We start from the raw sequence: 57,269 nt of genomic DNA on the forward strand, positions 1-57,269 counted from the left end.
TTGTGCGGTAAATACCGGATGGCCATGGTAGGGCGTTTGTTTGCCGTCGTTAGGAATGACGGCGGGAGCCAAGCGTCGGCGAACCAATTCGCTGGCGTGCCGGCTGATCCGTACCAAACCCTTGTGATGCAGATAGCGCCAATCTGGCTGGTTAAGGCGAAAGCGGCTGCGAAACTCCGACGCCGCCAATCGCGCGAATAGGCGGTCATAATGCTGCATGACGGGCGGAAAGATTAAGGATGCAACACTTGGGCAAACAGTGCTTGCATGGCTAGCCAAGACTGTTTGTCGGCTTCGGCGTTGTAGGCCAGCGGAAGTCCATTGCGTTTCGCCATCCGGTCGGCGTCCGGATTGGTGAAGCCATGTAAAGCGCCCGGATAGTTGATAAACTGGTAATCAGCGCCGGCCGCAGTCATTTCCTGTTTGAACGCCAAGATGCTATCGGCTGTTACGAAGCTGTCGTCCGCGCCGTTTAACACCAGTATTTTGGCCTTGATTTGCCCGGGCCGGGCGGGCGTTTGGGTGGTTAAATTGCCGTGGAAGCTCACTACGGCGGCTAAGTCCAAGCCTAGTCTAGCCATATTCAACACTGTTGCGCCGCCGAAACAATAACCAATTGCGGCTATTTTACCGGGGTTTACCTGGGGCCTGTGGCTGAGCAGTTGTTTTGCCGCTTCAAAACGTTGTCGAATCGCGCTCGGCGAAGCGGCGAGGCTGTTCATAAATGCAGCGGCATCCTTGGCGTGCTCGGTATGACGCCCGTCTCCGTACAAGTCTAAAGCCATAGCCGTATATCCGAGCCCGGCAAGCATCTCTGCGCGTTTACGGGCATAGTCGTTTAAGCCCCACCATTCGTGCACGACCAGCACGCCAGGCTGTTGTGCTCCTTTAGTGTCGTCCCAGGCTAAATAGCCTTTTAAACGGGTGTTGCCTGCCCGGTACTCAATCGTTTCAGTACGTAAGGCGGCAAAGGTAGCGTAGCTAAAGAGCAGCGTCATGATTAAAAGCGTGTATCGCATGCCGAGTTTCCTCCTTGGGTGGTTTTGATCCAGCGAATGACTGCTGAAAGCCGTTAAAAAAAGCGTGTTGCCGGTTAATTTGGCTAGCCAAGATATAGCAGCGTCCTCGGGCCGATTGTCGGGTCTTGCCGCGACATGGTTGCTCCATCGGTTAATCCGACGTTAATGTTCGGCTAAGCAAGCGGATTTGTGTAGAATCCAAGTATTTATCAACTATTAGTCTGTAGTGCACAGGTAAGTATATGAGCAAATCCATCGTTCTGACCGGGATTACCACAACAGGTACACCGCATTTAGGCAATTATGCCGGTGCTATTCGTCCTGCTATTAATGCTAGCAAGGATGAGCAGGTCAGACCTTTTTATTTTTTGGCGGACTACCATGCGTTGATCAAATGCCATGAGCCGGCTCGCGTCAAACAGTCCAGTTTGGAAATTGCGGCGACTTGGCTGGCTTTGGGGCTGGATACCGAAAACGCGGTGTTTTACCGGCAATCGGATGTGCCCGAGATTTTAGAGTTAACCTGGATTTTAACCTGCGTGACGGCGAAGGGGCTGATGAATCGAGCGCATGCCTACAAGGCTGCGGTCGCCGAGAACGAAGAAGGGCAAGGGAACGATCCGGATAAGGGCATTACTATGGGGCTGTTCAGCTATCCGGTCTTGATGGCCGCGGATATTTTGATGTTTAAAGCGCAGCAGGTGCCTGTCGGCAAAGACCAAATTCAACATATTGAGATGGCGCGCGATATTGCTAGTCGTTTTAATCATTTGTACGGTGAACATTTCGTATTGCCTGAGGCCGTGTTGGACGATAACGCGGCGACCTTATTGGGTTTGGACGGGCGCAAGATGAGTAAAAGCTATAACAACACGATTCCGTTGTTCGAGCCGGAAAAAAAATTGCGCAAACTCATCAACAAGATTAAAACCAATTCCTTGGAGCCGGGGCAGCCCAAAGAAACGGAAGGCTGCACGCTGTTTGGAATTTATCAAGCGTTTGCCAACCGGCATGAAATCGACGCGATTCGCCAGCGTTATGCGGAGGGCATAGGGTGGGGGGAGATGAAGCAAATTTTATTCGAAAAAATAAACGATGAGATTGCGCCAGCCCGTGAGAGATACGAAGCTTTGCTGCAAGCCCCCGAACATATCGAGCAGCAGCTATGCCTGGGTGCGGAGAAAGCGCGAGCGATCAGTCAGCCGTTTATGAGGGAGCTGCGCGAAGCGGTGGGAATAGCGCCGATTATGCAGTGTTAGCGATAGGGCTTTTGTGAGGGGGTGATATTGTGAAGCGTCTCATTAAGTTTGTACCGATTGTTTGGTGCTTAGGGACGGTGCGTGCAGACGATATGACGCTGGACATCACCTCAGGCCTGCTAGGGCAGCAATCGACTCAGCAGTCGGGGGTGGACGCGTTCACCAAGCCGCCCACTAAAGCCGGTGAGGAAAAAAAACCGCAAGAATCGCTTAAGCCGTCCAAGCCTAACGTTGTTGAGGCGGTGGATGAGGATGTCGATGAGCAGGGCGAGTTTTCTTCGCATAGGGCTGCAATGCCGGCTATACCTAAACCTAAACCTATTTCCAAGTCTCATGAAGCGGCCGCCAGTGCGAACCACGAGGCCGATGACATGAATCGCCGTTTCCCCATTGCGGCGATGCTGACTCGAAAGCCTTTGCAAGTTTCGGATTTGGATTTCATCGGCGTTCAAGCGGTGAGCGGATACGAGGTTATCGGAGAGTTGCAAAGCGAATTCCGTAACGTGTTGGGTGAAGAGAATTTCGCGTCTCTGGGAGATACCTATTTAGAGGTGAAACAAATCGACATCTGGCTGGAAGCGACTTTAGAAAGTTACGATTTACCGGGCCAATTGCAGGGTGTCGGCGCTATTCTAGGATTGAACAGCGAATTTGCGGCCAGTTTATTGTTCGGGCCGGAAGGTGGCGATTCCGGCGGCGTATATCAGCCGTTGACCTCCCAGACTGTCAATCCTTTGAATGATTTTGAAACGCTGGGGCTTAAGCGTGGTGATTCTACAATTGACGATGAGTTGGTGCGCGACAGTATTTTTCGCTGGATATTTGAATTGTTTAAGCTTAGCAATATCCTCGTCGTCGGCGTTGCGGTATTTGTATGCTACTGCATCGTCAAAGTGATACGGATTGTGTTCAAGCAGCGCAAACTTGACGACTCGTCAACGATGTAATCGGCTTTGTCGGTTCGATGACAAGTTTGCCGGTGTTGCGATGCTATGGAACAAACAATCTCGCCCGAGACAGCGCTATCTACTTATCATAAGCAAAATTTTGAGACAGGTTTTGTCCGTATTTCCTAGGCTGATTAGCCGCAAGTTTATTGTAGAGGTTGTAAAGTATGGGTATTAGATTAGTTTGCGGTTTAATTTGTGTGTTGCTAGGAACAGGCGCTTGGGCTGAAGCGGGAAGCGAATTGTTACCGGGAACCATCCTTAAGGTGAAGCCGAGTGTTGTTGCGGTAGGCACCTATATGCCGGCGCGGAATCCGAACGCGGTTTTTTTAGGAACGGGCTTTGCGGTTGGCGATGGGCGTAAAGTGGTAACTAATGCTCATGTTGTAGGCAAACAATTAGACGTAGGGCATTTGGAGCGTTTTGCTATATTTTATCGGCAAGACGGAAACGAACTGATGCAAGAAGTGAGTTTGGGGCAAACCGATAGTCAGCACGATTTGGCCGTTTTGACCTTGACTCAAGGCCGACTGCCTGCGCTGGAACTCGCAGATTCGACTACAGTTAGGGAAGGCGAGTTGTATGCATTCACCGGCTATCCCATTGGGATGGTTTTAGGCCTATATCCGGTTACGCACCGCGGTATCGTTTCGGCCATATCGCCCAACGCAATCCCTGTCATATCGAGTAAGCAATTGAATTTTAAAATGGTAAAAAGTTTGACGACGCCTTTTGACGTATTCCAACTTGACGCGACCGCGTATCCCGGCAATAGCGGTAGCCCACTTTATGATATCAGCGATGCTAAAGTCGTTGGCATCATTAATAAAGTGTTCGTGCAAGGCAGTAAAGAAAATGCCATTAGCAATCCCAGCGGTATTTCTTATGCGATTCCCGCAGAGCACATTCGAAAACTACTCATGTAAGTCGCTTTCCCGCGAGTAAATTAACTACCAGACCCTTCGGAACAACAAGAATGATCAGAATTTTTAGGCACTACATCTCGACTGCTTACTTATGGTTGATGTTGGCGGAATGGGTGGTGTTTTATTGCTCCATGCATATCGGAGCGGCCGTCAGATTTTTATACACCGAGTCTTGGTATTCGCAGTGGGAGATGGCACAAGCCTCGTTAATGTTTTCCGCCGTGTTTTCGTTAAGTTGCTCCGCATTGGGCTTGTATCGGAAATCCCTGGACCGGGAAGAATACAAATTACTCGAGCGGATTAACTATAGTTTTACCGTGGCAATATTCGTTTTAGTGTTCGTTTATTACGTGATACCGGAACTGATGTTGGCTCGTAGTGTGTTAATTTCTGCAATCGTCGTATCGTTTTTCGGCATGCTGAGCACCCGGTATTTGTTCTACCGGTTTATAAGTCTGGACAACTTGAAGCGCAGAGTATTGGTAATAGGAAGCGGTCGGCGAGCGGCGGAATTGGATGTGGTCAATTCCACATTTGTATTTCGAGGATTCGAAATAGTCGGTTATTTAGCCATGGAAGACGAAGAGCAAGCAGTTGGGGAAGTGTTTGCATTAAACGATACTTTGTCGTTGGCTCAACTGGTTGCCCAGCAAAAAGTGGATGAAATTGTTATAGCAATAGACGATAGACGCAAGAAACTACCGGTAGACGATTTATTGGACATCAAAATGTCCGGTGTCGTCGTGATGGACTTGCAGACCTTTTACGAGCGGGAGCAACGCTTGGTGTTTCTGGAAGCATTAACCCCGAGTTGGCTGGTATTTTCCGATGGGTTCGTCAACGACGGCATGCGGCCGATTATTAAACGCGGGTTCGACGTGATTGCCAGTGTGCTGCTGTTATTGGTTAGTTGGTGGGTCATGTTACTCACCGCGATTGCCATCTATATCGAAAGCGGCTTTGGAGCTCCGGTGCTTTATAGGCAGACTAGAGTCGGTTATCGAGACCGTCCGTTTCAAGTAATCAAATTTCGTAGCATGCGGGTGGACGCAGAAAAGCACGGCGCCCAATGGGCAAGTCAGACAGATAACAGGGTGACCCGCGTGGGTAAAGTCATTCGAACGTTTAGAATTGACGAATTGCCGCAGTTATTTAATGTGTTGAAAGGCGAAATGAGCTTTGTTGGCCCTAGGCCAGAGCGTCCCGAATTTGTCGAAGGATTTGAAGCCCGAATTCCCTACTACAAAGAGCGGCATCGCGTAAAACCTGGGATTACCGGTTGGGCGCAATTATGCTACCCCTATGGCGCTAGCGAACAAGATACGTGGCAAAAATTACAATACGACCTATATTACGTTAAAAACTACAGCTTGTTTTTAGACTTGGCGATTATGATGAGTACCGTTGAAGTTGTGCTGTGGGGAAAGGGGGCTAGGTAGTCGCACGCATCCCTAATGCGAATTAAAACAGTAGGTGACGAGCTACTTTATTAGTCAGATGCATTTAATTCGGAGGCTCGTGTTTTTTTTGTGGTTGGCGAATTATGATGTAAGCTAGTTTTGGTTAATTTAACAGTTTTAGAAGGTGTCTATGTTTGTAAAGTTTGTTGTATTACTGGTTTTAATGTTTTTCGGTTCGCATGCACAAGCGAACGGTAAAATAAGTTTATTTGTATTTGGTGATAGTTTATCGGATGTTGGTAATGACTATATCGTAACAAATACAGAGGGGGTGGCGGTACCCATACCACCTGCGGGCAGATATTATAACGGCCGATTTTCGAATGGGCCAAATGCTGTCGATTATTTGTGGGAAATCATTGGGGATGGGTCTTCGGTTAAACCGGTAGAAAGAATTGCTGATGTCGAAATTAACAAACAGACACAAGCCCTAAGCTTTGCATATGGTGGCTCTGAAACTGGTTTGAAAAATAGCGTTTTAGGGCAATTTGAAGTAATAGGGTTGTTGGGCCAGATAGATATGTTTAGGGCATTGAAAGGTAATCACAAGCATCTTAAGCATGGTATCGCTCTAGTCTGGAGCGGGGCTAATGATTACATCAACCAATATGCGAATGGAGAAATGGTTTCCGAAGCGGATGTTATTTCGAGGCTGAAAATTGCAATACTTGGCTTGTATTGTCAGGGGGTACGTAATTTTTTGGTCCCCAATTTGCCGGATTTAGGTGAAATTCCGCTTGCTTATATTCTGTCTGAGTTATATTCGGATATTGAGATTCCGAGGGTGTTGTCTAAAAACACAAGTAGGCATAATACAAAGCTGGATAAGCTGATCAGAGATTTACGCCGGTTGCCGGGTGTTAATATCAGAAAAGTGGATATATATAGTCTCGTTAAAAACATTGTTTTGAATAGAGGCGTTGTATCCGGACCTGCTTCAGGGTGTTTGTTTAGTCCTATTGTCGATGAGGAGGCGTGTAGCCCAATTAGCTTTGAGGAAGGAGATGGGTTGATTTTTTGGGACGAGATTCATCCCACGACAGAGTTGCATAGGGCGTTTGCCGATGAAATACTAAAGGAACTATTCAAAGGGTTATTCCTTAAGAAAAATTAATTTTGCCCAAATAAAAAAGCCGCCAAAATTTCGTAAGGCGGCTTTTTGTTGTGAACTAATATCAGTTAATGATTAGATTTCACGTTTTGAGCGAGCAAGGCCCAGTAAGCCAAGGCCTAACAACGCGATAGTGGTAGGTTCCGGCAGGTCCTGAGTATTGCCATAAATAGAGCCGTTTCCACCATTAGAATACGCAGCATTTGTTGTGGTGTTAAATTGCGCGTCTGCGGTATAGGTCAAGGTTTGGGGGTCGAAATAAGGCTGAGCAGCACCACCAATAATGTTAAACGTGGCGCTAACGACGCCGTTTTCTACCGTTCCGCTGGTAAACGCAAGGGAGCTAAATTCTAAATCGAGAAACAAACTTCCTTCGTTAACTGCATCGACTTGAGCTTGGTTTATGGAGGTATTTGAAAAATTTGGTGTCAAATCATTGATGTAAATTTTTGCCCAGGCGTTGGTAATGTCGAACGTTTGATCGTTGTTCAGGCCGATGCCGCCGAAAGAAAATGTCAATTCGCAGCTGGGTGTAGTGCAAGAAACAGGGTTTGCTTCGTTGATGCGGTAGATTTCGCCAACTCCAGACAAGAAATAGCCGCTAGCGCTAGAGTCGCCCGTTAAGCTGCCTAATACGGTGTTAATGCCTACTGCTCCAGCCAAAACAGGGTCAGCGCCTTCTGCGAGGCTGCTGGTGCTGTAGAATTGGGTGAAATCAAATTGACCAATCCAGTCAATTTCAGACAGGTTAACATAGTTTGGGTCCCAGGTTACGCTTCCGTCTGGAGTGGAAACCGTTAAAGCGCTGGCTTCGCCAGCTACTGCCAATAGTGCTGAAGCAGCCAATAAGTTTAATTTGTTCATGAGAGTAGTCCCCGAGTTTATTAAGTACGTCAATTACATAGCATGTAGTGTGCCAGTGTGCTATTGGGTTTCGGGGGGCTCCGAAGAGCGTCTTTAACTAGTTGTTTTGTAATTAATTCTCTGGATTGAGGTGGTTTTTGTCGTGCTTTAAAAAATCTGACGATAGCTTTGCAGCTTAGATTTAATGCTGGTTTGTAAAAAATATTGACACACTGTTGAGTCGCCATGGCGACGTTAACGCGCGCACTGCTTATCTATTGTCAATTCTATCTAGTTGATTTTTGGTGGCTTAATTCGAAAGTCTGGCTTTAGTTAGTAGCGTTGGAGGACTGATAAAATTTAGTCACTCTACGGTAAAGATCGGCTTAACACTACTTTTGCGTCTAGCGTCGTTTGAAAAACGTTGGAGTTTTCATGGCTCTTAGAACAGTTAACTAAAATGTCTTTGGTTGGTTAGAAATTCTATGCTCTTATCGAAATAGTGGAGGATGTATGTTGGACCATCAAATTGAACAAGCGATGTTGGATTGGGGGGCTGTGTTAGGTAATGACGCTGTTGATTTTTCCGCGGAACCTATTGCGTCCACGCTTGGCTCTACAAAGCGCGTGCCGCTTCGGTTGACTCCCAAAGATGTTACCGAAGTCATTTCGATAGTGGAAATTGCCGGGAAACATAAAGTTCCACTTTATCCAATCAGTACCGGAAACAATTGGGGATACGGTTCGAAATCGCCGGTCATCGATGGGTGTGTCGTCGTTGATCTGTCGAAAATGGACAAGGTGTTAGCGTTTGATGCTCAGACGGGTATCGTCACGTTGGAGCCTGGAGTCACCCAGCGCAAATTGAATGCTTATCTTCAAAAGAAAGGCTGCTCGTTCTTAATCCCCGTAACCGGGGCCGGTCCGGATTGTAGTTTGATCGGGAATGCTCTGGAGCGTGGGTATGGAATCACGCCTTATGCCGACCATTTTGCCGCGGTGATGAGTTTGGAGGCGGTGCTGCCGGATGGCACGCTTTATACTTCGATGCTCGATGGATTCGGAGGTGGAGATGTCAATAATCTGTTCAAGTGGGGTGTTGGGCCTTATGTCGACGGAATTTTTTCCCAGGGTAATTTTGGTATCGTCACCAAGATGACCATCGCGTTGGCGCCGATTCCCGAGCGCATGGAGGCGTTCTTTTTTAGTGTAAAAAGAGATGACAAGTTAGAGCTGGCGGTCGAAAAAGTCCGCAAAGTGTTACGGGAAGTGGGAACGGTAACGGGCTCTATCAATTTGATGAATAAGCACCGCGTGCTTTCGATGTCCGAAGCTTATCCATGGGATGCGATTGGAGAAGACGGATTGATACCCGACGCAGTATTGCAAAAAATGATGCGGCGCAATCAGGTGATGGATTGGACCGGGGTTGGGGCTATATACGGCAATAAGCGTGTCGTGGCGGCAGTTAAAAAGGAAATCAAAAAGATTTTGTCTCCAGTGGCGTCGCGCTTAGTGTTTTTAACGCCCGGAAAGGTATCGTTCTTGGCACATTTATTGGGAGCAATACCGGTCGTTCGCGATGCACATATCATGAACACGGTTGCGACACTCAAAAAGACCATGGATTTATTCGCGGGTGAACCGAGTGAAATAGCTTTGCCGTTGGCCTATTGGAAATCGGGCGAAAAGCCGAAAGAGGGTGATCCGATGGATCCGGACCGTGATGGATGCGGGTTGATCTGGTATTCGCCGCTGATTCCCATGCGGCCGGATGTGACGCGCGAATTTGTGGAAATGGCCAGCCGAATTTGCAGGGCGCACAAGATAGAGCCGCTTATCACGCTAACTAGCGTTTCGGATAGGTGTTGGGACAGTACGGTGCCTATTTTGTTCGACAAACGCAATCAAGCGGAAATTGGTCGTGCTCACGCTTGCTATGAGGAGTTATTGGATGCGGGGCGCAAACTAGGGTTTGTGCCCTATCGCTTAGGGATACAGTCGATGGGGCTTTTGGCGGACGAGAGTGTACAGCCTAAGCTGCTGCGTAAACTGAAAAATGCGATCGATCCCGATAACATAATCGCGCCTGGCCGCTATGGGTTGTAAAATTTTCAGACAAGTCGGCGGGAGGGGATTTAATAGCAATTAACGGGGAGCGATCTCAGAATTCGTGCCGCCCCTTAAACGCATGGGCTAAGGTGCCGCTGTCTATGAATTCCAGCTCTCCACCCATGGGTACGCCGTGGGCGATGCGGGTGGCGCGGATGTGATGTTTCGCTGCTAATTCAGCCACGAAGTGGGCGGTGGCCTGACCTTCAATAGTGGTGTTGGTGGCCAAAATCACTTCGCTGATATTGTTTTGTTCGAAGCGATGCTCCAGTTGTGCAATGCCTAGTTCGTCCGGACCGATACCGTCTAACGGGGAGAGGCGGCCGTGTAGCACGAAATATTTGCCGTTAAATCCGGTTGCTTGATTTAATAGCCAAACGTCTGCGGCGTGCTCGACGATGCAAATTACGTCGTTTGCCCGATTCGGGTCCGCGCAAATTTCGCACTGCTCCGCTTCCGTGAAGGTGCGGCAATCTTTGCAATAGCCGATTTCCTCCATGGTTCGGACCAGCAATTTTCCTAATTGCATGCCGCCTTCGCGGTTGCGTTGCAACAGATGAAACGCCATGCGCTGTGCGGACTTGGGGCCTATGCCCGGCAGGCAGCAAAGATTTTGGATTAATTCTTTCAGCAAGCCGCGGTCGCGCATGCTTAAAATGGCATCTGAAAACCGGGAGGCAACGGTACTCCGGCTGTAATTTCCGCCATTTTTTCCTTTTTCATTTTTCCGACCTTGTGGACTGCGTCGTTAATGGCGGCAGCTACCAAGTCTTCCAGCATATCCTTGTCGTCGCCAACCAAAGAAGGGTCTATGCTGACTTTGCGAACTTCGCGCTTGCCAGTCATTAATATACTGACTAAGCCGCCGCCGGATTCGCCAATAACTTCCATGTTTTCAAGCTCGTCTTGAGCTTTTTTGAAGTTTTCTTGCATTTTTTGGGCTTGCTGCATAATGCCAGCGAATGCGTTTTTCATGATGTCTACCTTTTAGTCGAGCGGTTCTATCGAGCCCGAAATGACGTGGGCACCGAATTGTTCGGATAAAGCTTGTATGTTTAGGTCGTTGTCGATGGCGTCAACGGCGGCTTGCTGTCTGTCTTCCCGAGCTTTTTGCATTTCTAACGCGGGTGTTTGTTGTGGGATGTTTTGAGAAATTATCTGCAATTTAATAGGCTTGCCGTAATAATTTTGCAATGCGCTACGCAATTTGTCTTCCGCCTGGGTGCTTACGCGTTGGAAGCCGGGATCGATAAGCAAGCGGCAGACATTGTCTTCAATGCCGTCGAGCGCGCAATTATGCGCCAGCTCGCGCGCCAAGCCGGTTATTTTAAGGGCTGAAACGATGTCGCTCCAATTTTCCGGGTTTCCTGCCGCGGGGTGGGTTTCGCGCACCGCGTTAGTTGGATGTTCAAGCGGGGGCGCTGCGGTAATCTTTGATGGCCGGCTCGGTTCGGATGGGCGTTGCCTGGGCGTGTTTGTCGAAGGTTGGGGCGCGTCGAGCGGGCTAAAGCTTAACATGCGCAGCATGATCATTTCGAAGCCGGTTCTGGGATCAGGGGCCAGAGTGAGGTCGCGCCGGCCAATCAGGCCGATTTGGTAATAAAGTTGTACGTCTTCGCCGCTCAGGGTGGCGGCCAAATTGGCAAGCATCTCCGGGTCGAATTCCGGAGCGATGAAATCCGGAATTTGTTGCAGTATTGCCACGCGATGGAGAATGCGTAGCATCTCCTCCAGCATGGCCGAGAAGTCCGGGCTCAATTCGGCGGCGTGAGAAATGGTTGCCAAAAGTGTCTTGCCGTCGCGTGCGGCGAGGGCTTGTAGCATGTCTGTTACCGGTTCTTGGGCGACGCTGCCGAGCATGGCGGCTACTTCTGCCGTATTCACTTGGCCGCTGCCGTAGACTATTGCTTGGTCCAGTAGGCTCAGTCCGTCCCGCATGCTGCCGTCCGCGGCGCGAGCGAGGAGCTTTGTAGCGGCCGGCTCGAAAACGATATTTTCTTCGTTCAGTATCCGCCGCATTTGCGCATCGATTTGTTCGGGCAAGAGCCGTTTCAGGTTGAATTGCAAACAGCGGGACAATACGGTGACGGGAATTTTTTGCGGATCGGTGGTGGCCAGTAAAAATTTAACGTGTGGCGGGGGTTCTTCCAGGGTTTTCAATAAGGCGTTGAAACTGTGTCCCGACAGCATGTGAACTTCGTCGATCAAATAAACTTTATAACGTCCTTGATTGGGGGCGTATTGAACGTTGTCCAGCAAGTCGCGGGTGTCTTCCACTTTGGTGCGGGAGGCGGCATCGACTTCGATTAAGTCCATAAAGCGGCCTTGTTCGAAGGCTAGGCAAATTTCGCAGACGCCGCAGGGATTGCAGTCTTGCAGATTTTCACAATTGATGGCCTTGGCGAGGATGCGGGCCACTGTGGTTTTGCCTACCCCGCGGGTGCCGGTAAATAAATAGGCATGATGCAGGCGGTCGTGTTTGAGCGCATGCGACAGCGTTTGGCTGACGTGTTCTTGACCGACTAATTGAGTGAAAGTGCGAGGGCGCCATTTTCTGGCAAGAACCTGATAAGCCATCATAGCGACCGGGGCGGGCAATTAGGGCGGCTACCATGCCAGCCGCATCCCGGCACACGAATCTGCTGCTACCGTTGCTCCCTTCCGGGCCTGGCGGGGTTTACAGCGTATCGTTGCGAGAGGACCGACACGGTAACCATAATGGCATCGGCTGTCGCCGAAGAACGCGCATTATGCAGAAAACGAACTACCGATGCAAGTTTTAACGTAAACTGATTGAATTGACAGCGGTAGACAGTGTATGCGCGAAGGATGCGCCGAATTTACCGGCCAAACGGTCGAATAATTGTTCGCGTGGCGTGAAATTGACGACCTCTTCTGCTTCTAGCGCTTCTCTGGCCACGCTGTCGATACTGCCGAAGGCGTCCGCCAAACCGATTTTGACGCCTTCTTCGCCGGACCAAACCAGTCCCGAAAATAGTTCCGGCGTGTCTTTCAAGCGTTCGCCGCGCGCGATTTTAACGGCGTCGATAAATTGTCCGTGAACTTGATTCAGCATGGTTTGCATATGTTGCGCTTCTATCTGATTGACCGGAGAAAAAGGATCCATGAAAGCCTTGTGTTCGCCGGCGGTCAGAAGGCGTCGTTCCACGCCGAGTTTGTCGAGGATGTGGGTGAATCCGAAGCCGTTCATCACCACGCCGATCGAACCTATGATGCTGGCAGGGCTGACAAAAATCTTGTCCGCGGCGGCGGCGATGTAATAGCCGCCCGACGCACACATATCGCCGACTACCGCGTAAATCGGCAATTCCGGATGTTGTTTTTTCTGGCGACGAATTTCCTCGTAAACATAGGCCGACTGAACCGCACTGCCTCCTGGAGAATTGATGTTAAGGATGACGCCTTTGGTGTTTTTATCCTTAACGGCATCGCGGATGCCTTCGATAATGCTGTCTGCGGAAGCGGCTTCTCCGTCGGCGATGATGCCCAGGACATCGATGACCGCAGTGTGCTTTTGGTTTGTGGTTATTTCGGTTTCGAATTTGGGGTAAGCCATTAATGCCAATAATAGGCTGGCATACGCTAAGGTTGCGAATTTAAAAAAAATCCCCCAGCGGCGAGCCCGGCGCTGTTCTTCGATCGCTGCCATCGCTAATTTTTCCAGGACGGATTTTTCCCAGTTTGGCTGATTGTCGGGTTGTTGCGAATGCTCCATAGGTGGTTCTCTCATAGCAAGGCGGTAAGATCGGTCGGGTAAGCTAGGCAATGCAGCGGTTGGTATTGTTGCAGTGTCCGGGCCGTATGGGCGCCGCAGGTCACGGCAATCGCGGTTACCCCGGCATTCAAGGCCATTTGCATATCATGCACGGAATCGCCGACCATGACAGTCCGTTGTTTATTTATGCCTAACTCGGTCACGATTTCGTCGATCATCAGCGGATTCGGTTTAGAGGCGGTTTGATCGGCGCAACGCGTCGTGCAGAAATAATCCGTCACGCCAGTGGCTTGTAAAGCGCGGTTCAAGCCGGCGGACTTTTTGCCCGTGGCAACAGCTAGCCGGACGCCGGCCGACCTATAGTGCTCCAGCATCTCGGGGACGCCGGGGAACAAGTCTGCAGGGCCTGCCGGTTTGGAAAAAAACTGTTGGCCGTAGTGCGAGGCAAGCCGGAATCTCGTTTCCTGGTCCAGATCGGGAAACAATAGGTTCATCGCATTTTCGATGCTCAAGCCGATGATATCTTTGACGGCTTGGCTGTTCGGTACCGGGCAATCGTTATCGGCTGCGGCGGTTTGGATGCAATGGACTATCCAATCGACGGAATCGACCAGTGTACCGTCCCAATCGAAAATGATTAAGTCAAAGCGGTTCTTCATTGTTTAACAGTTGTTGTAAATCGTCCGGTAAAGGCGCGTTAAATTGCAGTTTGGTTCCGTTGCCCGGATGGGTGAACGCTAATTGTTCTGCGTGCAAAAACAGGCGTTTGTAGCCCTTTTGGCTAAACGTCTTGTTTGTTTCGACTGCGCCGTAACGTTCGTCGCCGACGATGGGGAAGCCCAGCCAGGCTGCATGAACACGGATTTGATGGGTCCGGCCTGTTTTAGGTTCCGCACGGACTATCGTCGCCGTTTTATATGGCTGCAAGCGGGTAAACAAGGTTTCCGAAGGTTTTCCGGCTTGACTGACGATCACGAAACGTTCGCCGCCGCGCCCGACATTTTTGAGTAGCGGCGCATCCACCCATTGCTTTTTGCGAGTAAATTGTCCTGCCAGCAATGCCAAATAGGTTTTCTGTATGCCGTCGCCGCGAAACATTTCGTGCAGTTGCTTTAAGACCGAACGTTTTTTGGCGATAAGCAGACAGCCGGAGGTATCTTTGTCCAAGCGGTGAACCAGTTCCAGAAATTTTTGAGCCGGCCGAATTTGCCGTAACCCCTCGATGACTCCGGATTGAATGCCGCTACCGCCATGCACGGCAAAACCGGCCGGTTTGTTCAGTACCAAAAAGCCGTCGTCTTCGTACAAAATGTGGTTTTCCAAGCTGAATTTCAAGCCGGGTTGGACGATGACGGCGTCCGGGTGATCCGCCGTTCTGACCGGCGGGACTCGAACGACGTCGCCTTCGGCCAGTTTATAGCTGACGTCGGCTCTGGCCTTGTTGACCCTGACTTCGCCTTTGCGGACCATGCGATAAATGCGGGTTTTAGGCACGCCTTTCAACAGGCTGATTAAAAAATTATCCAAGCGTTGTTCGGCATTGGCTTCGCCGATAGTAAGCCATTGAACCTGCGGAGGATTGGGGGTTGAGGTGGTATTCATGCACGATTACGCTATCAATACGGGCAAAGCCGCTGTTTAAAATTGCTGCACTAAGTAAACATTGCTATATTAGGCTAGTTTATCTGTGTGATAAACCGGACAATGATTATTCAATGGCCACCGGCGCATAGCAGCCCTCGCCAAATAACATCAAAAAAGAATTTATTCGGGTTTTATCGCTCAACCCATGAGGAGCGACTACGTCCAATACTAAGAGCCCAGCAAAACAGATCCACCCACTTTGCAAGCGCCATCCTCGGCAAGACCGATTCTGCTGCTCCAAACATAACGCACCTAATTGCCGTTTACAGTCAGCCTGGCTGCTCAATTAATACACCCAAGGTGGGATAGCCGCCTCAATGTCGCGGTAAGTCGTACTGTTTCAAACTCTTCGGTAGGATAAATAACAACAAGGATTACTGAATGAAAAGAATGCTTATCAACGCCACACAGCCTGAAGAGCTGAGGGTGGCTTTGGTAGATGGTCAAAAACTTTACGATTTTGACATCGAAGTCCCTTCAAAAGAACAAAAAAAATCCAACATCTATAAAGGTATCATCACTCGGGTGGAGCCGAGTTTAGAAGCCGCATTCGTCAATTACGGCGCGGAAAAACACGGTTTTTTGCCGTTTAAAGAGATTGCGCCGGAATATCGCAATCAGGATAGCGACGACGGTAAGCCGACGTCCAAGGCCGGCGTGCGCGAAGGTCAGGAAATCGTCATTCAAATCGAAAAGGAAGAGCGCGGCAACAAAGGCGCCGCGCTAACGACCTACATCAGCTTGGCCGGCACCTATCTGGTATTGATGCCGAATAACCCCAAGGCTGGCGGCATTTCGCGCCGCATCGAGGGGGAAAACCGTAGCGAGTTGCGCGAAACCATGGCGGACTTGGAAATTCCCGACAATATGGGATTGATCATACGCACCGCCGGTAGCGATAAAAATGCCGAAGAATTGCAGTGGGACTTGAATTACCTATTGCAGCTTTGGGAAGCGATCGAGCGTTCCAGCCACGAGCAAGCCGCGCCGTTTCTGATTTTTCAGGAAAGCAACGTCATTATCCGGGCTTTGCGCGATCATTTACGCGGCGATGTCGACGAGATTTTGATCGATCAGGAAGGCGCATTCAAGCTGGTGCACAATTTCTTGAAGCAGGTGATGCCGCACAATCTACATAAAGCCAAGCTTTATCAGGATAGCGTGCCCCTGTTCAACCGCTACCAAATCGAAACCCAAATCGAAATGGCTTACAAGCGCGAGGTTTCGTTACCGTCCGGCGGCTCCATCGTGATCGACCATACCGAAGCCTTGACCTCGATAGACATCAACTCGGCGCGGGCGACCAAGGGTAGCGATATCGAAGAGACCGCGCTGAACACCAATCTGGAAGCGGCCGATGAAATTGCCCGTCAACTGCGCTTGCGTGACTTGGGTGGTTTGTTCGTCATCGACTTCATCGACATGATGTCGAATAAAAATCAGCGCGAAGTGGAAAATCGCTTGCGCGATGCCCTGAAAATCGACCGCGCCCGTATTCAAACCGGCCGTATTTCCCGCTTCGGCCTGATGGAAATGTCCCGGCAACGTTTGCGGCCGTCGTTGGGCGATTCGACGCAATTGACCTGTCCGCGTTGCAAGGGGCAGGGTACGATCCGCAATGTCGAATCGGTCACCTTGGCCGTATTGCGGTTGATTGAAGAAGAGGCGATGAAAAAGGGTACCGAACGCGTGATTGCCCATCTGCCTATCGATTGCGCCACCTTCCTGCTCAACGAAAAGCGCGCGGCCATTCAGGAACTGGAGGCCCGTCTTAAGGTGAGCATTGTGGTGTTGCCGAGCAAACATTTGGAAACGCCGGCTTACGAAATCGAGCGGATTAAGTCTTTGGAGGGGTTGGAAGAAAAACCCAGTCACATGCAGATCAAAGAAGACGAAATTGCGGTGCCCGAGTTTGCCAAGCAAGTGGTACCTAGAGCGGAGAAGGCGGCGGTCAAAGAGTTTTTGCCCGATGCGCCGGCGCCGGTACAAAACAAAAAGACGTCCGCCAGTTTGATCCAGCGTTTTTGGCAGCGTTTAATCGGGCAAAAAAAGGTGGAGGAAGCGGCCCAAGACAACGTAAGGCCGGGCGGAGAATTGAAAGCTAAGTCTAGGATGGGGCGCAGGGATAGGCCGAATGGCCGCAACGGCAGACGCGGAGGAAAGCGGGCGGGAAACCAGCCGGCCGATGAAAATGTCAGCGCACAAAGCTCCGTCAATGCCGACGGAAATACCGAGAGGCCGGAAAATAGCGTTGCTCCGCTAGCCGCCAAGCCGCAGGTAGGCGAGCGCCCGCCCAGAAGGGGCAGAAACCGCAGGCGCAATGTCCGTAACGGTGCAGAAAGACGCACGGAGTCCGGCGTTGCCGACTCGGAGCAAGCAGGGCGGGGGGCTGCTGCGGATGCTGGTAACGTTAACGCCCCGTTTGCCGACAATTATCGTAACGACTTTGCCGAACGCTCTCGGCCGGCCGATTTCGAGCCGCGCGAACCGCGTCAATCTGACTATGAAGAGCAGCGCCCTAAAGTCGTCGTAGACGAATAAAGGGTTGGCCGCTGGCAATTTCGCCGGTGCCGCGCGTGATACGCGGTGCCGGCTGGCTGGCTAGTCAAACCGGCTGAATAGAGCCGGTTTGTAAACCGAGGTGCAATACCTCGATATTCACGAATAAGGCTTGAGTTTATCGAACCGGCGGTGTTCGGTCTCCGGTCGTCGCCTCTCCTGCCTCCGGTTGTGCCGTCAAGCTCTTAGGCAGTTTCTTTTTTACCTTCACGCCCAGCTCTTCCAAATTGCTGGCTTGCCGTAACAAATTGCCCTGGCCGCTGCTGAGTTTATTAACGATACCGTCGTAGGTTTTTTGCACGGTGCTAAGTTGGTTGCCGAGTTTTTCGATGTCTTCGACAAAGCCGCGGATTTTGTCGTACAGCGCGCCGGCCTTGTCGGCGATCAGCCGGGCGTTTTCGTTTTGTTGTTCGTAGCGCCAGATGTTTTGGATCGTGCGCAGGGTTGCCAATAACGTGGTCGGGGTGACGACGACGATTTTGTGCTCGAAGGCGTCGTTGAACAGTTTCTCGTCGCCTTGAAAAGCGGCCATGAAAGCGGCTTCGATCGGCATGAACAGCAGCACGAAATCCAGCGAACGCAAGCCCTTCAAGCTGGAATAGTCTTTGCCGCTAAGGCTCTTGATATGAGTGCGCACCGCTTCGACGTGTTGCTTCAGGGCTTCGGTGCGTTCGGTATCGTCTTCGCTGGAACAGTAGCGCTCGTAGGCGTTCAATGACACCTTCGAATCGATCACCACGTCCTTGTTGTCCGGCAGGCGGACGATCACGTCGGGTTTGAACAACCGATTGTCCTGGTCGCGGAACGCGCCCTGGGTTTCGTATTCGATGCCCTTGCGCAGGCCGGATTGTTCCAGCACCTTTTCCAGAATCATCTCGCCCCAATTACCCTGGGCCTTGTGGTCGCCTTTTAACGCGCGGGTCAGATTCAGCGCTTCCTGGTTCATTTTCTGGGTGTCGCGGCGCAACGAAACGATTTCCTCGCGCAGGCTGATGCGGTCCTTGGTTTCGTTGTCGTAAACGCTTTCCACCCGTTGCTTGAACTCGCCGAGCTGCTGCTTCAGCGGTGCCACCAGCGTTTCGATACTGGTCTTGTTATGCTCGACGAATTGCTTGCCGCGTTCCTCGAAAATCCGGTGCGCCAGATTTTCGAACTGGGTTTTCAGTTGATTTTCCGCATCCTGCAGCAAGCGGATTTTCTCTTCGTTATGCTTGTGTTGTTCTTGCTGGCGGGTATTCAGTTCAGCGTTTTCGGTTTTCAGGACCAATAACTGTTGTTGCAAGGCTTGCAACTCGGATTCGCGTTGACTTAGCAAGCTCAGCCTCTCTTCTGCCACAGCCAGTTTCACGCTTTGTTGCTGCAATTGCCGATTCATGTCGTCGATTTGAGCCGACAGCGCGGTGCGGCGACTCCCGCCTAGCCAAACCGCCAGCGCATAACCGAGTAAGCCGGACACAATCGCCGCTGCCGGTACTATCCAAATTTCAATCAAGCTATCTTTCCTCTTAGTAGGCTGCAAGCCGGTAGCATTAGGGTTGGAAAGCAGGTTTATGGGGAGGCTTGCGTGAGCTGGAGGCTGTCCGAGCCGACCATGTTTGGGTAGCGGCTCAGCCGTGACGGATGATGCGTTGTGTGATCCAACGCCAACCGTAATAGCGCGACAACATCCATAAAGCCACGCCGAGTAACAAGGCTTCCACCCAAAAATAACCCAGCCAGACCGGCACGATGCCGCTAAGTACCCAACTGTGGTTGACCTTTTGCAGGTTGGCGTAGGCGAAATAAATGCCGAACGCAATCAGTACGCTACCGTATACCCCGCCACGCGGTGACGAGCGCGCCAAAGGCACGGCCAATACCGCCAGCAGCAATACGCCCAACGGTGCATTCAGGCGGTCTTGCAGCAACACGATTTCGGTCAATTTATCCGAATGCCAAATTTCTCGGGTAGGCAGGGCTTCCAGGTGCGGCATGAAACTGATGGTCTTTCGTTCTACCAACACGGCGTATTCGGCGAAGCTCTCCAGCGTATAGTCTTTTTGACCGGGTTGGCCTTGTATGCGTTGGCCGTTTTGCAAAATCAAATACAAACCGCCGGGTAAATATTCCAACTTGCCGGATTCGGCGTTGACTACGCCTAATTTGTCCTGTTGTTTGTTTTGCACGAATACCCGGCTCATCGTGCCGGATTCGTCGACGTTCTCGGTATAGAAAATTATTTCGCCGTCGCTGTATTCGCTAAAGCGTCCGGCGGATATGCCGCGGATGTCGGCGCTTTGTTTATCTAAATAGGTCATTTTCTCGCTTTGCGCTTCCGCCCAGGGCGAAGCCAGCATGGACAAGCCGGCGGCGCACAGGCTCAGCGGCAAGACCAGCCATAACACCGCTTTATACAGGGTGAACAGTCCGCCGCCGGCGGATGCGATAGCGGCCATTTCCTGCTCGCGATACATGCGGCCGAGCACCATCAGCACGGCGATGAAGGTGGCGGCGGGCAAGAACGCAGTAATCGCGATGATGGTTTTGAAACCGAGTAGCGCCAACACGGTTTCGTTGGAAATGTTGCCCTCAATTGCTTGCGCCAACACTTTAATGAACTTACGGCTGACGATGATGACGACTAGAACGGTTAATACGGCTAAAACAGTTTTGAATAAATCCTTGACGATCATTTTATCCAGCACCGTCATTAGCCGAAACGGCCGTCCGTTGCCGGGGATGCCGCGGCCGTAAGTCATCAATTTTCCTTCCGACATAATTTTTCCGGATTTTCTTAGGTTAAATTCAGTGGTAACAGGCCGAGCGCGTTCCGTTTTCCCAGCCTGTATGTTCCATCGGCCCGGGCGTAAGATGTCTATGCGGCCGTTGGCAGTACACTACCGCGCCGGCACAGGCACAGGCCGGTATTTGCGGCCCGATAGGTATATAATTTGTCCGATTCCTGCTGCGGGAAGCCCTTCCTTGAGACACATACAGACACTGCCATGGACTATTCTATAGAAAGCTTATCCCTAGACAAATTGCAAAGCGCCTGCCTACTCGTCGGACTCTACGAAAACCAGCAGCTCAGCCCGAGCGCGACGGTGCTGGACGGCTTGTCCGGCGGTCTGATCGGCAAGCTCCTTGCCCGCGGTGACATCAAGGGTAAAGTCGGCGAAACCTTGTTGATAAACAATCTGCCGGATACTTCAATCGAACGGGCAATATTGGTCGGCTTCGGCGAAAAAAGCAAACTTACCCGCAAGCAGTTTCGCAAAGCCGTTACGGCAGCGGCGAAAACCGTTAAAGATGCCAAAATCAAGACGGTCGATTGCGCGTTGCTGGATATCGAATTGGATAAAGCCGATGCACAGTGGCTGACCCGGCAAATCGTCGAACTGCTGAACGACAGCGCCTACCAATACACCGCGACCAAACAAATCGAAGAGAAAATCGCCTTGCAGGCCGTGCGGATCGTCGCCGGCGACGCTAATTTGGCGTTGGCTCAAACGGGGTTGCAACAAGGGATTGCCATTGCGCAAGGCGTGGCATTGACCAAAGAATTGGGCGATTTGCCGGGCAATATTTGTACGCCGACCTATCTTGCCGAGCAAGCCTTGGCATTGGCCGGGCAACACGAAAAACTCACCTGCGAAATTCTGGAAGAAAACGATATGGAAGCCTTGGGCATGGGGGCATTTCTATCGGTTTCCCGCGGCAGCCGGCAACCGGCAAAGTTGATTTGCTTGCAATATCGGGGCGGGGCGGAAGACGCCAAACCTGTTGTGTTGGTCGGTAAAGGCCTGACCTTCGACGCCGGAGGCATTTCCTTGAAGCCCGGCCAGGGCATGGACGAGATGAAATACGATATGTGCGGCGGTGCCAGCGTATTGGGCATTTTGCGCGCCGTGACGCTGATGAACTTGCCGTTGAATGTCGTCGGCTTGATTCCGTCGTCGGAAAACCTGCCGGACGGCAACGCCAACAAGCCGGGCGACATCGTCACCAGTATGGCCGGCCGGACCATAGAGATATTGAATACCGACGCCGAAGGCCGCTTGATTTTGTGCGATACCCTGACCTTCGCAAAAAAATACGATCCCGAGGTCGTCATCGACATGGCCACTCTGACCGGGGCGTGCATCGTCGCGCTCGGCAGGGTACCTAGCGGTCTGTTCAGCAACGATGAAAGCCTGGCGGCTGACTTGATCAAAGCCGGCGAATCTTCGTGCGATTTGCTGTGGCGCATGCCGATTTGGGAAGAATATCAAGAACAATTGAAATCCAACTTCGCCGATCTGGCCAATATCGGCGGACCGGACGGTGGCAGCATCACCGCTGCGGTGTTCTTGTCGAAGTTCGCCGATAAATTCCGCTGGGCGCACATCGACATTGCCGGTACTGCGTGGCGCACCGGGGCGGGTAAAGGCGCGACCGGCCGTCCGGTACCTTTGTTGAGTCAATATCTGATCGACCGTGCCGCGGCCTGACGTCGTTTTTTACGTCCTGGCATCCGAATCGGCGGCGGAGCGGCAGGTATTTGCCTGCCGTTTAATCGAAAAACTCTATCGGGACGGACAATTTTGCTATGTGCTCGCCGACGATAGCGCGCAAGCCGCCGAAATCGACAAGGCTTTATGGACGTTTCGTGCTGGCAGTTTTGTGCCGCACCAAGTGTTTCAAGGGCAAGTGCCCGCGTTTCGCAACACCGTGTTAATCGGCGGCGACCCGGTTCCCGAAGGCTGGGAGGGGGTGATCGTCAATTTGTCCGGCGCGCTTGCGCCGCTGTCCCGTGCCACGCGGCACATCATCGAAATTTTGGATGCCGGCGCCGCTTCCAAACAGGCCGGCCGCAACCGCTTCAGGCATTATCAAGAAAGCGGTATCGCCATTACCACGCATGTACACAATGGCCACGGCTGGGTGGAGTCGCGGCGGCCGGCGCAAAATTAACGCGGAGTGTGCGCCGTTGAGGGGTATGGGCCGGGCGCGAACAAGCCGCGAATGATGCCAATTTATTGCCGTCGCGTTAGTATTGCTGACGTGCTTGCAAACCACGAAATTCCTTCAACTATTTCAATCGGAGATTACCCATGAATTTTTTTGTCCATAAGCTTTCCATCGGCGCGATGTCGCTGCTGGCATTAAGCGTTCAACCTGTATACGCGGCAACTTCGGCGCAGGCGCACATCGATTGGAACGGCATCAACGTGACTTATTTCGACTTATCCGACGGTAGCAACGTCCCGCTACTGACGTGGTCCACCCAATACGGCCAGATCGATTCCTATGCGTATTCCGGCAGCAACGGCGATTATCAAAACGATGCGCAAAGCGCTGCGGATTTCATCAGCAGTTTAAGCGCCGCGACCACGACGATCAACGCCCAAAGCAGCACGCTACGCGATGGCGACGATTTGAACGCCTATGCGGCCAGCCAAGTCGGCTTTGCATCGCTGTTAGATTCGAATTACGCAGCGGCGACGGCTTACAATTTCGGTTCCTTTCAAGTCACGGGATTCGGGTTGGCTTTGATTTCTATCGATTGGTCCATAACCGGCAGTCACGACGCTGCGGATTTCAGTAGTTATTCCAGTGCCCAAGTGGCGTTGGCCGCCGAATACACTGACGGTAACGGTAATGTCGGCAAAAATACCGGCGGCGGCAATGATACCGCAGGCAGCGGTAGTGAGTTTTCCCGGAGTGGAACGTTCACGATCACGCTGTTCAGCGACGGCGTGCACGGCGTGACGGGCAATTTAGCCGCGCAAGCCTCGGTATACAGTTTTAGTCCTGTGTCGCAAGTGCCGCTGCCGGCTGCGGCTTGGATGTTCGGTTCCGGTTTGCTGGGGCTGTTGACTGCGGTTGGGCGCAAATCCGGCGCGGTTTAGTGTCCCGGCGGGTTTGGTTCGGTCGGCGGGGCCGGGCCGGGCCGAACGCTAGGCAGGCGTTTCTCGTTTCAATTCCCGGCCGGAACGGCTCGAAAACCCTGCCCGGCATGCAGGCCGGCGATTTCAGGGCGCACATCGGCCAAACCGTCGCCGAGTTGCCCGAGTTGCGGCAAAAATCCCAGTAGCTGGCAGACGAGTTGGCGGAATTTCACAACCCCGACAGGTAAACGGCGTTCGGAAAAATAAGGGATTAGCTGTAACGATGTCTAAAGCGTGGCTATGTTTACAGTGCTGATCGGTAAAAATCATGGGCGCAAAAGTTGGGAAAGCCGGTGCATCGCGTTATAATATTAGATAACTCTTAAATACTAACATTGGGTGCGCTTATGCGACTGGGTATTTTGCAGCTAACCGTCACCGTCTCCGTTATGCTTCTGGCTGCCGTAGCGACGGCCGAGTCCGGTCCCGCCAGCTTTACGCTCCAGCAAGCCATCGATTACGCGTTGGAAAACAATCCCGAAGTGTCCATCATGCAAGCGCGCATCGCGCAGGCCGACGCGCAACTCGGCATGGCGTTGGCCAACTATTATCCGCACATCAAAGCCAGCTTGGCTTACCAGCACAGCGACAATCCGGCCCAAGCGTTTGCGATGATCATCGCCCAACGCCGTTTGGATTTTAACGGCATGGACTTCAATCATCCCGGCGGAGTGGACGATTACCGCCCGCAAGTGACCGCCACTTATTCGCTGTTTCGCGGCGGCCGGGATTACTACTTGAGCAAAGCCGCCGAACTGGGCGTCGAAACCTCGGAACTGGAAACCACGGCTACCCGCCAGCATTTGATCGCGAACGTGACTGCGGCTTTTTACGCGCATCTTGCGGCCCAAGAGGCTCATCAAGCCAGCTTGCGCGCTATCGACGCGGTGGACAGTGAATTGCAGCAAAGCCGCATCCGTTACGAGGCAGGCACTTTACTAAAGTCGGACGTATTATCGTTGGAAGTTCAGGACGCCGAAGCCAAGGACGCGCAACTACAGGCCGCAAACGCCGTCGACATAGCCAAAGCCATGCTGAAAACCTTGCTCGGTATGCCTGTGGACAGCGAATTCGCCGTCAACAGCGACGATACGCCAACCCAGCCGCAAACGCCGGAAAGCTACCAAACCTTGCTGGAGCAAGCCATCGCACAACATCCGGCGTTGCAAGCTGCTGAAAAACGGGTGGAAATCGCCGAACAGCAGTTAAATGCAGCGGAGGCCGCGCACTTGCCGCGCGCCGACGCCTATGTCAGCTACGGCTCCAACAGCAAGAATTTAGCCTTCGGTAGCAATCGCGACAACGTCAGTGCCGGGGTGATGGTGGAGGTAGACGTATTTTCCGGTTTCGCGACCCAAGAAAATGTCCGCAAAGCGGAGCGTGAACTGACTGTTGCCAGGGAAGCGGCACGGCAAGCTCGCTTGCAAGTGGAGAATCAAGTCAATACCGCGCGTCTGCGGTTGCTGGAAGCGTTGAACCGCGAGCAAGTGACTTCGTCAGCCGTCGCTGCGGCCGAAGAAGCCTTGCGTCTGGTCAAAGAACAGCGCGACGCCGGGGTCGTTACCGTCACCCGCTACATCGAGGCCGAGGTCGCCCGCGACAAGGCTAAAACCCGCGACATCTCGGCTCGCTACGATGCGTTGCGCGCCGACGCGGAACTCAAGCAAGCCATAGGCTTTTGGAATTAGTCAACCTAGGATAGCGCCATGTCTGAACACAATAGTTTCTCGCTGGAACGCAAGTGGTGGGCGCCGGCGGCGGCCGTTGCCTGCTTGTTGTTAGTCATCCTGTTCGCGTTGGGTTTTATCGGCGGGCCGGATAAAGTCGGGCCGGGGAGAACCCACCCAAGCGTCATGCCGTTACCGCCTGCGGCGCGTACCTTGAGCGTACATGCGCAAGCGGCACCCGACGCATTGGCGTGGCAGGGCAGCGTGCGCTCGCGTAGCGTGGCCAAGATCTCGGCTAAGTTGAACGCCAGGATTAGCGAGGTATTGGTGCACGCCGGCGACAGGGTAAAAAAAGGCGACGTCATCGCCCGCTTGGACGACCGCGACCTCAGAGCGGCTTATCAGGCCGCCGCCGCCGCATTGACCGCAGCCCAAGCGCAAGCCGGCCAGGCAGGGGCCGACGAAAAGCGCATGATCGATCTCTACCAAAAGCAAGCGGCAACCCGGCAAAATTACGACGCGGCCCTGGCTCAGGCCAAGGCCGCGCGCGCGCTGGCGGCGCAAGCGGCTGGCGCGGCGCAGCAAGCTAAGGTCATGCTGGGGGAAAACGTACTGTATGCGCCGTTCGCCGGGGTGGTCGGCGAGCGCCTGAAAGAGCCCGGCGACCTGGCTTTGCCGGGTGAGCCTGTAGTGTTCCTGCACAAACCCGAAGACTTGCGCTTCGAAGCCGCGATAGCCAGCCATTGTTTCGGCCAAATCCGGCTCGGACTGCCGGTAACGGTACGCATCGATGCATTGGCGCGCGAGATGTCCGGCACGGTCGACGAAATTGCGTCGGAAATCGATCCGCAAACCCACACCCGGTTGATCAAGGCCAATCTGCCGGTCGACCCGGGTTTGCAGCACGGCCAGTTCGGCTGGTTGCGGTTGGGCTGTCAAGCCGAACGGCAGGCTTTGTTGATCCCGCAATCCGCCGTATTGCACTATGGTCAATTGCAGGCCGTGCGCGTGGTCGAGGGGCAAAGTCTGCATACGCGGCACATTCGTACCGGCAAGCAATACGGTGAACAACTGGAGGTATTATCCGGTTTGCACGACGGCGAAACCATTCTGATCGACAGTGAGCCGGCGCCATGAACCAAGATCAGGCTAGCTTAAAAAAAGACAGCTTGACGGTCGCCATCGTCCGGCTTTTCACGACTTCACACCTGTCGCTGCTGTTTTTGCTGATTTCGTTGTTAGCCGGCGCCGGGGCGCTGATGCTGACGCCGCGCGAGGAAGATCCGCAAATCATCGTGCCGGTGATGGACGTATTCGTCGAATATCCCGGCGCCGGCGCCGAGGAAGTGGAAAAGCGGGTGACAACGCCGTTGGAGGTGTTGCTCAAACAGATTCAAGGAGTCGAGTACGTTTACTCGGCCTCCGGCCCGGGACAATCGGTCGTGACCGTGCGTTATCAGGTCGGGCAGAGCATAGAAGACAGTTTGATCAAGACCCGCGATAAATTGGACGCCAATCTGGATGTCATTCCCCCCGGCGTCACCCGTTGGGTGGTCAAGCCGGTGGAAATCGACGATGTGCCGATCGTATTGTTGAATCTGTCCATGCCCAAAGCCGGCGAAGATATTATGGCCATTCGCCGCATTGCCGAGGAACTGATAGAACGGCTGCGGGCGATAGACGACGTCGGTAAAAGCTGGGTGATAGGCGCCGCGCCGCGCCGTATCTCGGTGTATCCGGATCCTGCCAAGCTGCAAGCCGGCCGGGTCAGCCTACTGGAAGTCAAGCAAGCCTTGGCCTTGAGCAATGCCAACCTGCAAATCGGTAGCTTGGGCCGGGATAACCGGGAAATCGTGTTGGAAGCCGGCCCCCATTATCAAACTCCGGAACAAGTCGGCGCGACGGTATTGAAAAACGTCGACGGCCGTTTGTTGTATTTGCGCGATGTGGCTGAAATTATCGACGGTCCGGCGGATACCGATTATTACACCCGCATCGGTTTCGGTCCCGGGGTCGCCGACATGAAAATGGTTGGATACGCCGGCGGCGAATTGCCGGCGGTCGGCGAGGAAAGGCAAACGGCGACTATTGCGATTGCCAAGCGGCGCGGCAGCAACGCGGTCGGTGTCGCCGAACAGGTATTGGAATTGACCGAGCAACTGCACGGTACCCTGATTCCGGACGACGTGCTGATTACCGTCACCCGCGACTATGGCGAAACCGCCGATCATAAAGTCAACGAGTTGGTGATGCATTTGTCCATCGCCATCTTGACCATTATTGTGTTGCTGGCATTGTCGTTGGGGTTTAAGGAGTCGATGATCGTATCGTTGGCGGTGCCTATGACCTTTGCGATTACCTTGCTGCTGGATTTGATCTTCGGATACACCATCAACCGGGTGACGCTGTTCGCCTTGATTTTGTCGCTGGGCTTATTGGTCGACGACCCGATTGTCGACGTGGAAAACATCCACCGCCATTACAAGCTGCGCAAACAGCCGCCGCTGCAAGCCTTGCTGACCGCCGTGGACGAAATTCGTCCGCCCACCATTCTGGCGACGTTCGCCGTGATCATGTCCTTTGTGCCGATGTTTTTTATCACCGGCATGATGGGACCTTACATGGCGCCTATGGCGTTTAACGTACCGATTGCGATGCTGATGTCGCTGCTGATTGCTTTCACTGTAACGCCATGGGCCAGTTACCGCTTATTGAAAGGCGATTACGGTAAAGATCACGGGCCGGCCTTCGACTTGAAGAAAACCCTGGGTTACAGGACCTATAGGGCCATCCTGGCACCGCTGCTGGCCGATAAAAACAAGGCCTTGTGGTTTTTGGGGGCAGTGTTTGCCGCATTTGTGCTGTCTACGCTGATGGCGGTCACCCGGGTCGTGCCGTTGAAATTACTGCCTTTCGACAACAAAAACGAATTACAGCTGGTTATCGACATGCCGCGCGGCTCCACGTTGGAAGCTACCGACCAGGTTGCAGCGGCGTTGGGCCGCTATCTGGCGACCGTCAACGAAGTCAGCAGTTACCAAGTTTACGTTGGTTTGGCCTCGCCTATGGATTTCAACGGCATGGTACGGCATTACTATCTGCGCCAAGGCGCTTACGCCGGCGACTTGCGGATCGTGTTGGTGGATAAGACCAAGCGCGAGCAACAATCGCATGCCATCGCTTTGCGTATGCGTCCGGAGATCGACAAAATCGAAAAGCAATACGGCGCCAACATCAAAATCGTCGAGATGCCGCCCGGACCGCCGGTACTGTCCAGTGTGGTCGCCGAAATTTACGGCCCGCCGGAAGCCACTTATGCCGACATTCTGCAAGCCTCCAAACGGGTCCGCGCGGATCTGGAATCCGTCGAAGGCGTTGTGGATGTGGACGATTACGTGCAAGCGCCGCAGCAAAAACTGCAGTTTAAACTGGATCAGGACAAAGCGGCCTTATTGGGCATTAGTAGCCGGCAAGTCGCCGACAGTCTGCAATTGGCGGTACAAGGCGGCGCGGCAGGCACCCTGCATATCGGCAGCGAACGCCAACCCTTGTTGATTGAATTGCGCATTCCGCGTGCGGCGCGCGCTTCGGAGGCCGACTTGCTGGCACTGGCGGTCAAATCCGCCAATGGCGAACTGGTGCGCTTGAGCGAACTGGGCGAATTCACGCACGACATTGCCGACCAAACCATTTACCATAAAAATCTACAGCCGTTGTCCTACGTGCTGGCGGAAATGGCCGGCCGCAGCCCGGTCGAAGCGGTCTGGGACTTGGGCGACAAGCTGGAGGAAAAGCCGCTGCCGCCCGGCTACCGGGCCGAAATGGCCGGGGAAGGGGAGTGGAAAATCACCGTGGACGTATTCCGCGACTTAGGGCTTGCCTTCGCGGCGGCGATGGTGATGATCTACATCCTGCTGGTCGGCCAGACCGGCTCGCTGGGCATCCCGCTGATCATGATGATCGCCATCCCGCTGACCGTGATCGGCATCATGCCCGGCTTTTGGTTTATCAACCTGTTTGCGTCGGATGTGGGCCCATACGCCGATCCGGTGTATTTTACCGCCACCGCGATGATCGGCATGATCGCGTTGGCAGGCATCGTGGTGCGCAATTCGATCATCCTGATCGACTTCATCGAGAACATCTATCGCAGCAACCCGGAGATTTCGCTGGCCGACGCCATCGTCGAAGCCGGCGCCACTCGCTTGAGCCCGATCTTCCTGACCGCCGCCTCGGCGGTACTTGGCTCGGTGATGATCGTGCTGGACCCGATCTTTTCCGGCCTGGCCTGGAGCTTCATCTTCGGCATTATCGCCTCGACCTTATTCTCGCTGGTGGTGATACCGGTGGTGTATTTTTTGATCAATCGGGAGTTGCCGAAAGCGGCGATAGTTGAGCAGTGAGTGGTTTTGCACTATGTCCTTTATTGATTTGATTGTATGTATTTAGCGGCGAGTGCCGGTTCGACGGGATTGTAATTGCGGGGAAATGCTGCGAGATTGACTTCCTCGAACCGTTGATCTAGTCTGATTTCGCGAACTAAATCACATGTTTCTCTCCTTCCGGACTTCTCACTTCCTATGGCATGCCAATTACCTATCTTGTCCGCACTGTTTGACATTGAGCGTTTCGAGTGTTCGATCGAGGCCGTCAAGCAGGATGTCGGCTTATGAGATTACGAGTCGGAATAGTCGGTTTAGGCCGGGTAGGCGGCGGCGTTTTACGAAACAACTTTAGTCAGGCCGGCGGCGGTCGGTTCGATATACGCGTGGTCTGCGACGTGATGCCGATAGACCACGTCGCTTATTTGATCGCGCATGACAGCAGTTACGGTCGGCCGCCATTTACAGTAGATATTGACGACGACGATTTGTTGTTGGATGGAATACGGGTAAGGTATCTACGGGTTGATCGGCGCCGGAGTCCGCCCGAAAAAGATAGTTTTGGGGCATTGCGCGAGTTCGAGTTAGACGTGTTGTTCGATGCGACCGGTACTGCCACGATCAACGACTTTCGGGCCTTGATCGTCCAAAACGTGGCCAAAAAAATCCTTTGCACTTGGAATGTGGCGGGTGCCGACATTAGTGTCGTTTATGGGGTCAATCATCAGGCTTACGATCCGGCTAGGCACGACGTGATTTCGGCCAGTACCTGTACCGGTAACGCGATGGTGCCGATTTGCCATATCCTGCATAGTCATTTCGGTATGGATTATGCCCGTATTATCACGATACATCCGGTTTTGTCCGATCAAAAGGTGTTGGACGCCTACCATCCCAATTCGCAATTAGGCCGGGCTTGTGGGGTTTCTATTGTGCCGACGCCGACCAATGTCGGCAAATCGACGAGTTTGGTGATTCCGGAATTGGACGGCAAGTTGGATTCGTTGTCCTACCGGGTGCCGACGGCGGTGGTGTCGGTGATTGATTTGACCGCTACCCTTTCGACCGAAACGTCTTTAGAGGCGGTTCGCGAGCGTTTAGAGGCGTATGCTAACGGCGAGCTAAACGGGATTGTATGCTGTGAGTACGGAAGTTGGGGGCATCAGAAAGCCAGTATCGATTATCTGGGTGCGCCCTATTCGGCAATCGTGTTGATGGAGCACTTGACGCTTAGCAACAAGCGTCAACTGGGCATGGCCTTGATGCACGATAACGAATTTGCGTATTGCTGCCGGGTCTTGGATGTGTTGCAGATAATTGAAGCGAAAAACCGGTGATTTCATTGACGAAAATGTTATGAGCCGTTCTGCCGAGAGCTGCCAAATTCGCAGGGAATTGCATCCAATGCTTGAAATGTTTATCAGGCATGGTAACTTTGTCGCTCTTACCATAATAATAATTACACGAGAGGATACATTCCATGAGTGCAGACGATAACAACAAACCCGAGAACGTGAATCCAAACGAGGAAAATACGCAAGCAAGCGAATCCAATCCTAAAGAAACGATGGCTGCTGCACAAAATGCGGCGGGTAATATTCTGAAAACGCTGACCGAGCTGAAGGAAAACAATCCGAAGGTGTTCTTCGGTGGAGTCGGTGCGGTTGTCGTTGTTGTATTGTTGCTGTTCATGTCCGGCGGTTCCGATCCAAAACTGCCTGTGCATCAAGCGAAGCCTATCGTCATCGGTCAAAATTATGTGCTGAAAAGTGCGAATGCTTACGACTCGGATTCTACTGTTCGATTAGTCGCCGTACCGGGCTCTATGGCTGCCTATGACGATACCGAAGAAGACGATCGTGAGGGAGGTTGTAAACATATGCCTCAAGGCACTCCGGTTAAAGTGATTCAATCCCAAGACGCTTACGGCAAAAAGGATGTATTCGTCGAGGTCGAAATGACTACAGGCGAATGTCAAGGTAGAAGAGGCTGGGCTTTGGCCATCGACTTACAGTAGAACATTGATTGCGCTGTATATGGAGATGCGGTGAATCGATAAGTTGGGCGAAAAAAGAAATAAATTGTTTGACGGATAAAAAATATTCGTGGATAATGCTCAGATCATGTGACGGAGGGGTTCCCGAGCGGCCAAAGGGATCAGACTGTAAATCTGCCGGTTCTACCTTCGGAGGTTCGAATCCTCCCCCCTCCACCATTAATTGAATTGGATCTGCGGGTGTAGTTCAATGGTAGAACTCCAGCCTTCCAAGCTGATCACGTGGGTTCGATTCCCATCACCCGCTCCACTTTTGGCTACGGTAATGACGCTCATATAGCTCAGTAGGTAGAGCACTTCCTTGGTAAGGAAGAGGTCACCGGTTCAAATCCGGTTATGAGCTCCAGTTAAATAAATTGTCGTTCTTAGGGTGTTTAGGTAATGGCTAAAGAAAAGTTTGAAAGAAAGAAACCGCACGTAAACGTCGGCACGATTGGTCACGTAGACCATGGAAAAACCACGCTGACAGCGGCGTTGACAAAAGTCATGGCGGAAGCCAACGGCGGTGAAGTCAAAGCCTTCGATCAAATCGACAACGCACCTGAAGAACGCGCGCGCGGCATCACGATTTCCACTTCGCACGTCGAATACGAATCCACTACGCGCCACTACGCGCACGTAGACTGCCCGGGACACGCCGATTACGTCAAAAACATGATTACCGGCGCGGCGCAAATGGACGGTGCTATCCTGGTTTGTTCGGCAGCGGACGGTCCGATGCCGCAAACACGCGAACATATCTTATTGTCCCGCCAGGTTGGCGTGCCTTACATTGTCGTATTCCTGAACAAAGCGGATATGGTAGACGATGCCGAATTGATCGAATTGGTCGAAATGGAAATCCGCGAATTGTTAAATCAATACGAATTCCCGGGCGACGACACCCCGATTATCGTGGGTTCTGCGTTGAAAGCGTTGGAAGGCGACCAAAGCGAAATCGGCGTGCAATCCGTGATCAAATTGGTAGAAGCCCTGGATACATACATTCCGGAGCCTGAGCGTGCAATTGACGGCAAATTCCTGATGCCTATCGAAGACGTATTCTCGATTTCCGGCCGCGGTACAGTCGTTACCGGCCGTGTCGAGCGCGGCATTATCAAAGTCGGCGAAGAGGTTGAAATCGTCGGTATCAAGGCAACTATCAAAACCACCTGCACCGGTGTGGAAATGTTCCGCAAATTATTGGATCAGGGGCAAGCAGGCGATAACGTCGGCGTGTTGTTGCGCGGAACCAAGCGTGATGAGGTTGAGCGCGGTCAAGTGTTGGCACACGTCAACTCTATCAAGCCACACTCGCACTTTAAAGCGGAAATTTACGTCCTGTCAAAAGACGAGGGTGGTCGGCATACCCCATTCTTTAACGGTTATCGGCCACAGTTTTACTTCAGAACCACCGATGTAACGGGCGCGGTAGAATTGCCTGAAGGCGTAGAAATGGTGATGCCGGGTGACAACATTTCCGTCGAAGTGAAATTGATAGTGCCTATCGCTATGGATGAAGGCTTGCGCTTCGCGATCCGTGAAGGTGGTCGTACCGTGGGCGCGGGCGTTGTGGCTTCTATAATCGAATAACATTCTTAATTATCTGGAATAGGTCAGTAGTTCAATTGGTAGAGCAGCGGTCTCCAAAACCGCAAGTTGGGGGTTCGAGTCCCTCCTGGCCTGCCATCCGGATATATAAAAATAATAAATAATGAACGCACAAGCAGAGCAGGTCACTTCTATAGGTGATATCGTAAAATTAATAATTTGCCCTTTGCTGATTGCAGCTGGGGTTGTTGCGTTCTATCACTTTTCTGATTTTCTGCTGTTGTATCGTGTACTTGCCTTAGTATTGATTGTAGCTTTTGCGGTGGGTATTTGTTTTACCACGGCAAAAGGGCGCGCTGTTTGGCAATTTATCGGTGAGTCTAAGCAGGAAATGCGGCGCGTGGTGTGGCCTACGCGGGAAGAAACATTTAGAACGACAATATTGGTCTTTGCAATGGTATTTATTGTGGGGCTGATACTTTGGTTGCTCGATATGTTTCTGCTCTGGGCAATCCAATTGCTAATGAATCAGGGGATTTAATCCATGTCGTTGCGCTGGTATGTGGTACACGCGTACTCAAATTTTGAAAATAAAGTTAAGCAGTCCTTAGAGGAGCGCATTAAGCGGGAAGGGCTGCAAGATTATTTCGGGAAAATCCTGGTCCCAACGGAAGAAGTCGTAGAGATGAAAATGGGGCAGCAGCGTAAAAGCGAGCGCAAATTTTTTCCTGGCTACGTCTTGGTTCAAATGGAGTTAAACGACGAAACGTGGCATTTAGTTAAAAACGTGCCTAGAGTATTGGGATTTATCGGAGGGGCTACAGATAAGCCTTCGCCGATTTCGGAAAAAGAGGCGATGGCAATCCTTAATAGAGTTGAGGAAGGGGTTAATAAGCCGCGGCCTAAAACGCTATTTGAAGTCGGAGAAGTTATTAGGATAATCGACGGGCCATTTAAAGATTTCAATGGTAGCATTGAGGAAGTCAACTACGACAAAAGCCGTTTGAGAGTTTCCGTGTTGATTTTTGGTCGCTCAACGCCGGTAGAGCTGGACTTTGTTCAAGTAGAAAAAATTTAACTTGCAGGGCTAAATATCTGAATCCTTGCCATGCTCATGGCAAGGATTTTTGTTTGTATGGGGAGCTGAAAAGCGTTAGTACCCGAATAGGAGCTAAAAATGGCTAAAAAAATCGATTCATATATTAAATTGCAGGTAAAAGCAGGCGAGGCTAACCCTAGTCCTCCGGTTGGTCCTGCTTTGGGCCAACGTGGCGTCAATATCATGGAGTTCTGTAAAGCCTTCAATGCTAGAACCCAGGAAGTCGAGAAAGGTTTGCCTTTACCTGTCGTTATTACTGTTTATAGTGATAAAAGTTTTACTTTTATTACCAAAACTCCACCCGCATCTATTTTGTTGAAAAAAGCCGCAGGCATCAAGAGTGGTAGCAGTAAGCCTAACTCCAACAAAGTCGGCACCGTAACGCGGGCTCAGTTGGAAGAAATCGCCAAAACAAAAATGGAAGACTTGAATGCTGCAAATTTAGAGTCGGCAGTCAAAATTATTGCGGGCAGCGCTCGCAGTATGGGCTTGAACGTGGAGGGATTGTAATGGCTAAATTTAGTAAAAAAACGCAGGCAATTAAAGCCAAAGTGGTTAGAAGCAAACAATATTCAGTATCTGAAGCCATTGCGATATTGAAAGAATTCGCAAATGTCAAATTTGACGAGTCGATTGATGTAAGCGTCAATTTGGGCGTCGATCCAAGAAAATCCGATCAAAACGTTCGAGGTGCATCGGTATTACCCAATGGTACGGGTAAAACCGTACGTGTAGCGGTGTTTACCCAGGGGCCTAATGCCGACGCAGCAAAAGAAGCAGGCGCCGACTTAGTAGGCATGGACGACTTGGCTGAGCAAGTAAAGCGCGGCGAAATCAATTTTGACGTCGTTATTGCCTCTCCGGATGCTATGAGAGTCGTCGGCCAGTTGGGTCAAATTTTAGGTCCAAGAGGCTTAATGCCTAACCCTAAAGTGGGAACTGTAACGCCCGATGTCGCTACTGCCGTAAAGAATGCCAAATCCGGACAAGTTAGATACAGAACCGATAAAGCCGGCATCATTCATTGTTCCATTGGCAAAGTCTCTTTCGACGAGACTGCCATCAAACAAAATCTGGAATTTTTGATTACAGATTTGAAAAAAGCGAAGCCTACCGCGGCGAAAGGCGTGTATTTAAAGAAAATTTCGTTGTCGTCCACGATGGGACCTGGATTGTGGATCGATCAAACTAGCATCGAGATTTAAAAAACTTTGGGTTGCCGGCAAATCGGTAACCGTCAAAGACCGTAGGTGCGGAAGCTTAATATCCTACGTAGACGGAAGCTCGAACTAAAGGATTGGAAAGAGTACCGTGAAGGGGCATCTATTAGATGCATTTGCAGTGCTGATGAAAGTCAGACGATACAGGAGATAGATGTGGCACTCAATTTAGATGGCAAAAAAGTTGTCGTAGAGGAAGTTGCAGAAGTAGCAGGAAAAGCGCTTTCGGCGGTTGCGGCCGAATATCGAGGCTTAACCGTTTCCGAATTGACTAAATTGCGCAAAACAGCCCGGGAAACAGGCGTGTATTTGAGGGTGGTAAAAAACACACTGGCAAAACGCGCAGTGGTTGGGACCGAATTTGAATGCATGCAAGACGGTTTAACCGGGCCGCTTATTCTGGCCTTTTCGTTGGAAGATCCAGGTTGTGCGGCGCGATTGGTACACGATTTTGCAAAAGAGCATAACAAGCTGATTGCGAAAGTCGTTGCAATTAACGGTCAAGCATTTGACGGCTCCGAGTTGGAACGATTGGCGAGATTGCCGACACGCGATCAAGGTATCAGCATGCTGATGTCTGTCATGAAAGCACCGGTGGAAAAACTGGCACGCACCTTGGCTGCGATCAGAGACGAAAAAGAAGCGGCGTAAACTCACGATTAACTGATAAAGCTCAAAATATACGAGGAATTTAGAATGGCAATTTCGAAAGAAGATATCTTGGAAACAGTTGCAAACATGACTGTGATGGAAATCGTTGATTTAATATCGGCGATGGAAGAAAAATTTGGTGTATCTGCAGCTGCCGCAGTCGCTGTGGCCGCACCTGCAGCGGCTGCAGTTGTCGAAGAACAAACCGAGTTTGATGTCATTTTGACCGGTTTCGGCGAGAATAAAGTAGCAGTAATTAAAGCCGTTCGCGGTTTAACCGGTTTGGGACTGAAGGAAGCCAAGGATGCGGTAGAAGGCGCTCCGACTACTTTGAAAGAAGCTGTCAGCAAAGCTGAAGCTGAAGCTGCGAAAAAAGAACTCGAAGAAGCGGGCGCTACCTGCGAAATCAAATAAGCAATTTGTTTGCTCATCGGGCGCAAGCCCACCAAGCCGGGCTGACGGTATTTTACCGTCGGCCTTTTACTGCTTGTAAGACGGGCAGTATCAATCATCTCTGACGAAGAAGGTATAGAAGCAATATGGCCTATTCTTTTACCGAAAAAAAGCGCATTCGTAACAATTTTGGAAAAGGCAGTGAAGTTCTGGATGTGCCTTATCTGTTGGCAACGCAGATCGATTCGTATGCCAGCTTCCTGCAACTAGGCGTACAGCCGGAAAAACGAAAAAATCAAGGGTTACACGCGGCGTTTTCCAGCGTTTTTCCGGTGGTGAGTCATTCCGGGTACGCAGTGCTTGAGTACGTAAAATACCGTTTAGGGGAACCTGCTTTCGACGTAAGAGAATGCCAGCAAAGAGGCGCGACATTTTCCGCACCGTTACGGGTATTAGTTCGTTTGGTTATCTACGACAAAGATGCGCCGGCTAACACCAAAGTCGTGAAGGACATTCGCGAACAGGAAGTTTACATGGGTGAATTGCCGTTGATGACGGAGAACGGTACCTTCGTCATTAATGGCACCGAACGCGTCATCGTGTCGCAATTGCACCGTTCGCCCGGAGTGTTTTTTGATCACGACAAAGGCAAGACTCACTCATCCGGGAAATTATTGTTCAATGCACGGGTAATACCTTACCGCGGCTCATGGTTAGACTTTGAATTCGACCATAAGGATGCCGTTTATGTGCGAATAGACCGCCGTCGAAAAATTCCGGCGACCATATTGTTGCGTGCGTTGGGCTACGACAACGAAGAGATGATTAATATTTTCTTCGACACCAATAAATTTTCATTGGCCCCGAATCGTTTTATGTTTCACGTCAAACCGGAGCGCTTGCGAGGCGAGATGGCGGTATTCGATATCAAGCACGATGGGAAGGTTTTGATCGAGGAAGGGCGGCGGATTACCGCAAAACACGTACGCCAGCTTGAAAAGGCCAACGTCACCGAAATAGAAGTGCCTAAAGATTATCTTTATGGAAAAATTTTGGGACACAACGTCGTTGATAAATCGACTGGCGAATTGGTAGCAAACGTCAACGACGAATTGACCGAATCCCTGTTGCAGAAATTAATTGACAACGACGTTAAAGAAATTAATACCTTGTATGTTAATGACTTAGATCGTGGTCCGTATATTTCAAACGCCATGCGTTTGGATACCACGACGAATCGTCTGGAAGCATTAGTCGAAATCTACCGGATGATGCGTCCGGGCGAGCCGCCTACCGTAGAGTCCGCGGAAAACTTATTCGAAAATTTATTTTTCACCGACGAGCGTTACGACTTGTCCGCTGTCGGCAGAATGAAATTCAACCGTCGCTTGGGCCGTGAAGAAATCGAAGGTCAAGGCACGTTAAGCAAAGAAGACATCATTGATGTTTTAAAGGAATTGATCAAAATTCGTAACGGCAACGGAACAGTAGACGATATCGATCATTTGGGTAACCGCCGGGTACGCTCGGTTGGAGAAATGATAGAAAACCAATTCCGGATCGGTTTGGTCCGCGTTGAGCGCGCCGTGCGGGAACGCCTAACGCTTGCGGACTCCGAAGGTTTGATGCCGCAAGAAATTATCAATGCCAAACCGGTTTCGGCGGCAGTGAAGGAGTTCTTCGGTTCCAGTCAGTTATCGCAGTTCATGGACCAAAACAATCCGTTGTCTCAAGTTACTCACAAGCGCCGCGTATCTGCGCTGGGACCGGGCGGTTTAGCCAGAGAGCGGGCCGGATTCGAGGTCAGGGACGTTCATACCACTCATTACGGTCGGGTATGTCCGATTGAAACCCCGGAGGGGCCGAACATCGGTTTGATCAACTCTCTGGCCGTGTACGCGCGCACTAACGAATACGGCTTTTTAGAAACGCCGTACCGCAAAGTTGTTAACGGTGTTGTAACGGATCAAGTCGATTACATCTCTGCCATTGAAGAGGGCGAATATGTCATTGCGCAATCCAGCGTAGCGGTAGACGACAACGGCAAATTGATCGAAGGTTTGGTTTCTTGCCGTTATAAAGACGAGTTTACCTTGGCGTCTTCCGATACTGTGCAATACATGGACGTCTCTTCAAAGCAAATCGTCTCGGTCGCGGCATCGATCATTCCGTTTTTAGAGCATGATGACGCGAACCGGGCGTTGATGGGCTCCAACATGCAGCGCCAAGCGGTACCGACATTGCGTGCGGAAAAACCGCTGGTTGGCACGGGTATGGAGCGTGTTGTTGCCAAGGACTCCGGTGTAACTGTCGTTGCAACGCGCGGCGGTAGAATCGAAGCGGTCGATGCCGCCAGAATCGTGGTGCGAGTAAACGACGAAGAAACCGTTGCCGGCGTTCCGGGTGTCGATATTTACAATTTGATCAAATACACCCGTTCGAACCAAAACACCTGCATCAATCAAAAGCCGCTAGTTAAGTTGGGCGATATCGTCAACAAAGGCGATATTCTGGCGGATGGTCCGTCGACGGACTTGGGTGAGTTGGCGCTTGGGCAAAATATGCTGATCGCGTTTATGCCTTGGAACGGTTATAACTTTGAAGATTCCATTTTGGTGTCGGAACGGGTGGTGAAAGAAGATAGATTCACCACTATTCATATAGAAGAGAAAACGTGCGTCGCTCGAGAGACCAAGCATAGTCCCGAGGAGATTACCGCCGATATTCCGAACGTCAGTGAAGAAGCGCTATCGAAACTTGACGAGTCCGGCATCGTTTACGTTGGAGCGGAAGTGAAAGGCGGTGACATTCTCGTCGGTAAAGTTACCCCGAAAGGCGAGACGCAACTGACTCCGGAAGAAAAGCTGCTAAGAGCGATTTTCGGCGAAAAGGCCGCAGACGTGAAAGATACCTCGTTGCGAGTGCCTAATAACGTGCGGGGAACCGTGATCGATGTTCAGGTATTCACCCGCGACGGCGTTAAAAAAGATAAACGGGCGTTGGAGATCGAAGACGCCGAAATCAGACGTTACCGTAAAGATCTGGACGACCAATTAAAAATCGTCGAGCACGACATTTTTGCCAGGGTTAAAGCAACTCTGAAAGGTAAAAAGGCGGAAAAGGGACCGAACGGTCTGAAAAAAGGCGAAGAAATCGTTGAAGCCTATATGAACGGCTTGACGAATTCCGAACTGCTTAAAATTAGGTCTCAAGACGAAGACGTCAATGTTTATCTGGAGACGATTGCAGAACAAGTCGAGCAACAACGTAAACAATTCGACGAACGTTTCGAGCAGAAAAAGAAAAAAATCACCATGGGCGACGACTTGGCGCCGGGTGTGTTGAAAATGGTCAAAGTGTATTTGGCGGTCAAAAAGCGCATCCAGCCGGGCGATAAAATGGCGGGACGCCATGGAAACAAAGGGGTCATTTCGCAGATCGTTCCGATCGAAGATATGCCCTATACGGCCGACGGTACTACCATCGATATCGTGTTGAATCCACTGGGTGTACCCTCGCGGATGAACGTAGGGCAAGTACTGGAAACCCATTTGGGATGGGCGGCGAAAGGATTGGGTATCAAGATCGGCAAGATGTTGGAGGCGCAAGCCAAGGTGATAGAAGTTAGAGAGCTTTTGGAAAAAATTTATAACTGCAGCGGTAGAAAAGAAGATTTAGCCGGCTTGTCCGACGCCGAAATTCTAGATTTGGCATCTAATTTGACCGAAGGCGTGCCGATGGCAACACCGGTATTCGACGGCGCTTCCGAAGAAGACATTCGCAGCATGTTGAGCTTGGCCGACTTGCCTGAACATGGCCAGACCGTTTTGTACGACGGCTTGACCGGCGAAAGGTTCGAGAGGGAGGTTACTGTCGGATATATGTATATGCTGAAATTAAATCATTTGGTGGACGACAAAATGCATGCGCGTTCAACCGGGCCTTACAGTCTGGTCACGCAGCAGCCACTCGGCGGCAAAGCCCAGTTCGGCGGCCAGCGCTTCGGTGAGATGGAAGTTTGGGCATTGGAAGCATACGGTGCCGCTTATACGCTGCAAGAAATGCTGACGGTCAAATCGGACGACGTTACAGGTAGAACTCGAATGTACAAGAATATCGTCGACGGCAACCATACGATGGAAGCCGGAATGCCGGAATCATTCAACGTGTTGGTCAAAGAAATACGTTCGCTGGGAGTCAATATCGAAATGGAACAGGAATGATCCCACGCTTGGGACGACTAAACACTGGACATTATCGATTTACATAAAAAGAGGGTACGCTCTTGAAAGATTTAATGAATTTTTTGAAACGACAAAACCGCTCCGACGATTTTGACACGATAAGAATCGGTTTGGCTTCTCCTGATATGATTCGCTCATGGTCTTACGGCGAAGTCAAAAAACCGGAAACGATCAATTACAGGACCTTCAAACCGGAGCGCGATGGGTTGTTTTGCGCAAAAATCTTCGGGCCGATTAGCGATTACGAGTGCTTGTGCGGTAAATATAAACGCCTGAAACACCGTGGGGTAATTTGCGAAAAGTGCGGCGTAGAAGTTACCTTGTCAAAAGTACGTCGCGAACGGATGGGGCACATCGAATTAGCTAGCCCGGTCGCACATATCTGGTTTTTGAAATCTTTGCCTTCCAGAATCGCGCTGTTACTGGATATGACACTACGTTCCATCGAAAGAGTGTTGTATTTCGAGACGTTCGTAGTCACCGATCCGGGCATGTCGCCGTTGGAGAAAGGGCAATTATTGTCCGACGAAGAGTATATGAACGCGGTGGAAGAACACGGCGATGATTTCGTCGCAAAAATGGGCGCCGAGGCTATTTACGATTTATTGAAATCCATAGATTTAAAAGAAGAAATCAATAATTTAAGGGAGGAAATCAATTCGACTTCCTCCGATACCAAAATCAAGAAATTTTCAAAACGCTTAAAAGTCATCGATTCGTTGCTCGCCTCTAACAATCGACCGGAATGGATGATTATGCACGTTTTGCCGGTGTTGCCGCCTGAACTGCGTCCATTGGTACCCTTAGACGGGGGGCGTTTCGCGACTTCGGATTTGAACGACTTATATAGACGGGTCATCAATCGTAACAATCGCTTGACGCGGTTGTTGGATTTAAACGCCCCGGATATCATCGTTCGCAACGAAAAACGCATGCTGCAAGAAGCAGTGGATGCACTGCTGGATAATGGCCGCCGCGGCCGTGCGATTACCGGAAGCAATAGACGGCCGTTAAAATCCTTGGCGGATATGATCAAGGGCAAACAAGGGCGCTTCCGGCAAAACTTGCTCGGCAAACGGGTGGATTACTCAGGGCGCTCGGTAATCGTGGTTGGTCCGACGCTGCGGTTGCATCAATGCGGGTTGCCGAAAAAAATGGCGTTGGAATTGTTCAAGCCGTTCATCTTCAGCAAACTGCAAATGCGCGGTTTGGCAACCACCATCAAAGCGGCAAAGAAAATGGTCGAGCGCGAAGGCGCCGAAGTATGGGATATTCTCGAAGAAGTGATTAGAGAGCATCCGGTACTACTGAACCGTGCGCCAACCTTGCACAGGCTGGGTATTCAGGCGTTCGAACCGACTTTGATTGAGGGCAAGGCCATTCAGTTGCATCCTTTAGTATGTAGCGCCTTTAACGCCGATTTCGACGGAGACCAGATGGCCGTACATATTCCGTTGTCAGTGGAAGCGCAGCTGGAGGCGCGCACCCTGATGATGGCGACCAATAACATTTTGTCTCCGGCAAACGGTGAGCCGGTAATCAACCCCTCACAAGACGTGGTATTGGGTCTTTACTACATCAGCCGGGAAAAAGTTAACGCAAAAGGCGAAGGCAGCATTTTTTCCGATCTTGCCGAGGTAGGTATCGCACTAGACAACAAGGTCATTGAATTACAAAGTAAAATTGAAGTTCGAATCACCGAGAAAACAAAAAATTCCGACGGCGAACTTGAAGAGACAACCACTAGAAGAAAGACGACGGTAGGACGAGCGCTTATTTGGAACATCGTTCCGGACGGTATGCCGTTCGAGTTAGTCAACGTGGATATGACTAAGAAAAATATTTCGCGCTTGATTAACTATTGTTATCGTTATCTCGGAATCAAAGATACGGTGATTTTGGCCGACAAAATCATGTACTTGGGTTTCAAATACGCTACCCGGGCAGGCGTCTCGTTCGGTATAGAAGATATGGAAATTCCCGCTAAAAAGGCCGATATCATTCGTGCGGCCGAAGGGGAAGTCAGCGAAATTCAAAATCAATATGCGTCCGGTTTGGTTACCGACGGCGAGCGTTACAACAAGGTAGTGGATATATGGTCGCGCGCGAATGACCAAGTTGCCAAAGTGATGATGGAAGGCTTGGGTGAAGAAGATGCAATCGATTCAGCCGGTAAGACAGTCAAACAAAAGTCGTTCAACTCTATATTCATGATGGCGGAGTCGGGCGCTAGGGGTTCGGCAGCGCAAATAAGACAATTAGCGGGTATGCGTGGATTGATGGCCAAGCCGGACGGTTCAATTATCGAAACGCCTATTACCGCGAATTTCCGCGAAGGCCTGGACGTACTGCAATATTTCATCTCGACCCATGGCGCACGGAAAGGTTTGGCCGATACAGCTCTGAAAACCGCAAACTCAGGTTATCTGACGCGTCGGTTAGTCGACGTGGCGCAAGACTTAGTCATTGCAGAATATGATTGCGGAACCGAAAACGGCCTAACCATGATGCCTATCATCGAGGGAGGAGACGTCGTCGAGCCGTTAGTGGAAAGGGTATTGGGTCGGGTTGCGGCTTTGGATGTTACCGATCCGGGTAGCGATAAGGTGTTAATTCCAGCCGGTACGATGATCGATGAAAATTTGGTATCGGTCCTGGAAGAAAATGGTATCGATAAGATGGTGGTGCGTTCGGTGATTACTTGTCAATCGCGTCACGGAGTATGTGCCAAATGTTATGGCCGCGATTTGGGACGCGGGCATTTGGTGAATAGTGGAGAGGCTGTCGGTGTCGTCGCTGCACAGTCGATCGGCGAGCCCGGAACTCAATTGACCATGAGAACCTTCCATATCGGCGGTGCCGCGTCAAGGTCTGCAGCGATCAGTAATGTTCAAGTTAAGTCGGCGGGTAACGTTAAATTGAGCAATTTGAAGACTGTTAAAAACCGCGAAAACCATTTGGTCGCGGTGTCTAGATCCGGGGAAGTCGGGGTCATGGATGATTACGGACGGGAACGCGAGCGCTATAAGATTCCTTACGGTGCGGTTTTATCGATTGAGGACGGAAGCGAAGTTAAAGCTGGAGATATTATCGTTAATTGGGATCCGCACACCCATCCGGTAATCACCGAAGTGGACGGGGTCGTTCAGCTTCATGACTTTATTGACGGGGTAACCGTTCAGGAGCAATCGGATGAGGTGACAGGCTTGACCTCGCGGGTGGTTACCGATCCTAAGCAAAGGAGTTCCGCCGGTAAGGAGCTTCGCCCTATGGTGCGTTTGATCGATGAAAATGGTGGATTGATCAGTTTGCCGGGTACCGACATTCCAGCACAATATTTTTTACCGGCCGGCGCAATCGTGGGCGTAAAAGATGGTGCGGAGGTAAAAGTTGGTGACGTACTGGCTCGGATTCCGCAAGAGTCCAGTAAAACCCGCGATATTACCGGTGGCTTGCCGCGAGTAGCCGATTTGTTTGAGGCAAGAAAAACAAAAGACCCGGCTATTTTGGCAGAGGCGACCGGTATGGTTTCCTTCGGGAAGGAAACCAAAGGAAAGCAGCGCGTCATTATTACCGATGCTGACGGGGAGCAGCATGAAACCTTAATCCCTAAATGGCGGCATATTACGGTGTTTGAGGGGGAGTTTGTCGAGAAAGGGGAAACAATTGCTGAAGGCGAACTGACACCACACGATATTTTACGTTTAAGGGGCGTCGAAGAGCTCGCGGACTATCTGGTCAAGGAAATTCAAGACGTTTATCGCTTGCAAGGTGTGAAAATCAACGATAAGCATATCGAAGCGATAATCCGCCAAATGTTGCGCAAAGTAGAAATTACTGCATCCGGCGACACGGATTTTGTTAAAGGTGAGCAGGTTGAAAGGACATTGTTGAACGCAGTTAACGAGAAGGTTGAAAAAGAAGGGCGTATTCCGGCAAGTTACGAGTCGTTGCTGCTTGGTATTACTAAAGCTTCTTTAGCAACCGAATCGTTTATTTCCGCGGCCTCGTTCCAGGAGACCACTCGTGTGTTAACGGATGCGGCGGTAAGAGGGATCAGCGACAACTTGAGCGGTTTGAAAGAAAACGTCATTGTCGGACGGTTAATTCCAGCGGGGACAGGTTTGGCCTATCACGAACAGCGTCGGAAACAAAGAAAAGGCGATGCAGCAGCTGAATCGGAATCCTCTATGAGTGCTGCTGAAGCTGTCGATGTCGAGGAAGCATTAAAGCAAGCGTTGAATATTGAGTAATACGTAATAAATGCTTGACCGATGTCTAACTAAAAGGTAACATGATCAGCTTACCTGAAATAGGTTGGCATGATTGACGAGTGAGCCCGCAATAAGCGGGCTCCGTAGCAAAACAATTGTATCGGAGTAAATAATGGCCACGATCAATCAGTTGGTCCGTAAGCCTCGTGCGAAAAAAATAGAAAAAACCAATGTTCCCGCTTTGGAGGCGTGCCCTCAAAGACGCGGAGTCTGTACGCGTGTATATACTACAACGCCTAAAAAGCCCAATTCCGCACTGAGAAAAGTTGCTAGGGTTAGATTGACCAATGGTGCTGAGGTTAGTAGTTATATCGGCGGCGAGGGACATAACTTACAGGAGCACTCAGTGGTCTTGATTCGTGGTGGCAGGGTAAAGGATTTGCCGGGTGTGCGCTATCACGTAGTGAGAGGTAGTTTGGATACATCGGGTGTTAAAGATAGAAAATGCGGTCGTTCCAAGTATGGGGCGAAGAGACCTAAGAAATAAAGAAAGGTTAACGGCAAATGTCAAGAAGAAGGGTGGCGGCCAAGCGCACAATTAATCCGGATCCGCGTTTCAGTAGTGAAATGCTATCAAAATTCATGAACATGATTATGCAAGATGGTAAAAAATCCGTTGCTGAAAAAATTGTTTATGGTGCTCTGGATGTAATTGAGGCTAAGGGGCATAAAGAATCTTTGGAGTTGGTGGCTAAGGCATTGGAAAACGTTCAGCCAAGGGTAGAGGTTAAGTCCCGCCGAGTTGGTGGCGCTACATACCAGGTGCCTGTTGAGGTGCGCCCTGCTCGCAGGGTGGCACTGTCCATGCGGTGGCTGATCGATGCGGCGCGAAAGCGTAACGAAAGAACGATGGCGGCAAAGTTGGCCGGAGAATTACTGGATGCGTCCGAAGGGCGTGGTGCGGCGGCTAAAAAGAGGGAAGATACCCATAGAATGGCTGAAGCCAATAAAGCGTTTGCTCATTACCGTTGGTAATTAGTTCATCGTTGATTTGAGGGAGTAAACCAATGGCTAGGCAGACCCCTATAGAGCGCTATCGCAACATAGGGATAATGGCCCATATTGATGCGGGTAAAACGACGACTACTGAAAGAATATTGTTTTATACGGGCGTTTCCCACAAGATTGGGGAAGTCCACGATGGTGCGGCAACCATGGATTGGATGGAGCAAGAGCAAGAGCGTGGAATCACAATCACATCTGCCGCTACTACTTGTTTTTGGTCTGGGATGGATAAGCAACGCCCTGTTCATCGGATAAATATTATAGACACGCCCGGGCATGTTGATTTTACGATCGAAGTTGAAAGATCTTTACGTGTATTAGATGGGGCGTGCGCTGTTTTCTGTGCCGTAGGTGGGGTAGAGCCGCAATCCGAGGCGGTATGGCGTCAGGCCGATAAATATCATGTTCCGCGACTGGCGTTCGTCAATAAGATGGACAGAGTTGGTGCGGATTTTTTGCGTGTCGTCGAGCAGATAGAGAATCGGTTAGGTGCGGTTGCTGCGGTGATGCAGCTGCCGATAGGTGCGGAAGAGTCTTTTTCTGGTGTGATTGACTTAATAAAGATGAGGTCTATCTATTGGGGTGAAGAAGATTTGGGAGTCGATCCTAAAGAGTCCGATATACCTGAAGGGTTAATGAAGTCCGCTCAAGAATACAGGGAGCGCTTAGTAGAGCTGGCGGCTGAGGCAAATGAGGGGTTTACGGAAAAATACCTTGAAGAGGGAGTGTTATCCGAGCTCGAAATCAAAGAAGGAATTAGATCAAGGGTTTTGAAAGGAGGGATTGTGCCGGTGTATTGTGGTGCAGCCTTTAAAAACAAAGGTATACAGTGTCTCCTTGATGGAGTGTTGGATTTTTTACCTTCACCCGCTGACTTACCTCCTGTTGGCGGTGTTTCAACAGACTCGACTGTGCCTGTTGTCAGAAAAGCGGATGACGAGCAGCCTTTTGCTGCGCTGGCATTTAAGATTGCCTCAGACCCATTTGTGGGTATTTTGACGTTTGTCAGGGTGTACTCTGGGGTTCTAAAGGCTGGCGAAGTGGTGCTTAATGCTACGAAAGGCAAGAGAGAGCGAATTGGTCGGCTTGTCCAGATGCATGCAAATAGCCGGGAGGAAATCTCGGAGGTTCGGGCGGGCGATATCGCTGCGGCGATCGGGCTGAAAGATGTTGTGACCGGGGATTCGTTTTGCGCTATGGATGCCCCGATTTTGCTGGAAAAAATGGAATTTCCTGAGCCGGTTATTGCGATAGCCCTGGAAGCTAAAACTAAAGCGGATGAAGATAAATTAGGTGCGGCATTGGCTAGGCTTGCTCAAGAAGATCCGTCGTTTAGAGTGGCTATAGACGCGGAATCAGGGCAAATTATTATTTCAGGGATGGGGGAGTTGCACTTAGAGATCATTGTAGATCGATTAAGACGCGAATTCGGCGTCGCTGCAAATGTTGGTGCTCCTCAGGTTGCTTACCGGGAAACGATAAGTGATGCAGTGCAATGCGAAGGGAAATTTATCAGGCAGACTGGTGGCAAAGGACAGTATGGCCATGTGGTTATCCGGCTTGAACCAAAATTACGCGGAGAAGGTTATTCATTCTTTAGCGAGATAGCGGGGGGGGTAATTCCGAAAGAATTTATTCCGGCTATTGATAAAGGTATCCAGGAGCAAATGGAAAATGGCATAATAGCCGGCTTTCCTGTGGTGGATGTAAAGGCGAGTTTAATAGACGGGTCGTACCACGAAGTCGATTCGAACGAAATGGCGTTCAGAATTGCCGGGTCGATGGCTTTTAAAGAGGGGGCTGAAGCCGCTCGGCCGGTTCTTCTGGAGCCGTTGATGAAAGTAGAAGTTGTAACCCCAGATGAATACATGGGAGACGTGGTAGGCGATTTAAACAGACGACGCGGAATCATTCACGGTATGAATGATGTTTTGGCCGGTAAGTCAATAGAGGCCGAAGTTCCGCTGGCGGAAATGTTCGGTTACGCCACTGACCTGCGATCCGCGACGCAGGGGCGTGCCACGTACAGCATGCATTTCGAAAAATACAACGAAGCGCCTGTAAACGTCGCTAATGCGATCATTAAAAAAATGTTTTGACTATTGGTAAATTTTAGGTAACGACTCATGGCTAAAGAAAAGTTTGAAAGAAAGAAACCGCACGTAAACGTCGGCACGATTGGTCACGTAGACCATGGAAAAACCACGCTGACAGCAGCGTTGACAAAAGTCATGGCGGAAGCCAACGGCGGTGAAGTCAAAGCCTTCGATCAAATCGACAACGCACCTGAAGAACGCGCGCGCGGCATCACGATTTCCACTTCGCACGTCGAATACGAATCCACTACGCGCCACTACGCGCACGTAGACTGCCCGGGACACGCCGATTACGTCAAAAACATGATTACCGGCGCGGCGCAAATGGACGGTGCTATCCTGGTTTGTTCGGCAGCGGACGGTCCGATGCCGCAAACACGCGAACATATCTTATTGTCCCGCCAGGTTGGCGTGCCTTACATTGTCGTATTCCTGAACAAAGCGGATATGGTAGACGATGCCGAATTGATCGAATTGGTCGAAATGGAAATCCGCGAATTGTTAAATCAATACGAATTCCCGGGCGACGACACCCCGATTATCGTGGGTTCTGCGTTGAAAGCGTTGGAAGGCGACCAAAGCGAAATCGGCGTGCAATCCGTGATCAAATTGGTAGAAGCCCTGGATACATACATTCCGGAGCCTGAGCGTGCAATTGACGGCAAATTCCTGATGCCTATCGAAGACGTATTCTCGATTTCCGGCCGCGGTACAGTCGTTACCGGCCGTGTCGAGCGCGGCATTATCAAAGTCGGCGAAGAGGTTGAAATCGTCGGTATCAAGGCAACTATCAAAACCACCTGCACCGGTGTGGAAATGTTCCGCAAATTATTGGATCAGGGGCAAGCAGGCGATAACGTCGGCGTGTTGTTGCGCGGAACCAAGCGTGATGAGGTTGAGCGCGGTCAAGTGTTGGCACACGTCAACTCTATCAAGCCACACTCGCACTTTAAAGCGGAAATTTACGTCCTGTCAAAAGACGAGGGTGGTCGGCATACCCCATTCTTTAACGGTTATCGGCCACAGTTTTACTTCAGAACCACCGATGTAACGGGCGCGGTAGAATTGCCTGAAGGCGTAGAAATGGTGATGCCGGGTGACAACATTTCCGTCGAAGTGAAATTGATAGTGCCTATCGCTATGGATGAAGGCTTGCGCTTCGCGATCCGTGAAGGTGGTCGTACCGTGGGCGCGGGCGTTGTGGCTTCTATAATCGAGTAATAGCAATGGCGAATCAAACTATCCGCATTCAACTGAAAGCATTCGATCACAAGTTAATTGATCAATCGGCCGGTGAAATCGTTGAAACAGCTAAACGTACCGGTGCCCAAGTCAAAGGGCCTATACCCTTGCCGACCCGGAAAGAACGGTTCACGATATTGATATCGCCGCATGTTAATAAAGATGCGCGTGATCAGTATGAACTGCGCACCTACAAAAGGCTGTTGGATATAGTAGAGCCAACAGATAAAACAGTTGATGCGTTAATGAAGCTTGATCTCGCCGCTGGCGTAGATGTTCAAATCAAGCTGAAATAAGCAAAAATAGAGGAATCGACAGATGTCATTAGGTCTTGTTGGTCGTAAGTGCGGGATGACGCGGATTTTCAATGAAGACGGTACTTCAGTACCGGTCACCGTGCTGCACATAGACTCGAATCGTGTTATTCAAGTAAAAAACATAGAAATAGACGGTTATCGCGCTGTGCAAATAGCTGCCGGGCACATAAAGTCGTCAAAAATTAATAAAGCAATGGCCGGGCACTACGCTACCGCAAATGTGACTGCGGGTAGAGGTTTGTGGGAGTTTAGGCTAGGCGAAAGTGAAGGCGTCGATTTGACTGCGGGTTCAGAGCTTTCTGTTAGCGTATTCGAGGCCGGCCAACAAGTCGATGTTTGCGGCATTAGCATAGGTAAAGGTTTTGCTGGTACCGTTAAACGGTATAACTTTAGAACTCAAGACGCTACGCATGGGAATTCGCGTTCACATAGGGTGCCTGGATCTAACGGTATGAACCAAACTCCGGGTCGCGTATTTAAAGGAAAGAAAATGTGTGGCCACATGGGGGCGGAAAAGACCACCGTTCAGAATCTGACTATTCACTCTATCGATATAGAGAAAAGTTTGATTCTGGTAAAGGGGGCGGTTCCGGGGGCTAAGGGCGGAGATGTTACCATCACACCAGCAGTTAAAAGTAAATAAAGGTTACGTTATGAGTTTGCAAGTTCCTGATATCGAAAGCCAACAAGCCGGTAGTGAAGTATCAGAATCTGTTTTCGGGCAGTCGTTCAATGAAACTTTAGTTCACCAGTTAGTAGTTAAGCACATGGCCGCCGCAAGATCTGGCACCAAAGCGCAGAAAAATCGTTCTGCAGTTAGTGGTGGTGGCAGCAAGCCATTCAGGCAAAAAGGCACGGGTCGCGCACGAGCTGGTACTACTAGAGGTCCTATTTGGAGGTCAGGAGGAGTGGCGTTCGCAGCTCAGCCTCGTTCATTTGACCAAAAACTGAATAAAAAAATGTATCGCTCGGGCCTTCGTTCCATATTCTCCGAGTTATTAAGGCAAAGCCGTTTAGCGGTATGCGATAGTATATTTCCTTCAGCACCGAAAACTAAAGAGCTCGTGGCGAAACTAAAGGACTTGGATGCAAAGCGCGTGCTGTTGCTTGTAGAAGATCTGAACGAGAATTTGATTCTAGCAGCACGTAATATGCCTTATGTTGCGGTGATGACGCCATTAAGCGTCGATCCAGTTACTTTAGTATCAGCTGACAAAGTATTGGTAACCAGTTTGGCGCTTAAGCAATTAGAGGAACGTTTGTCATGAACAACTATAAATTACGACTAGCGACTGTTTTGACTGCCCCGGTGATCTCAGAGAAAAGCGCCGTAATTGCGGAAAGTAATCAATACGTATTTCGGGTGTTGAAAAGCGCTACAAAGCTTGAAATTAAAAACGCTGTAGAAGCGATGTTTGATGTAAAAGTTGATGCTGTTCGGGTGTTAAACGTTAAAGGCAAGGTCAAGCGTTTTGGCCGTAGCTTGGGTAAGCGCTCGGATTGGAAAAAAGCATACATCAAGCTTCAGTCCGGTTATGCAATCGAACTGGCCTCAGCATAGGCAAATAGCAATTTTAGGAATGGGTAGAACAGCATGGCTATTCTAAAATCAAAACCGACCTCTCCAGGATCTCGGTTTGTGGTGCGTGTAAAAAACGATAACTTGTATAAGGGTAAGCCATTTGCGCCGCTACTAGACAAGAAATCGAAAACAGGCGGTCGAAATAATGCAGGTAGAATAACCACTCGCCATGTTGGCGGGGGGCATAAAAAATTCTATCGGATTGTCGATTTCAAACGAAACAAAACAGAAGTTCCTGCCGTTGTTGAGCGAATCGAATATGACCCGAATCGGACTGCGAACATTGCGTTGCTGCTCTTCAAAGACGGCGAACGCAGATACATTATTGCACCAAAGGGCATAGAAGTTGGCCAAGAAGTAATGAGCGGAGAGACCACGCCGGTCAAGCCAGGCAATTGTATGCCGCTTAGAAATATACCTTTGGGTGCTGTGCTACATTGCGTTGAATTGAAGCCAGGTAAAGGTGCTCAGTTGGCTCGTAGCGCGGGCACTTCTGTTCAGCTCGTTGCTAAAGATGGAGCTTATGTCACATTAAGGCTGCGCTCTGGCGAGATGCGCAAAGTACCTTCTGATTGCAAAGGTGTAGTCGGAGAAGTGTCCAATTCCGAACATAATTTGATTTCTCTGGGGAAAGCAGGCGCAAAGCGTTGGCGAGGCGTTAGGCCGACCGTTAGAGGGGTGGCAATGAACCCGGTAGACCATCCGCACGGTGGTGGTGAAGGCAGGACCTCAGGTGGGCGTCATCCAGTATCTCCATGGGGTACGCCGACAAAAGGATACAAAACACGCAAAAACAAACGCACTGACAATATGATCGTCAGACGCCGCAAGCAGAAATAACAGGGGTATAAAACGTGCCACGTTCAATTAAGAAAGGTCCTTTTATTGACCATCATTTGCTGAAAAAAGTAGAAGAAGCTGTGAGGGCGAATAATCGGAAACCGATTAAAACATGGTCTAGAAGATCGATGATAAGTCCTGAAATGTTGGGCTTGACGATAGCTGTCCATAATGGAAAACAACACATTCCGGTTCTAATTACGGAAAACATGGTCGGACACAAATTGGGTGAGTTTTCCCCGACGCGTACCTATAAAGGCCATATCGTAGATAAGAAATCCAGATAGGAGGATGTGTGGAAGTTTCAGCGAAATTAAGCAACGCGCCCTTATCGGCCCAAAAAGCCAGATTAGTGGGTGATCAGATAAGAGGTTTGTCAGTAGAAAAAGCACTAAACGTTCTTGCATTTAGTCCAAAGAAAGCGGCCGGTATCTTCAAAAAGGTTTTGGAGTCAGCAATCGCGAATGCAGAACACAACGAAAATGCCGACATCGACGACTTAAAAGTTTCTACCGTGTTTGTAAACGAGGGGCGTGTGATGAAGCGAATAGCTGCACGGGCGAAAGGGCGGGCGAACCACATTCTTAAGAGAACGTGTCACATTACTGTAACTGTAGCGGAAAGTTAATAGAGGTTAAAAATGGGTCAGAAAGTTCATCCTACAGGTATACGCCTTGGGATAGTTAAAGATTGGACGTCCAGATGGTACGCAAACAGCCAGAACTACCCCGTTCTACTCCTGCAGGACCTCAAAGTTCGCGAATATATTAAAAAGAAGTTGGCGCACGCTTCAGTAAGCAGAGTGCAAATCAACAGACCGGCTAATAACGCCAATATCACTGTACATACCGCCCGGCCTGGCATTGTAATAGGAAAGAAAGGCGAAGATATCGATGTACTTAGGCAAGATATCTCTGCGATGATGGGCGTTCCCGTTCAATTGAACGTGGAAGAAATCAGAAAGCCGGAGTTAGATGCTTATCTTGTGGCTGAAAGCATTGCCCAGCAGTTGGAAAAGCGGATCATGTACCGTCGTGCAATGAAGCGAGCGGTAACAAATACAATGAGGTTAGGTGCGGAAGGAATTAAAATAACCGTTGCCGGACGTTTGAATGGTGCTGAAATCGCAAGAACAGAATGGTACAGAGAAGGGAGGGTTCCACTTCACACTTTGCGCGCTGACATTGATTACGGTACAGCCGAGGCAAAAACCACGTATGGAATCATAGGCATCAAGGTTTGGATCTTTAAAGGTGAAGTGTTTGATCTTGACGCTCATACCGCTTCTTTGAATTCAGATTCGAAAAAGTAACAACGGAGTCAAGACTATGCTTCAGCCGAAAAGAACAAAGTTTAGAAAGCAACAAACCAATCGAAACAATGGAATAGCTACCAGGGGATCTTCGGTTAGCTTTGGCGAATATGGATTGAAGTCCATTAGTCGTGGTAGAATGACCGCCCGCCAAATTGAAGCTGCTCGAAGAGCGATAAGTCGGCACGTAAAGCGTGGCGGCAAAATTTGGATACGGATTTTCCCGGATAAGCCGATCACAAAAAAACCGTTAGAAGTTCGTATGGGTAAAGGCAAGGGTAGTGTAGAATATTGGGTTGCACAAATTAAGCCTGGTACCATGTTGTTCGAAATTGAAGGCGTTTCAGAAGAAATGGCCCGCGAAGCTTTCACTCTGGCGGCAGCGAAGTTACCGGTAAAAACCACCTTTTCAGCACGGACAATAATGTGATGAAAGCAAAAGAACTGCGTGAGAAGTCGAAAGAAGAGCTGCTTACTTCTCTATATGAATTAGCTCGTGAACAATTTAATTTACGGATGCAAAAAAGTATAGGGCAATCTACAAAATCGAGCCAAATTAAACAAGTTAGGCGCGATATTGCCCGTATTCACACTATTTTGGGCGAAAAGGATAAAGGCGTGATATGAGTGAAAATCCAGAGAAAGTACGTACTTTAACCGGTCGTGTAATCAGCAATAAAATGGATAAAACTGCTTCAGTCTTGGTCGAGCGCTTGGTTAAGCATCCGGTCTATGGCAAATATGTCAAGCGGTCGACAAAGTTTTTAGTGCACGACGAAAGCAATTTATGTCAGCAAGGGGATCTTGTTAGCATTACTTCGTGCCGGCCGATTTCAAAAAGAAAAACGTTTAAACTGGTAGAAGTATTAGAGGCTTCTAGCAAATAAATATATTAAGTACATTTTTAGGAATTCAAAATGATTCAGATGCAAACTAGCCTTGACGTCGCCGACAATAGTGGCGCAAAAAAGGTCATGTGTATCAAGGTCCTTGGTGGTTCGCACCGGCGATACGCCGGAATTGGGGATATTATCAAGGTCAGCGTCAAAGACGCAATGCCCCGCACTCGCGTCAAAAAAGGTGATGTTTATAATGCGCTAGTAGTTAGAACGCGTAAAGGCGTGCGTCGTCCGGATGGTTCGGTAATAAGATTTGACGGTAACGCAGCAGTCATTTTGAATAATCAACTACAACCTATCGGTACTCGTATATTCGGGCCTGTTACCAGAGAGCTTAGGGGGGATAAATTTATGAAAATTATTTCTTTAGCTCCAGAAGTGTTGTAAGCGAGGTCCGAGGCGATGGATAAAATCAGACAAGGCGATGAAATAATTGTTATCGCTGGGAAAGAAAAAGGTAAATTAGGAAAAGTCGTTAAAAAACTAAATAACGATAAGCTAGTTATAGATGGCGTTAATACCGTTAAGAAGCATCAGCGTGGTAATCCAAACCTTGGGATTGCTGGCGGTATTGTCGAAAAAAATATGCCTATTCATATTTCAAATGTTGCTATTTACAACCCAAAAACAAAAAAAGCTGATCGGGTAGGATTTAAAACTTTGGACAGCGGGAAAAAAGTTCGTTTGTTTAAATCCACTAGTGAAGTTGTCGATTTATAAGTTTGGGGGTAGATGTGGCAAGACTTGAAGAGAAATATAAACAAGACATTGTGCCTGCATTGTTAGCACAATTTGAGTACAAATCGGTCATGCAAGTGCCGAAGTTGACCAAGATCACTTTGAATATGGGGGTTGGCGAGGCAATTGCAGATAAGAAAATTCTGCAATCAGCGGTATCCGATTTGGAAAAAATATCCGGGCAAAAAGCAGTTATTACGTTAGCCAGAAAATCAATCGCAGGTTTTAAAATTCGTGACGGAATGCCTATCGGGTGCAAAGTAACTTTGCGTGGCGCCAAAATGTATGAATTTTTTGATCGATTGATAACAATAGCAATTCCGAGAGTAAGAGATTTTCGGGGAGTTAGCTCTAGAGCTTTCGATGGTCGCGGTAACTATACTTTAGGGATTAAAGAGCAGATTATTTTCCCGGAAATCGATTACGATAAAATTGATGCCTTACGTGGGATGGATATCTGTATCACTACAACTGCTAAATCCGATGAAGAAGGGTTAGCATTGTTGAAACAGTTTAACTTTCCATTCAGAAACTGAGGGCAATTTATGGCTAAAAAATCTATGATTGCGCGTGAAGTGAAGCGCGCTAAGCTTATAAAAAAATATAAATCAAAGCGAGATGCTTTAAAAAAAGTTATTAGTTCTCCAAGTTCTTCTATTGAAGATAAAGAGTCTGCGCAACTTCAATTACAGAAACTTCCACGAGATTCCAGTAAAGCACGGTTACGAAACAGATGTAATTTAACTGGCCGCCCACATGGTTATTATCGTAAATTTGGGCTTAGCCGTAATAAATTACGGGAAGCTACGATGCGTGGCGATGTCCCTGGTGTAGCGAAAGCGAGCTGGTAAATCTTTATCGGGTTTGTGGAGAAATAACAAATGAGTATGACAGATCCAATCGCAGATATGCTTACCAGAATTAGAAATGGTCAAGCTGCTGGAAAAAAAAGCGTCAAGCTACCCTCGTCTAAATTGAAGTCGGCGATAGCGAAAGTATTAAAAGAAGAAGGATATATCACGGATTTTCAGATCGAAGAAATTGGATCGCATAAAGAAATGACTATTGTATTGAAATACTACAATGGCGTGCCTGTGATAGAGAGGGTGAGCAGAGTTAGCAGGCCCGGGCTAAGGATATATAAATCAAAAGATGAGTTGCCTAAGGTGCTCGGTGGGTTGGGGATAGCTATAGTTTCTACTTCCAATGGGGTGATGACCGATCGCGCCGCTAGAGCTATAGGCCATGGCGGCGAAGTGATTTGCACGGTATGCTAACAAATAGGAGGGTTAAATGTCACGTGTAGCAAATGCACCTATTACGTTACCTACCGGTGTAGAGGTAAAAATGGTTGGTGCTGTCATTCAAGTATCCGGGAAATTAGGCGAGCTATCGTTTTGTGTGCCGCAGTCGGTAGGCATAACCATTGAAAATAGTCAAATCGCAATTACTTGGAATGACAGTATAAAAAATGCAAAAGCATTTGCAGGAACCACTCGAGCTTCTGTTGCCAACATGGTTAAAGGAGTATCCGAGGGGTTTGTAAAAAAGATGCAATTAGTGGGTGTTGGTTATCGGGCTCAAATATCAGGCCAAAAGCTTACGCTATCTCTTGGGTATTCCAATCCAGTCGAATATATAGTTCCCGAGGGAATCGTTGTAGAAGCGCCGTCTCAAACAGAATTACTAGTTAAAGGCAGTAACAGGCAGCAAGTTGGACAAGTGGCTTCTGAAATTCGCGCATTTCGGCCACCTGAGCCTTATAAAGGTAAAGGTGTAAAGCTGGCTGACGAGTTCATTGCTCGTAAAGAAGCTAAGAAAAAGTAGGTAATAGAAATGGATAAGAAATCTGCGAGAATGAAGCGAGCAATAAAGCTGCGCTGCAAAATAAAGAAGCAAGCCGTTCATCGACTGACTATACATAAAACTTCTCAGCATATTTATGCACAAATATTAAGTGTAGATGGTTGTTCAACTTTAGCTGCTGCATCGACTGTGCAAGCCGAAGTGAAGGCTCTGGTCGGACGTACCGGTAACATTAATGCTGCAGTTGAAGTGGGGCGAAAAATTGCTGAAAAAGCGTTGGCTGCCGGTGTCAATGAGGTTGCGTTTGATCGTTCTGGATTTAAATATCACGGGCGAATAAAAGCCCTTGCTGATGCAGCGCGTGAAGCTGGTTTGAATTTTTAGGAGTAAG

Annotated in this window: 58 protein-coding genes, 4 tRNA genes and 1 other RNA gene (1 of these 63 only partly in view); 50 read left to right on the forward strand and 13 right to left on the reverse strand. The window is 50.1% G+C overall.

Annotated features, from left to right (window positions below; translation table 11 throughout):
- Both AB0A83_RS02340 and AB0A83_RS02345 read right to left on the reverse strand, forming a co-directional pair.
- On the reverse strand, positions 1-219 hold the 5' portion of the coding sequence (locus tag AB0A83_RS02340; protein ID WP_367155322.1) for a DUF4186 domain-containing protein. Its footprint begins 210 nt before the window's first position; only the first 219 of its 429 coding nucleotides appear in the window; it begins with the start codon at positions 217-219; its stop codon lies off the left edge, out of view.
- Positions 220-233: 14 nt separating this feature from the next.
- Entirely contained in the window at positions 234-998 is a 765-nt protein-coding gene (locus tag AB0A83_RS02345) for a dienelactone hydrolase family protein (RefSeq protein ID WP_232056750.1), read from the reverse strand.
- Between the two features lie 263 nt (positions 999-1,261).
- On the opposite strand from AB0A83_RS02345, the gene AB0A83_RS02350 reads away from it, so the two are divergent.
- From AB0A83_RS02350 to AB0A83_RS02370, 5 genes are all read left to right on the forward strand, one after another.
- Entirely contained in the window at positions 1,262-2,278 is a 1,017-nt protein-coding gene (locus tag AB0A83_RS02350; RefSeq protein WP_367155323.1) for a tryptophan--tRNA ligase, read from the forward strand.
- 92 nt (positions 2,279-2,370) lie between these two features.
- Positions 2,371-3,225 (forward strand): hypothetical protein, encoded by an 855-nt coding sequence (locus tag AB0A83_RS02355; RefSeq protein WP_367155324.1) that lies wholly within the window; start codon positions 2,371-2,373, stop codon positions 3,223-3,225.
- 167 nt (positions 3,226-3,392) lie between these two features.
- Positions 3,393-4,151 carry a serine protease gene (locus AB0A83_RS02360; protein ID WP_367155325.1) on the forward strand — a complete coding sequence of 253 codons (759 nt, stop codon included), beginning with the start codon at positions 3,393-3,395 and terminating at the stop codon, positions 4,149-4,151.
- Positions 4,152-4,201: 50 nt separating this feature from the next.
- On the forward strand, positions 4,202-5,590 hold the full coding sequence (locus AB0A83_RS02365; RefSeq protein WP_150046394.1) for a TIGR03013 family XrtA/PEP-CTERM system glycosyltransferase: 1,389 nt from the start codon (positions 4,202-4,204) through the stop codon (positions 5,588-5,590).
- Positions 5,591-5,741: 151 nt separating this feature from the next.
- Positions 5,742-6,725 (forward strand): SGNH/GDSL hydrolase family protein, encoded by a 984-nt coding sequence (locus AB0A83_RS02370; RefSeq protein WP_367155326.1) that lies wholly within the window; start codon positions 5,742-5,744, stop codon positions 6,723-6,725.
- Between the two features lie 72 nt (positions 6,726-6,797).
- On the opposite strand, the gene AB0A83_RS02375 is transcribed toward AB0A83_RS02370, so the two are convergent.
- Entirely contained in the window at positions 6,798-7,586 is a 789-nt protein-coding gene (locus AB0A83_RS02375; RefSeq protein ID WP_367155327.1) for a PEP-CTERM sorting domain-containing protein, read from the reverse strand.
- Between the two features lie 492 nt (positions 7,587-8,078).
- Here AB0A83_RS02375 and AB0A83_RS02380 point away from each other — a divergent pair, with 492 nt between their 5' ends.
- The gene (locus tag AB0A83_RS02380) at positions 8,079-9,674 is read left to right on the forward strand and encodes an FAD-binding oxidoreductase (RefSeq protein WP_367155328.1); all 1,596 of its coding nucleotides are present in this window, start codon (positions 8,079-8,081) and stop codon (positions 9,672-9,674) included.
- Positions 9,675-9,729: 55 nt separating this feature from the next.
- Here the strand turns inward: AB0A83_RS02380 and recR are convergent, their stop codons facing one another.
- From recR to rluC, 7 genes are all read right to left on the reverse strand, one after another.
- A complete protein-coding gene (gene recR, locus AB0A83_RS02385; protein WP_150046404.1) occupies positions 9,730-10,326 on the reverse strand; it encodes a recombination mediator RecR in 597 nt (198 codons plus the stop codon).
- A 2-nt stretch (positions 10,327-10,328) separates the two neighbouring features.
- Complete coding sequence (locus AB0A83_RS02390; protein WP_150046405.1) at positions 10,329-10,652, reverse strand: YbaB/EbfC family nucleoid-associated protein; 324 nt, start codon at positions 10,650-10,652, stop codon at positions 10,329-10,331.
- A gap of 12 nt (positions 10,653-10,664) precedes the next feature.
- Positions 10,665-12,254, reverse strand: a complete 1,590-nt coding sequence (dnaX, locus tag AB0A83_RS02395) for a DNA polymerase III subunit gamma/tau (protein WP_367156150.1) — start codon at positions 12,252-12,254, stop codon at positions 10,665-10,667.
- A 33-nt stretch (positions 12,255-12,287) separates the two neighbouring features.
- An RNA gene (ffs, locus tag AB0A83_RS02400) (signal recognition particle sRNA small type) lies at positions 12,288-12,384 on the reverse strand.
- 72 nt (positions 12,385-12,456) lie between these two features.
- A complete protein-coding gene (gene sppA / locus AB0A83_RS02405) occupies positions 12,457-13,428 on the reverse strand; it encodes a signal peptide peptidase SppA (protein ID WP_232056751.1) in 972 nt (323 codons plus the stop codon).
- Positions 13,425-14,072, reverse strand: coding sequence for an HAD family hydrolase (locus AB0A83_RS02410; protein ID WP_150046409.1), 648 nt, complete (start codon positions 14,070-14,072; stop codon positions 13,425-13,427). Before AB0A83_RS02410 ends, sppA begins: the two co-directional genes overlap by 4 nt.
- The gene (gene rluC / locus AB0A83_RS02415; RefSeq protein ID WP_367155329.1) at positions 14,056-15,015 is read right to left on the reverse strand and encodes a 23S rRNA pseudouridine(955/2504/2580) synthase RluC; all 960 of its coding nucleotides are present in this window, start codon (positions 15,013-15,015) and stop codon (positions 14,056-14,058) included. Before rluC ends, AB0A83_RS02410 begins: the two co-directional genes overlap by 17 nt.
- A gap of 423 nt (positions 15,016-15,438) precedes the next feature.
- On the opposite strand from rluC, the gene AB0A83_RS02420 reads away from it, so the two are divergent.
- Positions 15,439-17,598, forward strand: coding sequence for a ribonuclease E/G (locus tag AB0A83_RS02420; protein WP_367155330.1), 2,160 nt, complete (start codon positions 15,439-15,441; stop codon positions 17,596-17,598).
- Between the two features lie 136 nt (positions 17,599-17,734).
- On the opposite strand, the gene AB0A83_RS02425 is transcribed toward AB0A83_RS02420, so the two are convergent.
- On the reverse strand, positions 17,735-19,108 hold the full coding sequence (locus tag AB0A83_RS02425) for a DNA recombination protein RmuC (RefSeq protein ID WP_367155331.1): 1,374 nt from the start codon (positions 19,106-19,108) through the stop codon (positions 17,735-17,737).
- A 115-nt stretch (positions 19,109-19,223) separates the two neighbouring features.
- Positions 19,224-20,372 carry an LPS export ABC transporter permease LptF gene (gene lptF, locus AB0A83_RS02430; RefSeq protein WP_367155332.1) on the reverse strand — a complete coding sequence of 383 codons (1,149 nt, stop codon included), beginning with the start codon at positions 20,370-20,372 and terminating at the stop codon, positions 19,224-19,226.
- Between the two features lie 228 nt (positions 20,373-20,600).
- Between lptF and AB0A83_RS02435 the strand changes: the two genes are divergently transcribed.
- The 3 genes from AB0A83_RS02435 (at position 20,601) to AB0A83_RS02445 (ending at position 23,486) form a co-directional block, all read left to right on the forward strand.
- Positions 20,601-22,085, forward strand: coding sequence for a leucyl aminopeptidase (locus tag AB0A83_RS02435; RefSeq protein ID WP_150046415.1), 1,485 nt, complete (start codon positions 20,601-20,603; stop codon positions 22,083-22,085).
- Positions 22,072-22,548, forward strand: coding sequence for a DNA polymerase III subunit chi (locus tag AB0A83_RS02440; protein WP_367155333.1), 477 nt, complete (start codon positions 22,072-22,074; stop codon positions 22,546-22,548). Before AB0A83_RS02435 ends, AB0A83_RS02440 begins: the two co-directional genes overlap by 14 nt.
- Positions 22,549-22,688: 140 nt before the next feature.
- Positions 22,689-23,486, forward strand: coding sequence for a VPLPA-CTERM sorting domain-containing protein (locus AB0A83_RS02445; RefSeq protein ID WP_367155335.1), 798 nt, complete (start codon positions 22,689-22,691; stop codon positions 23,484-23,486).
- A 68-nt stretch (positions 23,487-23,554) separates the two neighbouring features.
- Here AB0A83_RS02445 and AB0A83_RS02450 read toward each other — a convergent pair whose 3' ends face one another.
- A complete protein-coding gene (locus tag AB0A83_RS02450; protein WP_367155336.1) occupies positions 23,555-23,698 on the reverse strand; it encodes a hypothetical protein in 144 nt (47 codons plus the stop codon).
- A 174-nt stretch (positions 23,699-23,872) separates the two neighbouring features.
- Here AB0A83_RS02450 and AB0A83_RS02455 point away from each other — a divergent pair, with 174 nt between their 5' ends.
- The 40 genes from AB0A83_RS02455 to rplR all read left to right on the forward strand — a co-directional run bounded on the left by AB0A83_RS02455 (position 23,873) and on the right by rplR (position 57,262).
- Complete coding sequence (locus AB0A83_RS02455; RefSeq protein ID WP_367155337.1) at positions 23,873-25,213, forward strand: TolC family protein; 1,341 nt, start codon at positions 23,873-23,875, stop codon at positions 25,211-25,213.
- Positions 25,214-25,231: 18 nt separating this feature from the next.
- Complete coding sequence (locus AB0A83_RS02460) at positions 25,232-26,329, forward strand: efflux RND transporter periplasmic adaptor subunit (RefSeq protein ID WP_150046422.1); 1,098 nt, start codon at positions 25,232-25,234, stop codon at positions 26,327-26,329.
- The gene (locus tag AB0A83_RS02465; protein WP_367155339.1) at positions 26,326-29,595 is read left to right on the forward strand and encodes an efflux RND transporter permease subunit; all 3,270 of its coding nucleotides are present in this window, start codon (positions 26,326-26,328) and stop codon (positions 29,593-29,595) included. The genes AB0A83_RS02460 and AB0A83_RS02465 overlap by 4 nt, the downstream gene beginning before the upstream one ends.
- A gap of 266 nt (positions 29,596-29,861) precedes the next feature.
- Positions 29,862-30,911, forward strand: a complete 1,050-nt coding sequence (locus AB0A83_RS02470; RefSeq protein WP_150046426.1) for a glyceraldehyde 3-phosphate dehydrogenase NAD-binding domain-containing protein — start codon at positions 29,862-29,864, stop codon at positions 30,909-30,911.
- Between the two features lie 143 nt (positions 30,912-31,054).
- Entirely contained in the window at positions 31,055-31,591 is a 537-nt protein-coding gene (locus AB0A83_RS02475; RefSeq protein WP_150046428.1) for a hypothetical protein, read from the forward strand.
- Between the two features lie 113 nt (positions 31,592-31,704).
- Positions 31,705-31,789, forward strand: a tRNA-Tyr gene (locus AB0A83_RS02480).
- Positions 31,790-31,806: 17 nt separating this feature from the next.
- Positions 31,807-31,880 (forward strand) — tRNA-Gly (locus AB0A83_RS02485).
- 20 nt (positions 31,881-31,900) lie between these two features.
- Positions 31,901-31,976: transfer RNA gene (locus AB0A83_RS02490), tRNA-Thr, on the forward strand.
- A gap of 35 nt (positions 31,977-32,011) precedes the next feature.
- The gene (gene tuf / locus AB0A83_RS02495) at positions 32,012-33,202 is read left to right on the forward strand and encodes an elongation factor Tu (protein WP_150046429.1); all 1,191 of its coding nucleotides are present in this window, start codon (positions 32,012-32,014) and stop codon (positions 33,200-33,202) included.
- A 20-nt stretch (positions 33,203-33,222) separates the two neighbouring features.
- A tRNA-Trp gene (locus AB0A83_RS02500) sits at positions 33,223-33,298 on the forward strand.
- A 25-nt stretch (positions 33,299-33,323) separates the two neighbouring features.
- Positions 33,324-33,701, forward strand: coding sequence for a preprotein translocase subunit SecE (gene secE, locus AB0A83_RS02505; protein ID WP_150046431.1), 378 nt, complete (start codon positions 33,324-33,326; stop codon positions 33,699-33,701).
- A 3-nt stretch (positions 33,702-33,704) separates the two neighbouring features.
- Positions 33,705-34,238 carry a transcription termination/antitermination protein NusG gene (nusG, locus tag AB0A83_RS02510; RefSeq protein WP_150046433.1) on the forward strand — a complete coding sequence of 178 codons (534 nt, stop codon included), beginning with the start codon at positions 33,705-33,707 and terminating at the stop codon, positions 34,236-34,238.
- A gap of 99 nt (positions 34,239-34,337) precedes the next feature.
- Positions 34,338-34,769, forward strand: coding sequence for a 50S ribosomal protein L11 (gene rplK / locus AB0A83_RS02515; RefSeq protein WP_150046435.1), 432 nt, complete (start codon positions 34,338-34,340; stop codon positions 34,767-34,769).
- On the forward strand, positions 34,769-35,464 hold the full coding sequence (rplA, locus tag AB0A83_RS02520; protein WP_367155340.1) for a 50S ribosomal protein L1: 696 nt from the start codon (positions 34,769-34,771) through the stop codon (positions 35,462-35,464). Before rplK ends, rplA begins: the two co-directional genes overlap by 1 nt.
- 171 nt (positions 35,465-35,635) lie before the next feature.
- The gene (gene rplJ, locus AB0A83_RS02525) at positions 35,636-36,130 is read left to right on the forward strand and encodes a 50S ribosomal protein L10 (RefSeq protein WP_150046438.1); all 495 of its coding nucleotides are present in this window, start codon (positions 35,636-35,638) and stop codon (positions 36,128-36,130) included.
- Between the two features lie 45 nt (positions 36,131-36,175).
- Positions 36,176-36,544 (forward strand): 50S ribosomal protein L7/L12, encoded by a 369-nt coding sequence (gene rplL, locus AB0A83_RS02530; RefSeq protein WP_150046440.1) that lies wholly within the window; start codon positions 36,176-36,178, stop codon positions 36,542-36,544.
- Positions 36,545-36,669: 125 nt separating this feature from the next.
- Positions 36,670-40,746 (forward strand): DNA-directed RNA polymerase subunit beta, encoded by a 4,077-nt coding sequence (gene rpoB, locus AB0A83_RS02535; protein WP_150046442.1) that lies wholly within the window; start codon positions 36,670-36,672, stop codon positions 40,744-40,746.
- A 62-nt stretch (positions 40,747-40,808) separates the two neighbouring features.
- The gene (gene rpoC, locus AB0A83_RS02540; RefSeq protein WP_197737404.1) at positions 40,809-45,020 is read left to right on the forward strand and encodes a DNA-directed RNA polymerase subunit beta'; all 4,212 of its coding nucleotides are present in this window, start codon (positions 40,809-40,811) and stop codon (positions 45,018-45,020) included.
- Positions 45,021-45,153: 133 nt separating this feature from the next.
- A complete protein-coding gene (gene rpsL, locus AB0A83_RS02545; protein ID WP_013820393.1) occupies positions 45,154-45,528 on the forward strand; it encodes a 30S ribosomal protein S12 in 375 nt (124 codons plus the stop codon).
- Between the two features lie 17 nt (positions 45,529-45,545).
- Complete coding sequence (gene rpsG, locus AB0A83_RS02550) at positions 45,546-46,016, forward strand: 30S ribosomal protein S7 (protein ID WP_150046444.1); 471 nt, start codon at positions 45,546-45,548, stop codon at positions 46,014-46,016.
- A 32-nt stretch (positions 46,017-46,048) separates the two neighbouring features.
- Positions 46,049-48,145 carry an elongation factor G gene (fusA, locus tag AB0A83_RS02555; protein WP_150046446.1) on the forward strand — a complete coding sequence of 699 codons (2,097 nt, stop codon included), beginning with the start codon at positions 46,049-46,051 and terminating at the stop codon, positions 48,143-48,145.
- 27 nt (positions 48,146-48,172) lie between these two features.
- Complete coding sequence (gene tuf / locus AB0A83_RS02560; RefSeq protein ID WP_150046429.1) at positions 48,173-49,363, forward strand: elongation factor Tu; 1,191 nt, start codon at positions 48,173-48,175, stop codon at positions 49,361-49,363.
- Positions 49,364-49,368: 5 nt separating this feature from the next.
- A complete protein-coding gene (rpsJ, locus tag AB0A83_RS02565; RefSeq protein WP_013820389.1) occupies positions 49,369-49,680 on the forward strand; it encodes a 30S ribosomal protein S10 in 312 nt (103 codons plus the stop codon).
- A 22-nt stretch (positions 49,681-49,702) separates the two neighbouring features.
- Complete coding sequence (gene rplC, locus AB0A83_RS02570; RefSeq protein WP_150046448.1) at positions 49,703-50,344, forward strand: 50S ribosomal protein L3; 642 nt, start codon at positions 49,703-49,705, stop codon at positions 50,342-50,344.
- 10 nt (positions 50,345-50,354) lie between these two features.
- Positions 50,355-50,969 carry a 50S ribosomal protein L4 gene (rplD, locus tag AB0A83_RS02575; protein WP_150046449.1) on the forward strand — a complete coding sequence of 205 codons (615 nt, stop codon included), beginning with the start codon at positions 50,355-50,357 and terminating at the stop codon, positions 50,967-50,969.
- Entirely contained in the window at positions 50,966-51,262 is a 297-nt protein-coding gene (rplW, locus tag AB0A83_RS02580; protein WP_150046451.1) for a 50S ribosomal protein L23, read from the forward strand. The genes rplD and rplW overlap by 4 nt, the downstream gene beginning before the upstream one ends.
- 33 nt (positions 51,263-51,295) lie before the next feature.
- Complete coding sequence (gene rplB / locus AB0A83_RS02585; protein ID WP_150046453.1) at positions 51,296-52,123, forward strand: 50S ribosomal protein L2; 828 nt, start codon at positions 51,296-51,298, stop codon at positions 52,121-52,123.
- A 14-nt stretch (positions 52,124-52,137) separates the two neighbouring features.
- Positions 52,138-52,410, forward strand: a complete 273-nt coding sequence (gene rpsS / locus AB0A83_RS02590; protein WP_150046455.1) for a 30S ribosomal protein S19 — start codon at positions 52,138-52,140, stop codon at positions 52,408-52,410.
- A gap of 8 nt (positions 52,411-52,418) precedes the next feature.
- Positions 52,419-52,751: a 50S ribosomal protein L22 gene (gene rplV, locus AB0A83_RS02595; RefSeq protein WP_150046457.1), complete on the forward strand. Its 333-nt coding sequence runs from the start codon at positions 52,419-52,421 to the stop codon at positions 52,749-52,751.
- A 12-nt stretch (positions 52,752-52,763) separates the two neighbouring features.
- Positions 52,764-53,435, forward strand: a complete 672-nt coding sequence (gene rpsC / locus AB0A83_RS02600) for a 30S ribosomal protein S3 (protein ID WP_150046458.1) — start codon at positions 52,764-52,766, stop codon at positions 53,433-53,435.
- Positions 53,436-53,451: 16 nt separating this feature from the next.
- A complete protein-coding gene (rplP, locus tag AB0A83_RS02605; RefSeq protein ID WP_150046460.1) occupies positions 53,452-53,865 on the forward strand; it encodes a 50S ribosomal protein L16 in 414 nt (137 codons plus the stop codon).
- Positions 53,865-54,062, forward strand: coding sequence for a 50S ribosomal protein L29 (gene rpmC / locus AB0A83_RS02610; protein ID WP_150046462.1), 198 nt, complete (start codon positions 53,865-53,867; stop codon positions 54,060-54,062). Before rplP ends, rpmC begins: the two co-directional genes overlap by 1 nt.
- Entirely contained in the window at positions 54,059-54,322 is a 264-nt protein-coding gene (gene rpsQ, locus AB0A83_RS02615; protein ID WP_150046463.1) for a 30S ribosomal protein S17, read from the forward strand. The genes rpmC and rpsQ overlap by 4 nt, the downstream gene beginning before the upstream one ends.
- Positions 54,323-54,352: 30 nt before the next feature.
- Positions 54,353-54,721 (forward strand): 50S ribosomal protein L14, encoded by a 369-nt coding sequence (gene rplN / locus AB0A83_RS02620; RefSeq protein WP_150046465.1) that lies wholly within the window; start codon positions 54,353-54,355, stop codon positions 54,719-54,721.
- 15 nt (positions 54,722-54,736) lie between these two features.
- Entirely contained in the window at positions 54,737-55,054 is a 318-nt protein-coding gene (gene rplX, locus AB0A83_RS02625) for a 50S ribosomal protein L24 (protein ID WP_150046467.1), read from the forward strand.
- Between the two features lie 14 nt (positions 55,055-55,068).
- Positions 55,069-55,608 (forward strand): 50S ribosomal protein L5, encoded by a 540-nt coding sequence (rplE, locus tag AB0A83_RS02630; RefSeq protein WP_150046469.1) that lies wholly within the window; start codon positions 55,069-55,071, stop codon positions 55,606-55,608.
- Between the two features lie 9 nt (positions 55,609-55,617).
- On the forward strand, positions 55,618-55,923 hold the full coding sequence (gene rpsN, locus AB0A83_RS02635; RefSeq protein WP_150046470.1) for a 30S ribosomal protein S14: 306 nt from the start codon (positions 55,618-55,620) through the stop codon (positions 55,921-55,923).
- A gap of 30 nt (positions 55,924-55,953) precedes the next feature.
- On the forward strand, positions 55,954-56,349 hold the full coding sequence (gene rpsH, locus AB0A83_RS02640) for a 30S ribosomal protein S8 (protein ID WP_150046472.1): 396 nt from the start codon (positions 55,954-55,956) through the stop codon (positions 56,347-56,349).
- Between the two features lie 16 nt (positions 56,350-56,365).
- Positions 56,366-56,899 (forward strand): 50S ribosomal protein L6, encoded by a 534-nt coding sequence (gene rplF, locus AB0A83_RS02645; protein WP_150046474.1) that lies wholly within the window; start codon positions 56,366-56,368, stop codon positions 56,897-56,899.
- A 9-nt stretch (positions 56,900-56,908) separates the two neighbouring features.
- Positions 56,909-57,262, forward strand: coding sequence for a 50S ribosomal protein L18 (gene rplR, locus AB0A83_RS02650; RefSeq protein ID WP_150046476.1), 354 nt, complete (start codon positions 56,909-56,911; stop codon positions 57,260-57,262).
- The last annotated feature ends 7 nt before the right edge of the window (positions 57,263-57,269 follow it).

The organism is Methylomonas sp. HYX-M1 (assembly GCF_040741385.1).
GTDB classification, from domain to species: domain Bacteria; phylum Pseudomonadota; class Gammaproteobacteria; order Methylococcales; family Methylomonadaceae; genus Methylomonas; species Methylomonas rhizoryzae.

Coding starts and splice junctions, on each gene's coding strand:
- AB0A83_RS02365 (WP_150046394.1), top strand. CDS start 4,202: ATGATCAGAATTTTTAGGCACTACATCTCGACTGCTTACTTATGGTTG.
- rpoB (WP_150046442.1), top strand. CDS start 36,670: ATGGCCTATTCTTTTACCGAAAAAAAGCGCATTCGTAACAATTTTGGA.
- rplK (WP_150046435.1), top strand. CDS start 34,338: ATGGCTAAAAAAATCGATTCATATATTAAATTGCAGGTAAAAGCAGGC.
- rplA (WP_367155340.1), top strand. CDS start 34,769: ATGGCTAAATTTAGTAAAAAAACGCAGGCAATTAAAGCCAAAGTGGTT.
- rplD (WP_150046449.1), top strand. CDS start 50,355: ATGAGTTTGCAAGTTCCTGATATCGAAAGCCAACAAGCCGGTAGTGAA.
- AB0A83_RS02355 (WP_367155324.1), top strand. CDS start 2,371: ATGACGCTGGACATCACCTCAGGCCTGCTAGGGCAGCAATCGACTCAG.
- tuf (WP_150046429.1), top strand. CDS start 32,012: ATGGCTAAAGAAAAGTTTGAAAGAAAGAAACCGCACGTAAACGTCGGC.
- rpsJ (WP_013820389.1), top strand. CDS start 49,369: ATGGCGAATCAAACTATCCGCATTCAACTGAAAGCATTCGATCACAAG.
- rplB (WP_150046453.1), top strand. CDS start 51,296: ATGGCTATTCTAAAATCAAAACCGACCTCTCCAGGATCTCGGTTTGTG.
- sppA (WP_232056751.1), bottom strand. CDS start 13,428: ATGAGAGAACCACCTATGGAGCATTCGCAACAACCCGACAATCAGCCA.
- AB0A83_RS02350 (WP_367155323.1), top strand. CDS start 1,262: ATGAGCAAATCCATCGTTCTGACCGGGATTACCACAACAGGTACACCG.
- rplC (WP_150046448.1), top strand. CDS start 49,703: ATGTCATTAGGTCTTGTTGGTCGTAAGTGCGGGATGACGCGGATTTTC.
- AB0A83_RS02435 (WP_150046415.1), top strand. CDS start 20,601: ATGGACTATTCTATAGAAAGCTTATCCCTAGACAAATTGCAAAGCGCC.
- fusA (WP_150046446.1), top strand. CDS start 46,049: ATGGCTAGGCAGACCCCTATAGAGCGCTATCGCAACATAGGGATAATG.
- rpsG (WP_150046444.1), top strand. CDS start 45,546: ATGTCAAGAAGAAGGGTGGCGGCCAAGCGCACAATTAATCCGGATCCG.
- rluC (WP_367155329.1), bottom strand. CDS start 15,015: ATGAATACCACCTCAACCCCCAATCCTCCGCAGGTTCAATGGCTTACT.
- AB0A83_RS02455 (WP_367155337.1), top strand. CDS start 23,873: ATGCGACTGGGTATTTTGCAGCTAACCGTCACCGTCTCCGTTATGCTT.
- rpmC (WP_150046462.1), top strand. CDS start 53,865: ATGAAAGCAAAAGAACTGCGTGAGAAGTCGAAAGAAGAGCTGCTTACT.
- AB0A83_RS02380 (WP_367155328.1), top strand. CDS start 8,079: ATGTTGGACCATCAAATTGAACAAGCGATGTTGGATTGGGGGGCTGTG.
- AB0A83_RS02465 (WP_367155339.1), top strand. CDS start 26,326: ATGAACCAAGATCAGGCTAGCTTAAAAAAAGACAGCTTGACGGTCGCC.
- rplF (WP_150046474.1), top strand. CDS start 56,366: ATGTCACGTGTAGCAAATGCACCTATTACGTTACCTACCGGTGTAGAG.
- rpsL (WP_013820393.1), top strand. CDS start 45,154: ATGGCCACGATCAATCAGTTGGTCCGTAAGCCTCGTGCGAAAAAAATA.
- rplL (WP_150046440.1), top strand. CDS start 36,176: ATGGCAATTTCGAAAGAAGATATCTTGGAAACAGTTGCAAACATGACT.
- AB0A83_RS02360 (WP_367155325.1), top strand. CDS start 3,393: ATGGGTATTAGATTAGTTTGCGGTTTAATTTGTGTGTTGCTAGGAACA.
- rplX (WP_150046467.1), top strand. CDS start 54,737: ATGGATAAAATCAGACAAGGCGATGAAATAATTGTTATCGCTGGGAAA.
- recR (WP_150046404.1), bottom strand. CDS start 10,326: ATGCGCGACCGCGGCTTGCTGAAAGAATTAATCCAAAATCTTTGCTGC.
- rpsC (WP_150046458.1), top strand. CDS start 52,764: ATGGGTCAGAAAGTTCATCCTACAGGTATACGCCTTGGGATAGTTAAA.
- AB0A83_RS02375 (WP_367155327.1), bottom strand. CDS start 7,586: ATGAACAAATTAAACTTATTGGCTGCTTCAGCACTATTGGCAGTAGCT.
- AB0A83_RS02420 (WP_367155330.1), top strand. CDS start 15,439: ATGAAAAGAATGCTTATCAACGCCACACAGCCTGAAGAGCTGAGGGTG.
- rpsQ (WP_150046463.1), top strand. CDS start 54,059: ATGAGTGAAAATCCAGAGAAAGTACGTACTTTAACCGGTCGTGTAATC.
- AB0A83_RS02460 (WP_150046422.1), top strand. CDS start 25,232: ATGTCTGAACACAATAGTTTCTCGCTGGAACGCAAGTGGTGGGCGCCG.
- rpsN (WP_150046470.1), top strand. CDS start 55,618: ATGGCTAAAAAATCTATGATTGCGCGTGAAGTGAAGCGCGCTAAGCTT.
- rplP (WP_150046460.1), top strand. CDS start 53,452: ATGCTTCAGCCGAAAAGAACAAAGTTTAGAAAGCAACAAACCAATCGA.
- AB0A83_RS02390 (WP_150046405.1), bottom strand. CDS start 10,652: ATGAAAAACGCATTCGCTGGCATTATGCAGCAAGCCCAAAAAATGCAA.
- rplR (WP_150046476.1), top strand. CDS start 56,909: ATGGATAAGAAATCTGCGAGAATGAAGCGAGCAATAAAGCTGCGCTGC.
- secE (WP_150046431.1), top strand. CDS start 33,324: ATGAACGCACAAGCAGAGCAGGTCACTTCTATAGGTGATATCGTAAAA.
- tuf (WP_150046429.1), top strand. CDS start 48,173: ATGGCTAAAGAAAAGTTTGAAAGAAAGAAACCGCACGTAAACGTCGGC.
- dnaX (WP_367156150.1), bottom strand. CDS start 12,254: ATGGCTTATCAGGTTCTTGCCAGAAAATGGCGCCCTCGCACTTTCACT.
- AB0A83_RS02370 (WP_367155326.1), top strand. CDS start 5,742: ATGTTTGTAAAGTTTGTTGTATTACTGGTTTTAATGTTTTTCGGTTCG.
- AB0A83_RS02470 (WP_150046426.1), top strand. CDS start 29,862: ATGAGATTACGAGTCGGAATAGTCGGTTTAGGCCGGGTAGGCGGCGGC.
- AB0A83_RS02445 (WP_367155335.1), top strand. CDS start 22,689: ATGAATTTTTTTGTCCATAAGCTTTCCATCGGCGCGATGTCGCTGCTG.
- rpsH (WP_150046472.1), top strand. CDS start 55,954: ATGAGTATGACAGATCCAATCGCAGATATGCTTACCAGAATTAGAAAT.
- AB0A83_RS02345 (WP_232056750.1), bottom strand. CDS start 998: ATGACGCTGCTCTTTAGCTACGCTACCTTTGCCGCCTTACGTACTGAA.
- rplN (WP_150046465.1), top strand. CDS start 54,353: ATGATTCAGATGCAAACTAGCCTTGACGTCGCCGACAATAGTGGCGCA.
- AB0A83_RS02410 (WP_150046409.1), bottom strand. CDS start 14,072: ATGAAGAACCGCTTTGACTTAATCATTTTCGATTGGGACGGTACACTG.
- rplW (WP_150046451.1), top strand. CDS start 50,966: ATGAACAACTATAAATTACGACTAGCGACTGTTTTGACTGCCCCGGTG.
- lptF (WP_367155332.1), bottom strand. CDS start 20,372: ATGTCGGAAGGAAAATTGATGACTTACGGCCGCGGCATCCCCGGCAAC.
- nusG (WP_150046433.1), top strand. CDS start 33,705: ATGTCGTTGCGCTGGTATGTGGTACACGCGTACTCAAATTTTGAAAAT.
- AB0A83_RS02475 (WP_150046428.1), top strand. CDS start 31,055: ATGAGTGCAGACGATAACAACAAACCCGAGAACGTGAATCCAAACGAG.